We start from the raw sequence: 55,116 nt of genomic DNA on the forward strand, positions 1-55,116 counted from the left end.
AGGGCGCGTCGCCGGCCCACGGCTACGCCGGGGTCAGCCGCAGGTAGAAGCGGATCCTGGTGCCCTCCGCGCCGGTCCGCGTGCGGACCAGGTCGGCGAGGTGGTGCACCATCAGCAGGCCGCGCCCGTGCGGCAGGCCGCGGACCGCGGGGCGGCGCCCGGCGAGCGGGTCGTCCAGGCGGCCCGCGTCGGCGATCTCGCACACCACGTGGCCGTCCTCGGCCCACACCGCCGCGGTCCCGGAACCGCCCCCGTGCACCACGCTGTTGGTGATCAGCTCCCCCGCGGCCAGCGAGAAGTCGCCGAGCCGCTCCCCGGTCAGGCCGAGCCGGCGGGCCCGCTCGGTCGCGGTGTGGCGGGCGCCGGCGAGGTGCTCGGCGTCGAAGGGGCCGGGGACGGTGTCCGGCGGCGGGGGCGGCAGGGTGTTGTACGCGGCGACCACGCGGTCCGGCGCGTACGCCGCGCTGCGCGACAGGCGTCCGCCGTCGACGGTGACGGGGTGGGTGGCGTGGGCGTCGGCGAGGGCGGTGGCGTCCAGGCGGGCGGCGTCGTAGGGGCACAGGATCGTCACGGGGCTCTCGGCGAAGGCCAGATTGATCAGGGCCTCGTGCTGGGCGCAGGCGGGGTACTCGGTGGCGGTGCGTCCCGGCCAGACGGGCTCGCCGATGATCCGGACGCGGCCGCCCGGGTGCTCGTCGGCGAAAGCGCGCAGCACGCCGGGGATGATGCGGCCCGGATTGCGCCCGGCCTGCTGCATGTCGAGCCAGCGGACCTGGTCCGCGCGCGCTCCCAACTGGGCCCGCAGAAGCTCCAGTCGGGCCCCGGGAACGGCGACGGCGACCGGTTCGCCGGCGTAGAGCCCCTCCAGGACGAAGGGAACCGTGCCCTCCATGTACTCGCGCATGCTCCGGTAGAACAGCGCCGGGTGCACGAACGGCCCGGCGCCGGAAGCCTCGTTCCGCACCTCGCCACCTTCCGCCGCCCCCGGTGACCCTACCAACCGCGCACGTGCCGCGGGCACGGCAGCGCGGGTCGGCGGGCGGGGCGCCGCGTTGACAGGCAGCCGCTCGGCTGCCTATGTTCGACGGGACAGGCAGCCGGACAGCTGCCTGTCCGGGACGGCGGGGAATGGACGACGCGATCTTCAAGGCACTGGCGGACGTCAGCCGGCGCAGGCTGCTCGACAGCCTCAACGCCCGCAACGGGCAGACCCTGCGCGAGCTGTGCGCAGGTCTGGACATGGCCCGGCAGTCGGTCAGCAAGCACCTCGCGGTCCTGGAGGCGGCACACCTGGTGACGACCGCCCGCCGCGGCCGCGAGAAGCTGCACTTCCTCAACGCCGCCCCCGTCAACGCCATCGCCGAGCGGTGGATCGACCAGTACGACCGCGAACGCGCCCGCGCGCTCGCGGACCTGCACAGGGCATTGGAGCTGCCGGCGATGAGCGAGAGCGCGTTCGTCTACACGACCTACATCCGCACGACGCCGGAACGCCTCTGGCAGGCCCTGACCGATCCGGCCTTCACGCGCCGCTACTGGGGCGTGGCCTTCGAGACCGACTGGCGGCCGGGGTCGCCCATGGTCTGGGAGGAGAAGGGCGCCCGGACCGCTGACCCGGAGCAGGTCGTCCTGGAGTCCGAGCCGTACCGGCGGCTGTCGTACACCTGGCACACCTTCACCCCGCGCTGGGCCGAGAACGCCGGCGTGGACGCGGACGTGCTCGCCCGGCTGATCCGCGAACAGCGGTCCCAGGTGACCTTCGAGATCGAACCGCTCGGCGACACGGTCAAGTTGACCGTCGTCCACGAGGCCCACGACCCCGGCAGCACCGTCCTCGACATGGTCCGCCACGGCTGGCCCGCCCTCGTCTCGGGCCTCAAGACGCTTCTGGAGACGGGCGACACCCTGCCCGAGCCGCGCTAGGCACGTCACGGGAGGGGAGCGCAATGGGTGCGTGGAGCAGGGCGGTGTACGACCTCGCGTTCGGAGCGGCCCTGTTGTCGGTGGCGCTCGATGTGGGCAACACCGCGTGGCGACTTCACCGTTGGGCGGCGAATCGGCCGCGGCTCGGTGCCGTCCTCACGCCCGTGGTGCTGAGGGTCGCGGCCGCGGTCCTGGGAGTGACGGGGATGACGATCGGCGCCGTCCGTCTGGGTCTTGCGTTCAACGGCTGAGGCTGGTGCCGCCTACGCGCCCAGACGGGTGCGCAGGAAGGCGAGGGCGGCCTCGTCGTCGTCGATCGCGCCGCCCTCGTGGCCGTTGTAGGGCCAGACGTCGATCGCCTTGGGGCCCGCATAGGCGTTGTACGCGGCGAAGACCGTCGAGGGCGGGGTGATCTCGTCCATCAGGGCGGCCGAGAAGCGGGCGGGGACGTGGGCCCGGGCGGCGAAGTTGACACCGTCGAAGTAGGCGAGGGTGCGGTGGACGCGGGCGGCGCTGGCGCGGTGCACGGCGAGGTAGCGGCCGATCTCGCGGTAGGGGTCGGCGTCCGTGATCACGACGGCGCGGGGGAAGTCGCACAGGAACGGCACGTGCGCGACCAGGGCCGAGACGTCGGGGACCAGGGCCGCGACCGCGAGTGCCGTGCCGCCGCCCTGGCTGGCGCCGAGGACCGCCACGCGGCCGGCGTCGACGGAGGGCAGTGTGCGTACCGCGTCGACGGCGCGCACGGCGTCCGTGAACAGCCGCCGGTAGTAGTACCGGTGGGGGTCCTCGATGCCGCGGGTCATCATGCCCGGCGCCTGGGGGCCGGCGGCCCCGGAGTCGGGGGTGTCGCCGCGGCTCCAGCCGGAGCCCTGGCCACGGGTGTCCATGTGGAAGTGGGCGAAGCCCGCGGACGCCCACAGCAGCGACTCCAGGGCGTGTCCGCGGCCGCCGCCGTAGCCGACGTAGGTCACGACCGCGGGCAGCGGGCCCTCGGCGCCGCGCGGGAGCCGCAGCCAGGCCCGTACGGGCTCGCCGCCGTACCCGGGGAAGGTGACGTCGAAAACGTGCACGGTGCGCAGGCCGGTGGCGACCGGCTCGACCGTGACGGCGCCGGGTGGCGCGGCGGCACGGGCCGCGGCGAGCGTGGCGTCCCAGAAGTCGTCGAAGTCGTCCGGCGCGGTCTGGGTGCTGCGGTGGGTCCGCAGTTCCGGCTCGGGCAGGTCGGTGAACAAGGGTGTGGCTCCAGGGTGGTCAGGGGGTGAGGGGCCGGTAGTCGAACCAGCCGACGTCGGCGACGCCGGCGGACACGGCGCCGTGCGCGGTGGCGTAGGGGCCGAGCCACACGCCGAGGAAGCCCCCGGCACGCGGGGAGCTGAGGAATCCCCCGTCCACCGTGATCAGTTCGGTCTCCTCCGGTCCGTACCGCAGCCCGTAGCGCTGGCCCTCAGCGTAGATGCGCAGGATGACCGGTCCGCCCGGGGGCAGGGGCGCCTCGGCGACGATGCGTTGCACGCCGTGCTCGCGGAGGGCGGCGAGGACACGGCGTCCTCCGCGGCCGTCGCCCGCCGCGGCCAGCACGAGGTGGTCGGTCTCCGACTGCCGGACGGCCAGGCCCGCCCATTCGCCGGGCGTCCCCGGCGCCACGTCGAACAGCGCGGCGACGCTGACACTTTGGTGCTGCTGCCGGCGGCCCAGGAAGCAGGGCGTGGCGGTGTCGGCGAGCGACGCGGCGCCGAGCGGCAGCCGCAGGAAGCCGGGTCTGGCGGTCAGCGACCAGAACGGCGCGCCGGTGCGCACCTGGTTCCAGGACGGGCGCAGGGCCGGGCCGTCGAAGTCGTCGCGGACCGGTTCCCGGTGAGGCTCGTCGGCGGGGGCTCCGGTCTCCGGCCGGGGGAACGGTCCGAGCGTGGTCCCGACGCCGGGCGCGAAGACCGGCCAGCCGTCCTCCCACGTCACGGGGACGAGGAAGGTCTCCCGCCCGAGGTTCGGGTGGTAACCGCCGTAGGGGCGGCTACCGAGGAGCACCGCCCACCACTCCCCCGCGGCGGTGTGCACGAGGTCGGCGTGGCCGACGCCCACGACGGGGAAGTCCCGTCCCAGGTGCCGGTGGGTGAACACCGGGTTGGCGGGGTTGCCGGTGTAGGGCCCCGTGACATGGTCGGAGCGGGCCACACTGACGGCGTGCCGGTGCTCGGTGCCGCCCTCCGCGGCGAGCAGGTAGTAGCGGCCGTCCCTCTTGTACAGGTGCGGCCCCTCCGCCCACACCGCGCCGTGCAGCGCACCGCGCCACAGCAGGTGCTCGGGCCCGGTGAGGGCGAGCGCGACGGGGTCGAACTCCCGCAGCCAGACGTCGGTCTGGCCGTCCCACTCCCCCGGTTCCGCGAGTCGCGTCCCGGTGCACCAGGCGCGGCCGTCGTCGTCGAAGAAGAGGGAGGGGTCGATGCCGGGGGCGTCGTCGAGCCACACGGGGTCGCTCCAGGGCCCCGCGGGGTCGGTGGCGGTGACGACGAAGGTGCCGTTCCTGCCGGTGCCGCCGACCAGGGTGGTGATGACCCAGAAGCGGCCTTCGTGGTGCCGGATCGTCGCGGCGAAGATCCCCTCGGACGACGCGACCGAGCCGAGGTCCACCTGCGAGGGGCGGTGGAGGACATGGCCGATCGGCCGCCAGTGCACCAGGTCGCGGCTGTGGAAGACGGGGATGCCGGGGAAGTACTCGAAGGTCGAGGTGATCAGGTAGTGGTCGTCGCCGACCCGGCAGACGCTCGGGTCGGGGTGGCAGCCCGGCAGTACGGGGGCGGCGGCCGCGAACCGCGCGTCCGCCTCCCCCGTACCGCCGGACGGCTTCACGCGCCGGCCCCGGCGGCGGTGACCCGTGCGTGCAGCCGGCGGGTGTGGTCCACCTGCCGTGCCGGGCCGGCGAGTTCGGCCCGCGCCGTGAGCCGGACGTCGGCGCTGGAGGCGGCCAGCCGCAGTTCCAGCGCGCCCGGCTCCACGACGCGCCGGCCGTCGCGGCCCGTGAAGGCCGCCACATCGGCGGGCACGGTCACCCGGACGCGGGTCGACTCGCCCGCCTCCAGCGGCAGCCGCAGGTACCCGACCAGTCGCTGCACGGGCTGCACGACGGAGGCGACCGGGTCGTGCAGGTAGACCTGGACGACCTCGCTGCCCGCGCGGGCACCGGTGTTGCGGACGGTGAAGGACAGCTCGACCTCGCCGTCGGTGCCGGCGACGGCGCGGCCGTCGTCCCCGGCTCCCGTCACCTCCAGGTCGTCCCACTCGAAGGCCGTGTACGTCAGCCCGTGGCCGAACGCGAACGCGGCGGCCGGGTCGATGTTGGAGACCTCGCTGGCCCGCGCGAGCGGTGCTGCCAGATACGTGGACGGCTGCACGGCCGGATGCGCGGGCACGCTGACCGGCAGGCGCCCCGAGGGGGCGATGCGGCCGCCGAGGACGCCGGCGAGCGCCGGGGTGCCCTCCTGGCCGGGGAAGAAGGACTGCACGATCGCGGCGGCCTCGGTGACGGCCCGGCCCAGGGCGTAGGGCCGTCCGGCGAGCAGGGTGAGCACCACGGGGGTGCCCGAGTCGAGCAGCGCGTCGAGGAGTTGCTGCTGCACGCCGGGGAGGGTGAGCGACTCGGCGTCGCAGCCCTCGCCGCTGGTGCCGCGTCCGAACAGGCCGGCCCGGTCGCCGAGCGCGGCGATGACGACGTCCGCGTCCCGCGCGGCGCGCACGGCCGCCGCGAAGCCCTTGGTGTCGGGATCGTCGATGCCGCAACCGGCGACGGTGACGATCTCGGTGCCGGGGAACTCCGCGACCAGCGCCTGGCGCAGCGTGGGCAGGTCGATGCCGGGCGGGGTGCCCGGGTGCTGCGATCCGACGTGGACGGGGAAGGAGTAGCAGCCCAGGACGGCGGCCGGGGTCTCGGCCTGGGGGCCGACGAGCGCGATCCGGGCGGGCCGGCCCAGCGGCAGGGTGCCGTCGTTGCTCAGCAGGATCACCGAGCGTTCTGCGAGCCGCCGGGACAGCTCGCGGTGGGCCGCTGAGTCCAGGTCGACGGTGCCGCGGAGGCTCTCGGGGTCGCTGAGGTCGGCCTCGGCGAGGGCGGGTGGCACCGGGCTCCACTCGGGGTCGAGCAGCCCGAGTTGCGCCTTCTGCGTCAAGACCCGGCGCAGGGCCCGGTCGATGAGCTTCTCGTCGATCCGGCCGGCGGCGACGGCCTCGCGCAGCGGCTGCCCGAAGGTCTTGACCGTCGGCAGTTCGATGTCGACACCGGCGGTGAGCGCTGTGCCGGCGGCGTCGGCCCAGTCGGCGGCGACGCCGTGCAGCGTCTTGAGGAAGGCGATGCCGAAGTAGTCGGCGACCACGGTGCCGTCGAAGCCCCAGGCGTCGCGGAGCAGTCCGGTCAGCAGTTCCTCGTCGGCCGCCGACGGCACGCCGTCGGTGTCGGTGTAGGCGTGCATCACCGAGCGGACGCCGCTCTCGCGGACCGCCATCTCGAACGGCGGCAGGACGACGTCGGCACGTTCGCGCGGGCCCATGCTCACCGGCGCCAGGTTGCGTCCGGCGCGGGAGGCCGAGTACCCGGCGAAGTGCTTCAGGGTGGCGACGATGCCGGCCGACTCCAGGCCCTGGATGTAGGCGGTGGCGATGGTGCCCACCAGGTACGGGTCCTCGCCGATCGTCTCCTCGACCCGGCCCCAGCGGGCGTCGCGCACGACGTCGAGCACGGGGGCCAGGCCCTGGTGGATGCCGACCGCGCGCATGTCGCGGCCGATGGCGGCGGCCATGACCCGGACCAGTTCCGGGTCGAAGGAGGCGCCCCACGACAGCGGCACGGGATAGGTGGTGGCGCCCCAGGCGGCGAAGCCGGCGAGGCACTCCTCGTGCGCCATGGCGGGGATGCCGAAGCGGTTGGCGGCGGCGATGCGCTCCTGGGTGCGCATCAGGGACAGCGCGCCGAGGGCGGGGTCGACGGGGGCCGTGCCGAAGGGCCGGGTGAGCTGGCCGAGGCCGGACGGCAGGAGGTCGTCGAGGCTCGGGGGCTGGTCCATGTCGTGCTGGTGCGGGGCGACTTCGGCGCCCTCGTTGGATGCGCCGACCCAGACGCCGTAGAGCTGGGCGATCTTCTCGTCCAGGGTCATGTCGCGGATCAGCGCCTCGACGCGGGAGTCGGCGGTCACGTTGTCGTTCACTTTCCTCCGACACCCATCAGCCCTTGGACGAGGGCACGGCGGGCGAACAGGTAGACGAGCAGGACGGGGATGGTCGACAGGACCACGGCGGCCAGCAGGCCGGGGATGTTGATGCCGTACTGGGTCCGGAAGTTGTAGAGGCCCAGCGTGATCACCTTGGTCTCGTCGGACTGGGTGAGCACGAGGGGGAAGAGGAAGCCGTTCCAGGCCTGGAGCGCGGAGAAGACGACGATCGTCGACAGTCCGCTCTTGGACAGCGGCACCACCAGCTGGAAGAAGGTGCGGCGCACGGAGGCGCCGTCCACGGCCATCGCCTCGAACAGTTCGGTGGTGATGTCGCGCATGGTGCCGGTGAGGATCAGCGTGCAGACCGGCAGGCAGAAGGCGGCCGTGGGCAGGATCACGCCGAGCAGGTTGTCGTAGAGCCCGGCCTTGCTGATGACGTAGAACATCGGGACGATCACCGCCTGCGCGGGGATGGCGAGTCCCAGCAGGAAGAGCCGGAACACCCCGGAGGTGCCGCGTCCCCGGTTGCGGACGATGGTGAACGCCAGCGGCGGCACGAGCAGCACGACGATGGCGACGACGCTGACGGTGACGACCACGGTGTTGAGGAAGTACTGCCCGAAGCCGTTGCTGAAGTCCTGGACGTAGTTGTCCAGGGTGAAGGACTTGGGGAAGGACAGCGGGCCGTTGGCGCTGTACGCCGCGCGCGACTGCACGGTGGCGCCGAGCATCACGTACAGCGGCAGGCCGACCAGCGCGAGCCACACCAGGGCGCCGAGGCCCGCCAGGTAGTTGGGACGGCGCCTCATCAGAGCCCTTCCTTGGTGCCGGCCATCTTGTCGTAGCCGGAGACCTTGACCACGATCAGCGAGATCACGGTGGCCACGACGACGAGCATCAGCGCGATCGCCGCGCCCGCGCCGAAGTCGAAGCCCTTGAAGGCCTTGTCGTACATGTAGTAGGCGCTGATGGTGGTGTCGGTGCCGGGACCGCCCTGGGTGAGGATCAGCACGGTGTCGAAGGTGGTGAGACCGCCGACGACCATGAGGATCACCGAGGTGATGATCGAATTGCGCAGCTGCGGCAGCGTGATGTGGAAGAACTTCCGTACGGTGCCCGCCCCGTCGATCTCCGCGGCCTGGTAGAGCACCTGCGGGATGGCCCGGGTCGCGCCCTGGTAGATCAGGGCGTGGAACGGGGTGAACTGCCATGTGCTGACGAACACCAGCACCCCGATGGCGGCGGTCTGCGTGCCGAAGAGGTTGCCGTCGCCGAACAGCCAGCGCGCCTGTGAGGGCACGCCGAAGTTCGGGTCGAGCAGGGCCCGCCAGAGCACCGAGACCGCGGTGGCCGACAGCAGCAGCGGTACGAAGAAGATCGCGGACAGCACGGCCCGGTTGCGCTCGGGACCCGCCGCCCAGACGCCGAGCAGGATGCTCAGGGGGGTCTGGACGACCACGCCGAGCACGGTGAGCAGGACGCTCAGCCACAGGCTCTTGATCATCACGGGGTCCTGGAAGAGGTGGACCCAGTTGTCGAAGCCGGTGTACTCGGGCGAGCCGAGGCCGTTCCAGGCGGTGAAGGACAGGACCGCGACCATCACCAGGGGAACGAGGGCGAACAGGGCGAAGAACACGGTGGCGGGGAGCGCCCAGGCCAGGCCCGGCCGGCCGACGGTGCGGCCGGCCGGGCGCTGGGTCTGTCGCTTGCCCGTCACGCTGGCGGCGAGGGAAACCATGGGGATCGTCGCTCTCAGGCGGTGGGCAGGGCCTGCATGGCCTTGATGAAGGCCGCCGCGTCCATCTGCCCGTTGAAGAACTGCTGGACGGCCTGGTGGATCGGCGTGATGCCCGACGGCGGGTAGGCCTGGTCCCACGACAGCTGGAAGGACGGGGCCTTGTCGACCAGGTCGAACTGGTACTTCAGGTAGTCCGGGTTGTCGGCCGAGTCGAGGAACTTGGCGGTGTTCGTGGTGGTGGGCAGGTTGCCGATGGCCAGCTGCTGCTTCACGAAGTCGTCGGAGTACATGAGCTTGAGGAAGTCCGCGACCGCGTCCGGGTGCTCGGTCTTCTTCAGCACCGAGTAGAAGTTGTTGGTGTTGCCGACGACGTTCGCGGCGTCACCCTTGCCGCCGGTGACGGTCGGGAAGCCCGTGTACCCGAGGTCGTTCTTGGCGAAGTCCGGGTTGGCGTCCTGCTGCGTGGAGTACTCCCAGGAGCCCATGAGCTCGAAGCCGGCCTTGCCCGCGGCCAGCAGGGCGGGCGAGCCGCCGTCGGTGAACTTCACCGAGTCGTAGTTGGTGCCGAAGGCGCCCGCGTCGATGAGCTCCTTGAGCATGCCCAGCGCCTTCTTGCTGTCCTCGCTCTCCCAGGCGCTCTTGTCGCCGGACAGCGCCTTGGCGAACAGCTCGGGTCCGGCTATGCGGTCGTAGAGGTACTCGAACCACATGAGCGTGGGCCACTGGTCGCCGCCGCCGAGGGCGATCGGGGTGACGCCCTTGGCCTTGAGCTTCTTGACCGCGTCGACGAGCTCGTCCCAGGTCTGCGGGGGCTGGACGCCCGCGTCCGCGAGGACCTTCTTGTTGTTGAACAGCAGGACGGGCTGGGTGCCGCGCATCGGGACGCCGTAGGACTTCCCGTCGATCACCGCGGTGTTGAAGACGGAGGACAGGAAGTTGGCCTTCAGGCCGGGGTCCTTGGCGATGAAGTCGTCGAGCGGCAGGAGCAGGTCCGCCTTGACGAAGGGCTGGATGCTGCCGCCGCCCCAGTTGAAGAAGACGTCGGGCGCCTGCTTGGTGTTGATGATCGTCTGCAGCTTCTGCTGGTAGTCCGCACCGGGGATGGTGTCGAGGACCGCCTTGACCTTGGAGGTCTTGTTGAACTCGGCCACGATCTGCTTCTCCACCTTGTTGGCGGCGTCGCCGTACACCAGGACGTGAATCGTCCCGGAACCGCCGCCCGCGGAGGAGTCACTGCCGCCGCAGGCACTCAGAGTCAGGCCCAGTGCCAGGACCGCACCGCCGGCGACGGCACGGGGAAACCACGCACGCTTCTTCATCTTCGACCTCTCGAAAGTTTCGGCCACTTTGCCGAAATTCGCCTGACGATGGACCGTAGGCTTCCCTCAGTCCGGGGTCAACAGGGTGGAATCGACGGGACCAAACCGTTATCGAACGGCGGCGGGTCCGGTGCCCTATCCTGTGCGCCATGCATGAAGATGAGATCGAGGGCGGCCGGATCACCCTGGCCGACGTGGCATCGAAAGCCGGCGTGTCACTTTCGACAGTTTCGAAAGTCCTCAACGGCCGTCCCGATGTCGCCGCCCCGACCCGGAGCAAGGTCGAACGGCTGCTGGAGGCCAACGGCTACCAGCGTCCGGCACCCACCCAGCCCGAGTCCCGGCTGATCGAGATCGTCTTCCACGAACTCGAGAGCATCTGGGCGATGGAGCTGATCCGCGGCGTGGAGAACGTCGCCAAGAGCCGCAACATGAGCGTGGTGCTCACCGAGAGCGGCACCCGGCACGCCCCCGGCCCGGAGTGGATCGAGGGGGTGCTGCGGCGCCGGCCGCTCGGCGTCGTCCTGGTGTTCTCCACGCTCCCGGACGACCTGAAGCGCAAACTCCGGTCGCGGGCCATCAACTTCGTCATCATCGACCCCGCGGGCGACCCGGAGCCCGACGTGCCCTCCGTCGGCTCGGCCAACTGGGCCGGCGGGGTCGCCGCCACCCGGCACCTGATCGAGCTCGGCCACCGCCGCATCGGGATCATCACCGGCCCGGACGACATGCTCTGCTCCCTCGCCCGGCTCGACGGCTTCCGCTCCGCCATGGGCATGGCCGGGCTCGCGGTCGACCCCGATTTCATCCGGTACGGGGACTTCCATGTGCAGGGCGGCCACGACGGCGCGCTCGAGCTGCTGGAGCGCCCCGACCCGCCGACCGCGATCTTCGCGGGCAGCGACCTCCAGGCGCTCGGCGTCCTGGAGGCGGCCCGGGTCAAGGGACTTCAGGTCCCCCGCGATCTGTCCGTCGTCGGGTACGACGACATCCCGCTGGCGCAGTGGGCGAGCCCGGCACTCACCACCGTCAATCAGCCGCTGCTCGAAATGGCCGAGGAGGCCACGCAGATGCTGCTGCGCATGGCCCATTCCGGGGACACCGGGGACGTGGGCACCATGCGCGTGGAGCTCGGTGTCCGACTGGTCGTCAGAAAGAGCACCGCCCCGCCCCGCGACACCACTGGTCCGGACGGCGGCTGAGCCGGCCGTGGCCGCGGGGAGGGCGCACAGCGGGCGCACGGCAGCGTCGGCGTGGGCACGGAGGACCCCCCGGCCGCACCGTGTGACGAAGGCCACACCCGATGTCAACGGTCGTCGGAGTGGCGGTGATTACCACGCCCGGGTGGCGGGAAATGCTCGCTATGGCCGCGGCCGAGAGCCCTGGCCGGCCCCACTGATGGGCGTTCTTCTGAGGGGGAGATGCACCCATGCGTACCCACGCACGACACAGCCGCGGCGAACGCACGACGGCCGCGCTCGGGGAGGAGCACGAACGCACTCAGGTGCTCGCGCTCCTGACGGCGGACGACTCCGGCTCCGACGCCGCTCCTGACTCCACCGACGACGCCTTCGACGGCTTCGACGCCCTCGACGACGACGGCTTCGAGATCTTCCGTGTGCACTGCCCTGACTGTGCGCGCCCGATCGCCCTGCTCGCCGACGAGGACGTGCTGCCGGAGCACGCGCTGTGCTCCTCGCCGTGGAATCCGTTCGGGCTGACGGTCTGCCCCGGCTCGGGCCGCCCCGCCGCCGACGCGACGCAGGCCGACGGGGACGACGCGGCCGACGAGCAGGACTGGGGGCAGCTGCTCACGCTGCCGGACGGCCTCGACTGGCGCACGCAGCCGTTCTCGCACGTCGGTGGCCCGGGGTCGCAGCCGATCCGGGTGCCGTTCCAGCGCGCCGCCTGACTCGCGCAGCCGCGGTGCCGCGCCGCGCCGCCTGTCGAGAGGCGGCGCGGCACGGCACCGGAGGATCACGCGGACCCGGCTACGGGGCCTTGCTCTCCGGCCCGGCGAGGCTGCGGGCGATGACCATCCGCTGGATCTGGTTGGTGCCCTCGACGATCTGCAGGACCTTGGCCTCGCGCATGTACCGCTCGACGGGGAAGTCGGCGGTGTAGCCGTAGCCGCCGAGCAGCTGCACCGCGTCCGTGGTCACCTGCATCGCGGCGTCGGTGCAGAACAGCTTGGCCATGGCGGCCTGCCGGGAGAACGGCCGCCCGGCATCGCGCAGCCGTGCCGCCGCGAGGTACAGCGCGCGGCCGGCCTCGATCCGCGTCGCCATGTCGGCGAGCATGAAGCGCAGGCCCTGGAAGTCGACCACGGGCCGGCCGAACTGCTGCCGGGTCATGCCGTACGCGAGGGCCTCGTCGAGTGCCGCCTGGGCGACGCCGATCGCACAGGCGGCGATGCCCAGGCGCCCGGAGTCCAGGGCGGCCAGCGCGATCGTGAAGCCCTGTCCCTCCTCGCCGATGCGGCGGGTGTCGGGGACGGTGACCCCGTCCAGGTGAAGCTGGGCGGTGGGCGAGCCCTTCATGCCCATCTTCTTCTCCGGCGGCGCCGCCGACAGGCCCTCGGCGTCCCCCGGGACGAGGTAGGCGGTGATGCCGCGCGGGCCGTCGACGCCGCTGCGGGCGAGCACGGTGTAGAAGTCGGCGACGCCGCCGTGCGTGATCCACGCCTTCGTGCCCTCGATGCGCCACCCTTCGTCCACCCGGGTGGCCCGGGTGCGCAGCGAGGCGGCGTCGGAACCCGAGGCCGGCTCGGACAGGCCGTAGGCACCCAGCAGCGAGCCCTCCAGCATCGCGGGCAGGTACTCGGCGCGCTGCTCCTTGGCGCCGTAGTGGGCGACCGCGTGGCAGGCCAGGGTGTGCACGCTGACACCGAGGCCGACGGTGAGCCGGGCCGCGGCCAGTTCCTCCAGTACCTGCAGATACACCTCGTACGGCTGGCCTCCGCCGCCGTACTCCTCCGGGTAGGGCAGGCCGAGCAGGCCGGCCTCGCCGATCAGGCGGAAGGTGTCGCGCGGGAAGATCCCCGCGTCCTCTTCCCCGGCCGCCTTGGGCTTGATCTCCCGCTGGGCCAGCTCACGCACGAGCGTGAGCAGGTGGCGGGCCTCCTCGGTGGGTAGTTGGCGTTCCACCGGCTGGGGGCCGTCGTGGGTCATGGCGGCGCTCTCCTCCCTGTCGGGCGCGGCGGCGGCGTCCGCCCAGGATGTGGCGGCGCTACCGGTATACGTACCCTCCGCCCATGGTCTCCCGCCGGGTCACGGCATGGTCCGACCTGCGGCTTCGGCGCGATGGAGTATGCCCGATCGGAGGTGTCGGCGTCACGGGTCGCCGGGCCCCGTGAGCGGGAGCGGCGGATTTTGTCATATCGCATGCCGACCGGACGTCACTTTCGCAAGGCCGTACGGGTTCCGCGCGGGTCCGGGATACCGTCTGCGGGCGCGCGGTGCGCGTGGACGGCCGTGCGATCCGTGCGGCCTCCGAAGACCTGGGGAAGGGTGATGCGGGTGTCCGTGATCCGTACGTGGGGTCCGCGGGCGGCCGCCGCCGTGGCGGTGGCGCTGCTGGGGACGGCCTGTGGCGGCCAGGACTCCGGGGCATCGGGCGGCCCGGTGGCGCTGGAACGGATCGGCCGGGCGATCGGCTGCACCCCGCAGGTGCAGACCGATGTGGACGAGCTGCGCCAGGGGGCGTGCTCGACGGAGCGCGGGGCGTACGTGATGGTGACCTTCGCCAGTGCCGCGGGGCAGAAGTCCTGGCTGGAGGAGGCGCAGCCGTACGGCGGCTCGTACCTGGTGGGCGAGCGCTGGGTGGTCGAGGCCGACCCCGACGCCTTGGAGCCGGTCCGCAAGGAGCTCGGCGGCAGGGTCGAGGAGGGGCAGCACCACGCGGGGCACCACCCCGCTTCGGCTCCTTCCGCCTCGACCGCCTCGGCGAACGGCTGATCCGCTCCCCCGACCCCCGCATGGGACCGGCCCGGCACACGTGGCGTCGCCGCCGTGTGTGCCGGGCCGTCGCCGGCCGCGGGTGCACGGGTCCCGGCGGGGTCAGATCTCCAGGTCGGACTCGATGCGCTTGAGCTGGTGGCGGGCCATCGCCAGGTTCGCGCGGTCCTTGTCCAGCGCGACGTAGAGGAAGAGCCCCTTGCCCGAACGCCCGGTCAGCAGCCGGATCATGTGGGTCTGGGTGTTGAGCGTGATCAGGATGTCCTCGATGTGCTCCTTGAGGTTGAGCATCTCCATCGTGCGCATCTTGGCGCGGACCACGTCGGTGTTGCCGGCGGCCGCGACGGTCAGGTCGAGGTCCTTGGAACCGCCGAGCGTGCCCAGGGCCATGCCACTGCCGTAGTCCACGAGAGCGACGCCCAGGACGCCCTCGATCGACGTCATTACATCCTTCAGCGCGGTCTCGGTGTTGGCCATGACGGTCTCGCTTCCTTGTCGTTGAGTTCTGTTGCGTGATGAATGCCTGGGACCCGTGGCGGCTCGGCCGCGTCCGGTGCCCGGCGGCTTGTCGGCTGGTGAAGGTGGTCGTACGGTCATTTCCGCTCCTGACGTTGGAGCGCGAGGTCGACGAGATCCTCGATCCGTCGACTGGATCGGCGGGCCTCCAGGTGCAGCCGCCCCACATTGGAGGCGGGGCCCGCGACGAGGGCGAGGGCCATCGCGCTGCCTGCCGCGTACGCCGCGACATAACCGCTCTCCCCCCGGACGATCAGCTCCCGGAAGGCGCCCCGCTCGGTCGCCTCGGTGATGCGCGCCGCCACGCCCAGCGCCGCCGCCGTGAGGGCGGCGACACCCTCCGGTTCCGGCCCGCTGAGGTCGTGCGCCACGACCAGGCCGTCGGCACTGGCGACGAGCCCGCCCGTCAGGTGCGGCACCCTCGTCCGCAGACTCCGGAGCTCGGCCAGCACATCGGCTTCGAGTGCCACGAGCTGTCTCCTTCCGGCGAGCTGCCGCAGAGCCTTCCTCCACGGTCGGTCGGCGGGCGCCGGGCGGGTCGGCAGGGCGCTCACAGGCGGGCCTCCAGGGCGGCACGTAGTCGGAGCAAGAGGGCGACGGAGGGATCGGCGGACGCCGGCGCCGCAGGCTGCGGCCCGTTGCCCACCGGGGGTGGGGCGGGTGTGGACGGCTCGCTCCGGGTGGACGGCTCACCCCGGGCCGCGGTGGTGATCCGGCCCCCGGCGGCAAGTCGCCGCACGTCCAGCAGCGTGGCGAAGGCGGAGCGGCCCAGGTGCCACGCGATCTGGACCGGGGTGCGGGAGCCGTCGGCCGCCGCGAGCACGGCCAGCTGGCCCCGGGTGGGGGCGCGGGCCCGGCCGCCGCGGAACTCCTCTCCGGGACGCGGGACGACGGGACCCGCGTCGGTGTCGTCCCACGGCCAGGCGCGCTCCAGCTGGGTGCGCCGGCGCTGTGCCTCCCGGGCGATCCGCTGCGCCGGGACCGGTCGGGCGATCGGGCCGAGCCGGGAGGTGGCGCCCGGCTGGAACCGGTCGGGCTCCGAGTCGGGCAGCAGGGTGAAGTACGCGGCGTCGAACAGCGCCAGCAGATGGCACAGTTCGAGTTCGCCGCGGGCCACCCGGCCGGTGTCCACCAGGTGCCGGCCCACGCCGCGGCCGATGTCCGCGGTGGTGACCGCCTCACGCCACTGGTCGGGAGTCAGCCGGCCGCAGGCCATCAGCCGCACCCCCAGGTCGGGTGCGCACGGGCTCTCGGCGTGCACGACGGCCCCGTCGCGCAGGTATACCGCGCCGGCCGACCCGTACAGCGCCCCGCTGGCCCCCGCGTCGGCGAGCCGGGCGAGCGCCGCGCCGAAGGCGTACGCCCCGAACCGGCCGGGGCCGCCGGCGACGGGTGCGGGAGCCGGGACGACCCCACGGGACGGCGTCCGGCGGGGCAGCGAACGCAGCGCGAGCGGAGGCCGCGCGGCCTCGGCCCCGGTCATACGAGCACCAGCCGGTCGGCGATGGACTGGAGCCCGATCCGGGCGACGGCCAGGTTGGCTATCGCCCGGTCCAGCCAGATGTACAGGATGACGTCGCTGTCGAAGGACGTGTCCAGGAAGCGGATCAGGTGATAGCTCCCCGGCGCGGTGATGATGATGTCCTCCACCGGTATGCGCCCCGGCTCCTTGGCCGTGAAGGTGGCGCCCTCCACGACCGCCCGGGCCGCCTCCGTGGTGTCCGCGGCCGCGGCCTCGTGGCCGTGCCCCGGTTCTTGCCCGACCGCCCCGAGGATCAGGCCGCTGCTCCAGTCGACCACGCTCGCCCCGAGCACGCCGGGTATGGCCAACGCCTCGGAAAGGCATTCGTCGATGCCGGGCACGCGCACCCCTTCGCCGCCACGTCTGGTATACGGAACAGCACGGAACGTTACTCAAGCCGTACGCGAATCAGGTGAGTTAAGGCATTTTCCATTGGCACGTGCGACGGACTCGCTAGGATTCCGAACCGCTTGCGCTCACTCGGCGGAATTGTCCTCCGGTGCCCCCTTGGCGATCACCGCGAGCGTGTCCAGCGCACGGCCCAGGACCTGCGGGGACGGGGAGGCGAGGCCGATCCGCACGGCGTGCGGGGCGCTGCCGCGCCCGGCGGCGAAGGCGGCGGCGGGGGTGACGGCGATGCCGTGCCGGGCGGCCGCGGCGACGAAGGTGTCGGCCCGCCACCGGCCGGGCAGCCGCCACCAGCAGAAGTAGGCGCGGGGGTCGGCGGAGACGGCGAAGCCGGCCAGTCGCTCCGCGGCCAGGCGCGCCCGGGCGGCCGCGTCGCGCCGCTTGGCCGTCACCACGGCGTCGAGCGTCCCGTCGCCGATCCAGCGCGTGGCGGCCTCCAGGGCGAAGCCCGTGGCGAGGCTGCCGGCGGAGCGCAGGGCGGCGGCCACCGGGGCGGCGAGTGCCTCGGGGACGAGGGCGAAGCCCGCGGTGAGCCCGGGGGCGAGCCGCTTGGAGAGGCTGTCGGCGAGGACCACCTGCCCTGGCGCGTACGCGACGAGCGGGGGCGGTGCGTCGGGGTGCAGGAAGGCCCAGACGGCGTCCTCCACCGCGTGCAGATCCAACCGGCCGAGTGTGCGGGCCAGTTCGGCACGGCGCTCGGCGGGCATGGTGACGCCGAGCGGGTTGTGCAGCGTGGGTTGCAGGTACAGGGCGTGCAGCGGGGCGCCGCTGTGGAGTTCGGCGAGCGCGTCGGGCCGGATGCCGTCCTCGTCGCACGGGACCGGGACGAGGCTGACCCCGAGCCGTGCCGCGACGGAGGCGATGACGGGGTACGTCAGCGGTTCGACGCCGAGCCGGCCGCCCGGCGGGACGAGCGCGGCGACGGCGGCGGCGATGGCCTGGCGGCCGTTCCCGGCGAACAGCAGCCGCCGTGGGTCCGGGCGCCACGCCGGGCCGGACAGCAGCGCGGCGACCGCCTCCCGGGCCGCGGGGGTGCCGTCGGCGGTGAGCGGGCGCAGGGCGGTGCCGAGGACGTCCGGTCGGAGCAGCGGGGCGAGTCCGGCGGCCAGCAGTTCCGGCTCCCCCTCCGTCACGGGGTAGTTGAGCTCCAGGTCGACGCTCTGCCGCGCGGGTTCGGCGAGCGCGGGGCCCGCCGCAGGCGCGGCGGCACGGACGAAGGTGCCGCGGCCCACCTCGCCGACGACCAGGCCGCGACGGGCGAGTTCGGCGTAGACGCGGATGGCCGTGGAGTTGGCGATGCCGTGCCGGCGCGCGAAGACGCGCTGCGGCGCGAGCCGGTCACCGGGCAGCAGCCGTCCCGCGGCGATGTCGGCCGCCACGGCGTCCGCGACCGTGCGGTAGTCCTCCTTCGGCATGTCCCCTCCAGAGCGAAGCCCACATTGCACCGAGAGCAAAGATCTTATTGCACCGAGCCGGAGAGCGCGCCTAGCATCACGATCAACACCCCCGCACTGTGGGGCATTTGCGGGAATCGGTGAGAAAACCGGCGAGAAGGGGGAACGGTCGTGGCGACCGCGCACGTCAACGGCATCACCGTCACGTACGAGGACGAGCGGGAGGACGAGGACGAGGCCGAGGACGGGGGCGGGCACGGGGGCAGGCACGGGGGCAGGCACGGGGCCGGCGCTCCGCTTCCGCTGCTGCTCGTCCACGGCCACCCCTTCGACCGCTCCATGTGGGCACCCCAGGTGGCCACGATCGCCCGGTCCGGGCGCCGGGTGATCGCCCCCGACCTGCGCGGCTACGGGGCGAGCGAGGTGGTCCCGGGAATCACTCCGCTCGGCACCTTCGCGCAGGACCTCGCCGCGCTGCTGGATCACCTGGGCGTCGCCCGGGTGGTACTCGGCGGGCTGTCGATGGGCGGCCAGATCGTGATGGAGTTCCAGCGGCGCTTCCCGGAACGGGTCGCCGCGCTCGTCCTCGCCGACACCTTCCCCGGCGCCGACACCAAGGACGGCAGGAAGGCCCGCGAGGCGATGGCCGAGCGCCTGCTCGCCGAGGGCATGGCGGGCTACGCCGACGAGGTGCTGGACCGGATGATCGCGCCGTACAACGTCACCGGTCGTCCCGAGGTGGCCGCCCATGTGCTGCGCATGATGCGCGGCACCTCGCCCGAGGGCGCCGCCGCCGCGCTGCGGGGCCGCGCCCTGCGCCCCGACTACGGCGCCGTGCTCGCCGCCGTCCGCGTGCCCACCCTGATCGTGGTCGGCCGGGACGACGTGTTCACCCCCGTCGCCGAGGCCGAGGCCATGCACCGCGCCGTGGCCGGATCGCGGCTGGCGGTCGTGGAGGGGGCCGGGCATCTGCCCAACCTGGAACGGTCCGAGGTCTTCGAGGGCGTACTGCGCGATTTTCTCGCCGGGTTGGACGAATAGGAGCGAATCAGCCCTGTCCCGCGTCGCGTTGCGACAGGAACGGCGCCGTCGGTGTCACGCCGGTCCGGTACCGCACCGGCGCGGGCCCGCTCAGGCCGTCGCGTCGACGAGCGAGAGCGAGTGGAGGCGATCGGGCGGGCCGGGCCTGGCGTAGTACCAGCCCTGGGCGGTGTCGCAGCCCAGGGCCCGAAGGTACTCCGCCTGGGTGCCGGTCTCGACGCCCTCGACGGTCACCGACAGGCCGAGCGTGTGGGCGAGGTCGACGACGACCTCCACGATCTTCACGTCGACCGGGTCCGCCGGGTGCTGCTGCATGCCGCGGGTGAAGGAGCGGTCCAGCTTCAGCGTGGTGATCGGCAGCCGGCGCAGCGACGCCAGGTTGGAGTAGCCGGTGCCGAAGTCGTCCAGCGCGATGGCCATGCCCAGGTCGGCGAACTCACGCAGCGGGCGCAGCAGTTCCTCGTCGGCGCCGATGAAGGCGCTCTCGGTGACCTCCAGGCACAGGGCGGTCGGCTCCAGGCCCGCTTCCTTGATGACGGCGAGGGTCTCCGGGACCAGGCCGCGGTGGCTCAGCTGCGCCGGGGACAGGTTGACGTTGATGCGCAGCGGGTGGCCGTCGCTGCGCGGGAACTGCCAGTCACGGGCCTGCCATGCGGCCTGCTGGAGCACCCAGTGGCCGAGCGGCACGATCAGCCCGGTGCTCTCCGCCAGCGCGATGAACCGGTCGGGACCGAGCACCCCGTGCACCGGGTGGCACCAGCGCACCAGCGCCTCCGCGCCGCGCACGCTGCCGTCGGCGAGCCGGACCAGCGGCTGGTACTCGATGAAGAACTCACCGCGCTCCAGGGCGATGGGCAGTTGGTTGGTGAGCCCGTGCCGGGTGATGGCGCGGGCGTCGGAGTCGGGGTCGGCGAGCTCGAAGCGGTTCCCGCCGGCGGCCTTGGCGCGGTACATGGTGATGTCGGCGCTGCGCAGCACCTCGGCCGGGCCGAGCTTGCCGGCCTGGCCCTCCACGATGCCGATGCTGCACCGCACGGCCAGTTCGCGGTCGTCGACACGGATGGGGTCGGCGAGCGCGGCGAGGATGAGGTCGGCGAGGCCCGTGACGTCCGCGCGGCTCGCCGGGTTGACGACCAGCGCGGCGAACTCGTCGCCGCCGATCCGGGCGACGAGCTGGTCGGCCGAGGTGACGCAGGCCTTCAGCCGCTCGGCGACGGCGACCAGCAGCCGGTCGCCGACCGCGTGGCCGAGGCTGTCGTTGACGTCCTTGAAACCGTCCAGATCGAGGTAGCAGACCCCGACGCGGGAACCCTCCGGGCCGCCGAGTACCTGCTCCAGGCGCTCGAAGAACAGATTCCGGTTGGCCAGCCCGGTGAGCGCGTCGTGCGTGGCCTCGTACCGCAGGCGCTCACTGAGCAGGCGCTCCTCGGTGATGTCCTCCATCAGCGCCAGCATGTACTGCGGGACGCCCGCGTGGTCGCGGAGCAGGGAGACCGTCAGATTGGTCCACAGCACGGTGCCGTCGGGGCGGTAGTACGCCTTCTCCACGCTGTAGCGGTCGCGTTCGCCCCGGTTGAGCCCGCGCTGCATCTCCCAGACCTCGGGGGCGTCCTCCGGGTGCACCCAGTCGTAGACGTTCCTGCTGAGGATGCGGCGTTCCAGGCCGCCGAACATGGCGGTGAGGGCGTCGTTAACGTCGAGGATGCGGCCTTCCATGTCGGCGATGCCGATGCCTATGGAGGCGCCCTGGAAGATGGCGCGGAACCGCACCTCGCTCTCGTGCAGCGCCTGTTCGACGGCGGTACGGGCGGCGAGCGCGGCCCGGGACAGGGCCTCCTGCTCGGTCCTGGTCCGTTCCCGCAGCGCGCCCGCGTAGCCGTAGGCGATCCAGTGCTGCAGCCGGGCGGAGCGGGTACGGCCCTCGTCGGCGGGCAGGGCCGGGTCCAGCGGGGAGTACAGCAGCAGGTAGGCGTCCACGACGCCGAGGATGCGGGGCAGCGCCTCGGGGTCCGTGCAGTGCGCGGCCACCAGCGCCGAGCCGATCTCCGCGCCGGCGCGCGCGTCGAAGGGCTGGGCGTGCAGGGCCGCCTCCAGCCGCGCGGCGAGCGGGAGCAGGTACTCCTCGAACTCGCCGCGGGTCATGGACGTGGCGGTGGCCGGGTAGATCGCCCGGCTCCAGATGATCGCGAAGCGCCGCAGGCTGTCGGCGGGCTCCGGCTCCGGGCCGGGTTCCGTGGTCACGGTCACGCCTTACGGCCGACGCCCGCGAACCCGCTGAAGACGACCGGGTCGAGTTCGTCGTCGTCCGAGCCGTCCGGCCGCCACAGGGGCGCCGAGACCAGGCCTGGTTCGACGAGTTCGAAGCCGTCGAAGAACGCCTCCACCGCGTGCCGCGAGCGCATGATCAGCGGCGAGCTGGCGCTGCGGTAGACGTTCTGCACCCGCTCGCCCTCCTCGGGCCGGCGCGGCCCGCCCTCCACGGAGGCGTGGGTGAGGACCAGCAGGCTGCCCGGCGCGAGCGCGTCGCGCAGTTCGGCGACGGCCTTGGCGGGGTCGTCGGCGTCCTCGATGAAGTGCAGCACGGCCACCAGCAACAGGGCCACCGGGCGGTCGAGGTCCAGCAGCCGGCCGGTCTCCTCGCTGTTGAGGATGTCGCGCGGGGAGCGCAGGTCGGCGGCGACGATCACGGCGTCCTCGTTGCCGTCCAGCACGGCGCGGCTGTGGGCGACCGCGACCGGGTCGTGGTCGACGTACACCACGCGGGCGCCGGGGCTCGCGGCCTGGGCGACCTCGTGGACGTTGCCGAAGGTGGGGATGCCGGAGCCGATGTCGAGGAACTGGGTGACGCCCTCGTCCACCGCGAAGCGCACGGCCCTGCGCATGAAGGCCCGGTTGGCCTGCATGATCTTGGGCAGACCCGGGAAGGCCTCGATCGCCCGCCGTCCCGCCTCCCGGTCGACCTCGAAGTTGTGCGAGCCGCCCAGGTAGTAGTCATAGATGCGGGACACGCTCGGCACGGACAGGTCGATGCCTTGGGGGGCCCAGGCAGGACGCTCCATCAACGGCTCCAGCTCGTCGGGATCAGGGCGGCCGGCCGTGCGGACGGCCGTGTGGCTCAGAGGCTACTGATCGTTCGTTCGAGAGGAAACCTGAAATGGAAATATTCGATCCGTTTCGGTCACTCGCCAACGGCAAGTGCCCTGCCCCCCGCGGTGCGGGGAACAGGGCACATACTGCCGCCGGATGACGGGGCGTCAGGTCTTTCAGATGCTGACGCCGTGCGCGCGCAGGTAGGCGAGCGGGTCGATGTCGGAGCCGAACGACGCGGTGGTGCGCACCTCGAAGTGCAGGTGCGGGCCGGTGACGTTGCCGGTGGCGCCCGAGAGGCCCAGCTGCTGACCCTCGGAGACGGTCTGGCCGGCCGAGACCGACAGCGAGGACATGTGCGCGTACTGCGAGTACCTGCCGTCGGCGTGCTTGACGACGACCTGGTTGCCGTACGAGCCGCCCCAGCCGGCGGAGACCACGGTGCCGGCGGCGATCGACTTCACCTTGGTGCCGGTGGAGGCGATGAAGTCGACACCGGTGTGGTAGCCCTTCGACCACATGGACCCGGCCTGGTGGTAGGGGGTGCCCAGCGTGACGTGGTCCAGCGGGGCGGTGTAGCCGGAGGTGGAGGCGGGCTTGGCCGGGGCGGGCGTGCTCGTGGCGGGCTTGGCCGGGGTCGTGACAGCGGCCTTGCCGCCCAGCGCCAGAACCTGGCCCGGGTAGATCAGGTTGGGGTTGCCGCCGATGACGGCCTTGTTGGTGTCGTACAGCGCGCGCCAGCCGCCGGTCACGTCCTGGGTGTCCGCGATCGTGGAGAGGGTGTCGCCGCCGACGACCTTGTACTGGTCGCCGGTGCCCGGCTTGGGGGCGGAGTCGGTGGGCTTGCCGGCCTCGGTGCCGTTCCCGGGGGTGGTGGGCTTGGGGGTGGCGGGCTTCGGGGTGGTGGTGCCCGCGACGCTCTCCGGGGTGGCCGAGGTGTCGGCCATCGCCTTGGTCAGACCGGCCCGGGGGCCGCACACCGGCCAGGCCTGCGGGCCCTGGACGGCCAGGACCTTCTCGGCCACGGCGATCTGCTCGGCCTTGGTGGCGAGGTCCGCACGCGCGGCGTACTTGGTGCCGCCGAAGCCGGCCCAGGTGCTCTGGGTGAACTGCAGCCCGCCGTAGAAACCGTTACCGGTGTTGATGGCCCAGTTGTTGGTGCTCTCGCAGCTGGCGACCTTGTCCCAGACGCTCACCGGAGCGGCGTGGGCGCCGGTGGCGCCGACGACCGGAAGGGCAATGGCGGCACTCGTGGTGCCGGCGAATGCGCCGATGCGGACGAAACGGCTGGTCCGCTGACGACGGTGCTTTCCCTTTGCGGGCATGGGGAATTCCTCTCCGACGCCTACGAGGTGAGCTGTCGGGTTCGGGCTGGAGATGCCCGGCCGCGTTGAGGCATGCCAACTAAAGGCACGTCGCTGCGACTTCACCCCAAGCCGTCCCGTGACACGGAACGGCGCTTACCTGGGTCCCCCGCTCCTGCCGTGCGGTCTCGTCATCCGGCTTACGAGTGGCGGCAGGATTAGGCGTTCCACTCGGAAGAATTCCCGCCGGCATCCGGCCTGCGGGACTTGGAAGCTAAACGACGCAATCGCACCCCGGCAAGGTCCGAAATCACAGCAATCGCCGACCGGCAAGTCGATCAATGAATTCTGTGACTTTACGTGAGAAGTGTCCGCTCTGTGTAGGCGAAATGATGACCCCGGGCGAAGGGCCGTGCACATGTGGTGAATATGGGGAACTTAAATCGACGCTCGGTCGCTCAAACCTGCCGCAGCGTGTTCATCGCGTGACACCCATCACGTGCCTATTGCCTACGCATGCACTGTGGATACATATGTCCGCTTACGACCTTCGATGCCGGATAAGGCATGACATGGGGCGTTCCAACCCGCCTTCTAGGATGGCGTCATGGAGCCCGCACACGTCGTCGTGTTCAGCAGGACAACCGATTACCGGCACGCATCGATTCCCGACGGCATCGCCGCCTTCCGGGATCTCGGACAGGAGCACGGTTTCACCGTCGAGGCGACCGAGGACCCCGCGGCACTCACCGCGGGCCTGCCCGGCAGCGCGGCCGTGGTCTTCCTGTCGACCAGCGGCGAGGTGCTCGACAGCGCGGCCCGCGCCGCCCTGCGGGCGTACGTCGAGGGAGGCGGCGGCTTCGTGGGCGTGCACGCCGCGGCGTGCACCGAGTACGACTGGCCCTGGTACGGGGAACTGCTCGGGGCGCGCTTCACCCGGCACCCGGAGATACAGCCGGGCGTGCTGCGCGTGGAGGACCACGGCCACCCGGCCACCGCGCACCTCCCTTCGGCCTGGACCCTCACCGACGAGTGGTACGACTTCGGCGCCTCCCCCCGTGGCCGGGTGCGGGTGCTCGCCTCGGCCGACGAGTCCACGTACGAGGGGGGCGGGATGGGGGCGGACCACCCGCTGGTCTGGTGCCGGGAGACCGGGACCGGCCGCAGCTTCTACACCGCGCTCGGCCACACCCCGGAGGCCTACGCCGACCCCGCGTTCCGGCGGCACCTCCTGGGCGGTGTGACCTGGGCCGGGGGCGGCGCATGGGGCGCCCCCGAACCCGGGTGACACGGCAGAACCCCCAGGGGTAGCCTCCCAATCCCGAACATTTTCTTACATCGCCACACCGACACACCGACCGGGAGCCCCCGCGTGCCCTACCTCGCCGCCGAAGACCGCTACGCCTCGATGCAGTACCGCCGCACCGGCCGCAGCGGGGTCCTGCTCCCCGCCGTCTCCCTGGGCCTGTGGCACAACTTCGGCGACACCTCGCCGCTGGAGACCCAGCGCGCCGTGCTGCGCCGTGCCGTCGACCGCGGGGTCGTCCACCTCGACCTCGCCAACAACTACGGGCCGCCCGCCGGTTCGGCCGAGGCCAACTTCGGCACCCTCTTCGCCCAGGACCTGCGCCCGTACCGCGACGAGCTGTTCATCGCCAGCAAGGCCGGCTACGACATGTGGCCCGGCCCGTACGGCGAGTGGGGCAGCCGCAAGTACATGCTGGCCTCGCTCGACCAGTCCCTCGGCCGCATGGGCCTGGACTACGTCGACGTCTTCTACTCCCACCGCTTCGACCCGGACACGCCCCTTGAGGAGACCATGGGCGCCCTGGACACCGCGGTCCGCCAGGGCAAGGCACTGTACGCCGGCATCTCCAACTACCCCGCGGACGCCCACCGCCGGGCCACCGAGATCCTGCGCGGGCTCGGCACCCCGCTGCTCATCCACCAGGCCGCCTACAGCCTGCTCCAGCGCGGCCCCGAGGCGGGCGTCCTGGACGCCGTCGGCGAGACGGAGACCGCCCTCATCGCCTACTCGCCGCTCGCCCAGGGGCAGCTGACCGACCGTTACCTCGACGGCGTCCCCGCCGACTCCCGTATGGCCCTCGGTCACTTCCTCAAGCGCGACGCCCTCACCGACGAGAAGCTCACCCTGCTGCACGCCCTCAACAAGCTCGCGGGCGAACGCGGTCAGACCCTCGCGCAGCTGGCTCTCTCCTGGGTCCTGCGCGACCCTCGCGTGGTCTCCGTCCTCATCGGCGCGAGCAGCGTGGCCCAGCTCGACCAGAACCTCGCCGCCCTCGACGCCGCGCCTCTCACCGAGGCCGAACTCGCCGAGATCGACCGTCTGTCGGCGCTGGCCGGCGTCGAGATCCCGTAGGTCTCGCAGGCGGCTCCGCCTCCGGGGGTCCTCGCCGTCAGGACCTCCGGAGGCGGCCCTCCAGCTCCGCACGGACGCCGGGCCACTCGTCCTGGACGACGGAGTAGTAGGCGCTGTCTCGGACGGTGCCGTCGGTGGCCGGCACGTGGGCGCGGCGGATGCCCTCGAAGCGTCCGCCGATGCGCTCGATCGCGGCGCGCGAGCGGGCGTTGCGGGCATCGGTCTTGAGGGTGACGCGCAGCACGCCCCAGGTCTCGAAGGCGTGCGTGAGCAGCAGGAGCTTGGCCTCGGTGTTGCAGGGGGTGCGCTGGGCGGAGGCGGACAGCCAGGTGCTGCCGATCTCGGCGACCGTGGGCGCCCCGTCCGGGCGCGGAGTCGCGCGCCCCGCGGGCGAGGCCGGGGTGACGGTCCAGTAGTCGAGGTCCAGGAAGCGCGTCGAGCCGACCAGGGTGCCGCGCGCGGTGTCGACCACGGCGAACGGGAGGGCGGCGCCGGTGGCCTGCTCCGCCAGCGCGTCGCTGACGTACCGCCGCATGGCGGGCAGGTCCTCGGGCACCTTGGTGAATCCGTAGGTGTCGCGGGACTCCTGGGCGGCGCGGAGCAACCCGTCCGCGTGGTCCGCGGTGAGCGGCTCCAGGCGGACGTGTCCGCCCTGCAAGGTCACGGTTTCCGGCATGCCCCGGATGCTATGCGCACCGCCGCGCGGCTGGTCAACTGCGTGTCCCGCGCGGGGCGCGGTCGGGAGTGGCGACCGGGGATGTGAAAATGTCGGCATGAGCAACAACGACGTGTACTTCGACATCACGATCGACGGCGAGCCCGCCGGACGGATCGTCTTCACCCTCTTCGACGACGTGGTGCCCAAGACCGCGCGGAACTTCCGCGAGCTCGCCACCGGCGAGAACGGCTTCGGCTACGAGGGCTCGCACTTCCACCGCGTCATCCCTGACTTCATGCTCCAGGGCGGTGACTTCACCGCCGGCAACGGCACCGGTGGCAAGAGCATCTACGGCGCGAAGTTCGCCGACGAGAACTTCCAGCTCAAGCACACCAAGCCGGGTCAGCTGTCGATGGCCAACGCGGGCCCGAACACCAACGGCTCGCAGTTCTTCATCACGACCATCGTCACCGACTGGCTGGACAACAAGCACGTCGTCTTCGGCGAGGTCGTCGAGGGCATGGACATCGTCAAGAAGATCGAGTCGCTCGGCTCGCGCAGCGGCACCCCCAGCGCCCGCGTCGAGATCGCGAAGTCCGGCACGGTCGCCTGACCCACGTCCCGCCGCCCGGCACCCCGGCCGCCCCGCGCGGCCTCCGGTGCCGGGCGCCCGACGGCGCCGCCGTTCCGGTACGGCTTCCGCTCCCCCTTCCTCAGCTTCGTCGGCCTTCCGCGCCCTTTCGCGCGTCTCCCCCGCTCCCGGAGAACGCAGGGGGGCGGCGTACGATTCGACATCGGTGCTGGTCGCCCTTGGTGCGGCCGTTCGCCCGGCCCCCGACCGGGACGGCGCCGACCAGCCCGGCCGCCTCACGGCACGCCGGGCGCCGTACGAAGGAGAGGAACGACCACGATGTCCGCGGAGAGGAACTGGGGCGGCAACATCGCCTTCCACGCGCGGCGGCTCCACACCCCGGAGTCCGTCGGCGCGCTGCAGGAGATCGTGGCCCGCTCCGAGCGGATCCGTCCGCTGGGCACCCGGCACTCCTTCAGCACCGTCGCCGACACGGACGGCGACCACGTCTCCACCGCGGCGCTGCCCGCGGTGGTCGACATCGACGCCGGTGCGCGTACCGCGACCGTGAGTTCGGGCCTGCGCTTCGGCGAGATCGCCGGGACGATCGACCGGGCCGGTTTCGCCCTGCACAACCTGGGCTCCCTGCCGCACATCTCCGTGGCGGGCGCGTGCTCCACCGGCACCCACGGCTCGGGGACCACGAACGCGTGCCTGGCCGGAGCGGTCAGCGCGCTGAACATGGTCACCGCCGACGGCGAGCAGGTCGAGGTCCGCCGCGGCGAGCCGGACTTCGAGGGCTCCGTCGTGGCGCTCGGCGCGCTCGGCGTCGTCACGCACCTGACGCTCGACCTGGTCCCCGCCTTCTCCGTGCGCCAGTGGGTCTACGACGACATGCCGCGCGAGGAACTGGGGCGGAGCTTCGCGGAAGTGATGTCCGCCGGCTACAGCGTGTCGGCGTTCACGCGCTGGCAGGACCCCCTGCTGGAACAGGTGTGGCTCAAGGAGCGCGTCGAGGACCCCTCCGCGCCCCCGGCCCCGGCGCCGCGCGAGTGGTACGGCGCCGTCCTGGCCGACGGGCCCCGGCACCCCGTCCCGGGCATGCCCGCCGAGCACTGCACGCCGCAGAACGGCGACGTCGGCGCGTGGTACGAGCGGCTGCCGCACTTCCGCATGGAGTTCACGCCCAGCAGCGGCGAGGAGATCCAGTCGGAGTACTTCGTGGACCGCGCGGACGCCCCGGCGGCGTTCGACGCCCTGTGGGAGGTGCGCGAGCACTTCGCGTCCGCCGTGCAGATCGGCGAGATCCGCAGCATCGCGGCCGACGAGCTGTGGCTGAGCCCCGCCTACGGGCGCGACAGCGTCGCCTTCCACTTCACCTGGATCCCCGACACCGTGGCCGTCCTGCCCGCCCTCAAGGCGATCGAGCAGGCCCTGCGCCCATTCTCCGCCCGCCCGCACTGGGGCAAGCTCTTCACCACCCCGGCCGCCGACCTGCCCGGCCTCTACCCGCGTTACGACGACTTCCGCGCCCTCGCCGCCCGCCAGGACCCCTCGGGCACGTTCCGCAACGACTACCTGCGGGAGTACTTCCCCGGCCACTGACCGCCGCGCTCCCCCGCCGGGGGCTACGGCCGGATCCCCCCTCACGGGGTACGGGTCACGCCTCCCCGGCCGCGGCGGCCTCGGAGATGTCGAGGCGGATCTCCTCGGCGTCCAGCCCGGCCTGGACCCGCCGCAGGACGATGTCGTCGATGCGGCCGCTGTCACGCAGCCGCACGGCGGTGGTCCGCTTGACGCCGACCACCAGACGGCGGAGCTCGCGATCCGCGCGCAGCACCGCCCGGGGCGAGGAGTGGCCGACGCTGTCGTCGCACAACGCCTCGCGCTGTGCGAGCAGTTCGCTCCGCAAGGACTCGGCGACGTCGGCCTGGGCGCCGGGCCGGTCCGTGTCCTCGTCCAGGGCGCGCAGGGCCGCGTCGGTCATCTCCCGGCGGGCCAGCAGTTCCTCGTCCGCCACCGAGGTGTCGGGGGCGAGCCGCGCCCAGCGGATCACGCGCGGCAGGGTCTGGCCCTGCACGAGCAGCGTCACGATGATCACGATGACCGTCGCGAAGACCACCGCGTCACGGCCGAGCAACGGGCTGCCGTCCACGGCCGTCATCGGCACGGCCAGGGCCGCCGCCAGCGACACCGCGCCGCGCATGCCGCCCCAGGCGTGCGGCATCCGCTCGCGGGCGCCCATGCGCAAGGTGCGCTGCACGGCCCGCCGGTCGATCAGCCGGATGAGGTAGGGCACGGTGTACGTCCACACCAGGCGGGTCGCCATCACGACCCCGACGGTGGCCAGCGCCCCGAGCAGCGCCTCGACTGGACGCACCGAGGCGATCCCCCGGACGGCACCGGGCACCCGCATGCCCACCAGGACGAAGAGCGCCCCGTTGAGCACGAAGGTCGTCGTCTGCCAGAACGCCTCGGTCTGAATCCGCGTCCCGGCCGGGATCAGCCGCGGGCCCGCCTGGCTGAGGACCAGGCCGCAGGCGACCACGGCAAGGACGCCGGAGAGGTCCAGCGCCTCGGCGGGCAGGTAGGCCGCGAAGGGGGTCAGCAGGCTCAGCCCGGTTTCCACCTGCCGGTCCCGCACCCGCCCGCGCACCACGACGACCAGGGCGGCGACCGCCAGTCCCACCGCCACCCCGCCCAGGTATCCCACGACGAAACGCAGGACGGCACTCCCCCAGCCGAAGGCGTGCGCGCCGGTGGCAAAGCCGACCGCGACAGCGAACAGGGCAAGTGCCGTGCCGTCGTTGACCAGGCTCTCCGCGCGCAGGATGGTCACCGTGCGGCGCGGCAGGCCCTTCGCGACGGCGGAGACCGCCGTCGCGTCCGTGGGGGCCACGACCGCGCCGAGGACGAACGCCATCGCCCACGACAGTCCCAGAGCGTTGCCGACGGAGGCGACCGCGGCGGCCGTGGCCAGCACCAGGCCGGTCGACAGCAGGAAGATCGTCCGGATGTTGGCCCGGATCTCCCGCAGCGACGTCGACAGCGACTCCCAGTACAGCAGCGCCGGGAGGAACAACAGCAGCACGACGTCCGGGGGAAGTTCCACCGAGCCGAAGGCCGGGACGAACCCGATGGCGCAGCCTCCCGCGACGAGGAGCAGCGGCTCGTTCAGCCGCAGTCGCCGCGCCACCCAGGTCAGCGTCAGTACCGTCGTGAGGATCACGACGACGATCTCCAGGCCCCTCACCGAGGCACCTCCGCCCTGTGGTCCGGAGCACCGTCATACCCTGCCGGTGCTCCGGACGGCGGCATCGGCTCGCCTCACGCGGCTCACCCCATGCGGCTGCCGCCGCGCGCTGTCGCGCACGGGCCCGCGCGGACCGGGCGTCCTCGGCGCGATGCCCCCGCCGGCGGGCCGTCAGCTCGCCCGGGCCCGGCCCCCGTCGCCCTCCCCGAGCACCCGCTCGATGTCGGCCCACGAGGCACCGAACTCGGCGAGCACGTCGGCCACCACACCCGGGCCGGTGGCGAGCGCCAGCAGCAGGTGCTCATCGCCGATGTGCCGGTCCCCCCGGGCCACAGCCGCGCGCAGCGAGCGCTCCAGCACGGTCTTCGCCCCGCGGGTGAGGGGCGGGCGCCCGGCCGGCCGCCACCGCCGGGTCCTGCGTCCGGCGGCCAGTGCCCCGGTCCCGTGGGCGTCCTCCACGCGGGCGACGATCTCGGCGACGTCGATGCCGAACCCGGCCAGCGCCTCGGCGTCCGCCCGTGAGACTCCGCCGCGGCGCCGGGCCTCCGCGAGCGCCTCCTCCAGGGCCGCACGGCGCCGGTCCACGCCCAGCGCGGCCAGGACGCCGGAGGCCCGGGTACCTTCCGCGTCGAGCAGCGAGAAGAGCAGGTGCTCCTCGGCGACCACCTCCGCCCGCGCCTTCCCGGCATGCCCGAGCGCGCCCTCCACCACGTCGCGCGCGCTCTTGGTGAACCTCTCGAACATGGTCAATTCCTCCCGTACTTCTTGTGCACGGCCTGCCTGCTGACGCCCAGTTCGTGGGCGATCTCCTGCCAGGACCACCCCTTGGCCCGCGCGCTCCTGACTTGCACGGTCTCGAGCTGCTCCAGGAGCCGCCGCAGCGCGGCGACGGCCCGCAGCCCGATCCGCGGATCACGGTCTCCCGCACGTTCGGCGAGATCGGTTGCCTCGGTCATGTCTGTCAATTTACGTTGACAGACGCCGCACGTCAACCAGAGTTGACAGCGGCGCCGGGGAGAACGGGCGCGCCCGGCCCTCCGTGACGGAGGACCGGGCGCGGGGCGGGGCCGGGAACGGCGGGATGCCGGTCAGCCGAAGGCCTTGACCGCCTGGTAGTAGGTCCACGCGGTGCCGTTGCACGCGGTCGCGGTGGCGCCGCTGTAGCCGGCGCAGATCCGCTTCAGGTCCTCGTAGAAGGCACTGTCCAGCCGGCTCTTGTTGGCCGAGAAGGTGCCGGCCGCCTTGTAGTTGCGGTAGCCGAAGTCGTGCCGGGCGCAGGAGTTCGAGAAGGGGAACCCGAAGGGGTTGTCCGGGGAGGTGCTGCAGTAGTCCGTGGACCAGTCGAAGGCGTAGGCCGACCAGGCGCCCTGGTTCTGGCGCGCGGCCTGCCAGGCGTTGTAGCTGGAGGCACTGGTCTGGGTCCAGCTCGACAGCACTTGGGCCTTGTCGGCGGGGACGGCGTTGGCGGGCGTGGTCAGAACGACGGTGGCGACAACGGCGGCCACGGTGGCGGCGAAGCCGGTGGTGATTCGGCGCATGGGGTCTCCAGGGACGGGCGCGCGGCGGCGCGCGGGTACGGGGGTGGCACCGGATGCGGAATCTCACGGGTGGTACGGAAGTGCCGGATCAGAATCGCGCCGGAAGGGTCTATGCGAGTAGACATGGGACGGCAAAATTTGCATGAACATGCCTGAGCGCCGCCGACGTCAGTCGTCGACGGCGCATCACGAACGGTTCAGGAGAGGAGGGAACGGCCCCCGGCCGGCCGGATCAGGAGCCCTGGCCGCGCGGCGGGCCGCCGGAACCCGAGGACGGGGCGGAGGCGGACGCGGCCTGCCCGGCGTCCGGGGTGGCTCCGACCTCCGCGGCGTCCGCGGCGTCCGCGGCTTCCTTCGCGTGGTCCCAGTGCGGATGGTTCAGCCGCGCCCAGGCCGGCGTGACGAACCCCGTGCGCATCCCCCGCCGCGCCTCGGGGTCGTGGGATGCCATCCACCAGTGGCCCGCCACCGCGAACGCGACGGCCAGCGCCAGCCAGTCGTGGACGAAGGTCGCACCCGTACGCCACACCACCGCCGTCAGGTGCGGGAACATCATCAGCAGCCCGGTGCCCAGCATCACGAGGACGGCCCCGGCCGCGAAGGCCGCGTAGAGCTTCTGCCCCGCGTTGAACTTGCCCGCCGGGCGCGCCTGGTAGAGCCGGCGGCGCAAGGCGGCGCGCAGCCAGCTCCCGTCGTACGACGTGAAGCGGTTGAGCCGGCGCAGGTCGTGCCGGAACGCCCTGGAGGCGAGGCCGGCGAGCGCCGGCAGCGGCAGCGCGATGCCGGACCACTCGTGGACGGTGACGACCAGGCGCCTGCGGCCCACGATCTCGGCGAGCGGGGGAAGGTACAGGCAGGCCGCGGTGAAGAGGCAGATCATCATCAGCGTCGCCGTGCTGCGGTGCACCCAGCGTTCGGCCCGGGTGAAACGGCGTACGAATTCAGGCAGTCGGGGCATCGTTGCGTCCGTTCGAGCGGCCGACCCAGGCATCGACGTCATAGCCGTAGTGCTCCCAGTAGCCGGGCTGCACCGTCTTGGTGACCTCGATGCCCGAGAGCCACTTCGCGGACTTGTAGAAGTACATCGGCGCCACGTACAGCCGCACCGGACCGCCGTGCGCGGTGGTCACCGGCTTGCCCTGCATCTTCAGGGCGACCAGCACGTCGTCCCTGCGGGCCTGTTCGAGGGTCAGGCTCTCGGTGTAGGCACCGTCGAAGCACGTGAAGCGGATCGCGCCGGCCCCGTCCCGCACGCCCGCGAGGTCCAGCAGATGGGACAGCCGCACCCCTTCGAAGGCCGTGTCGTCCACCCGCCACCCGGTGACGCACTGCACATCGCGCACCATGTGCGTCTGCGGCATGGCCAGCAGGTCGGCGAGGGTGTAGCCGGCCTGGCGGTCGACGAGTCCGGAGACGGTGAGCCGGTAGTTTGTGGCGTCGCGGTGCGGGACCGAGCCCGTGATGTTGTAGAAGCGGAATCCTCCGCCGCCCGGCAGCAGACCCGACAGGCCGGTGGGGTCCTTGCTCGTCACCTGCGACAGCGCCGAGTCCAGGCCGTCCTGCGCCCGGCTGCCCACCGCCACGCCGAGCGCGCCCAGCCCGAGCATGCCGAGCACCACGCGCCGGCCGACCGGTGTGCCTTTGCCTTCCATGTCCCTCACCGTAATCCCCTGGACGCCGCTTTCAGAGTGCCTGGTCGCCCCGTAAGCAAGGCGTAATAGGTCGGTCAGCCGATCTCCAGGCCCGCGTAGTTCTCCGCCAGCTCGGCCGCCGCGTGCGGGGAGGCCGCGATGCGGTCGAGCTGGCTGATCTGGAGCCGGGTGTCGAAGTCGCTGTGCGCGGGGTCGATGTGCAGGGCCGTGGTCATGAACCAGGAGAAGTGCTCGGCCCGCCAGACCCGGCGCAGGCAGGTGTCGGAGTAGGCGTCCAGCAGCTCTTGCGACCCGGTCTCCCGCAGGTGCGCGAACGCCCTGGCCAGGACGACCACATCGGCGGCGGCCAGGTTGAGTCCCTTGGCGCCGGTGGGCGGCACGATGTGCGCGGCGTCCCCCGCGAGCAGCACCCGGCCCCAGCGCATCGGCTCGGTGACGAAGCTGCGCATCGGCAGCACCGCCTTCGAGGTGATCGGCCCACGGTCCAGCTTCCAGTCGCCGTCGATCGCGAACCGGGCGTCCAATTCGTCCCAGATCCGCTCGTCGGACCAGTCGTCGGTGTCGGTGCCGTTGGGCACCTGCAGATAGAGCCGGCTGACCTGGGGCGAACGCATGCTGTGCAGGGCGAAGCCGCGCGGCGAGTGCGCGTAGATCAACTCGTCGCAGGACGGCGGGACGTCGGCGAGGATGCCGAACCACGAGTACGGGTAGACCCGCTCGTACGTCCGGCTCGCGCCGTGCGGGAACGCCCGGCGGGCGACGCCGTGGAAGCCGTCGCAGCCTACGACGTAGTCGCAGGTCAGGGTCTTGTCGCGGTCATCGTGGGTGTAGTGGATCACCGGGCGGTCCGTGTCGGCCCCCTCGACCGCACGCACCTGGGCCCCGAACACCAGCGGGGCGCCGTCCGCGGTCTGCAGGGCGATGAGGTCCTTGACGACCTCGGTCTGCGCGTACACCCACACACGGCGGCCGCCGGTGAGCGCGGGGAAGTCCAGGCGGTGGGTGCGCCGGTTCCAGCGCAGTTCGATGCCGTCGTGGACCAGGCCCTCGCGGTCCAGCCGGCCGGCCGCGCCGGAGGAGCGCAGCACGTCGACCGTGGACTGCTCGAGGATGCCGGCCCGTTGGCGGTGCTCGACGTAGGCGCGCTCCCGGCTCTCCAGGACCACGCAGTCGATGCCTGAGCTGTGCAGGAGCCTGGCGAGCAGCAGGCCGGCGGGGCCGCCGCCGACGATGCCGACGGTGGTGTGGGGCTGCATGGGTGGGCTACTCCCCCTCTTCCGGTACTTCGACTGGTTCCTCTGGTTCCTCTGGTTCCTCTGGTTCCTCTGGTTCCTCTGGTTCCTCTGGTTCTTCCGCTTCGAGGATGCGGTTCGCGATGGCGAACGCCGCGTTGGCGGCGGGGACTCCGCAGTAGACGGCCGACTGGAGCAGGACCTCCTGGATCTCCTCCCGGGTCAGGCCGTTGCGCCGGGCGGCCCGGACGTGCATCGCCAGCTCGTCGAGGTGGCCGTGCGCCACGAGCGCGGTGAGCGTGACGCAGCTGCGGGTCCTGAGGTCGAGGCCGGGCCGGGTCCAGATCTCACCCCACGCGTAGCGGGTGATGAAGTCCTGGAACGGCGCGGTGAACGCGGTGGTCCGCGCCACCGCCCGGTCCACGTGGGCGTCACCGAGCACGGCACGGCGGACCGCCGTGCCCGCGGCGTGGCGGGAGCCGTCGTCGGCGGCCGGGCCCGTCGTCAAGTGCCCGAGCAGCGCGGCCAGTACGGGTGCCGGGCGCTCGACGTTGGCCAGGTGCGCGGCGTGCGCGACCTCGGTGAGGCCCGCGCCGGGGATGCCGTCCGCGAGCTCGCGGGCGTCGGCCACCGGTGCCACCGGGTCCTCGCGGCCGGCGACGACGAGCGTGGGCGCGGTGATCGCGGACAGGCCGGCCCGCACGTCGTGGGTGGCCAGCACGTCGCACAGCCGCGCGTACGCCTCCGGGTCGGCGGCCCGCAGATCGTCCACGAGGGCCTCGGCCGCGGGGCCCGGGACGGAGGCGGACGTGAACCAGCGGGCCGCCGTGGTGTCCGCGACCGGTCCGGTGCCCTTCGCCCGGACCAGCGCGGCACGATCCCGCCAGCCCTCCGGAGTCCCGAAGCGGGCCGCGGCACACAGCAGCGCCAGGGAGGTGACCCGCTCGGGGTGGTGGATCGCCAGCCAGGTCCCGACCGCGCCGCCCAGCGAGATGCCCGCGTACGCGAAGCGCTCGACGCCCAGCGCGTCCGCGAGTTCGAGCACCATCCGCCCCAGGTCGGCCGTCGTGGGGTCCGGCGGCAGCAGGCCGGCCGGTGTGCCGCCGTGCCCCGGCAGGTCCCAGCGGATCACCCGGTGGTCGCGGGCGAGCGCGGGCACTTGGGCGTCCCACACCGCCAGCGACGTCCCCAGGCTCGGCCCCAGCAGCAACGCGGGCCGTCCGGCCGCCCCGTCCACCCGGTGGTGCAGCAGCCGTGGCTCCGCGGCTTCCGCCGATGTGCTGCCGCTCATGCGTCCTCCTCTGTGCGTTGTGCGCGCGTACGGGTGAGCTCGGGCGGCCGGAGGGTCACGAAGAGGTGTCCGGCGGGTCGGGGCGGCGCAGGGCCCGGTCCACGATGGCGGCCGCGGAGCCGGTGTAGCGGGTGGGGTCGGTGAGGTCGCGCAGGCGCTCTTTGGGGAGGAGGGCCGCGAGGGCGGGGTCCTCGGCGAGGACGTCGTCGAGGTCGATGCCCTCCTCGACGGCCCGGAGCGAGGCCCGGGAGAGCGCGGCCTTCGCCTCGCCGCGGCCGATCAGGGCGGCGAGCGCCGCGCCCAGTCGCTCGGTGACGACGAGGCCGCCGGTCGCGTCCAGGTTGTCGCGCATACGGTGCGGGTGGACGCGCAGTCCCTCGGCCAATTCCGCGGCACCCCGCGCCGCGCCGCCGACGAGGCGCAGGGCCTCGCGCAGCGGCTGCCATTCGGCGTGCCAGGCGCCGGCCGGCCGTTCGTCCTCGGCGGCCATGGAGGCGTGCAGGACGGAGGCGAGCGCGGGCACTTGGCGGGCCGCGGCGGCGATGAGGGCGGCGCGCACGGGGTTGGCCTTGTGGGGCATGGCCGAGGAGCCCCCGCCGGTGCCCTCGGTGACCTCGCCGATCTCGGTGCGGGTCAGCACCAGGACGTCGGCAGCGATCTTCCCCAGCGCGCCCGCCGTGAAGGCGAGCGCTCCGCCGAGGTCGGCGACGGGGGTGCGCAGGGTGTGCCAGGGCAGCCCGGGTTCCGCGAGCCCGGTCTCGGCGGCGTACGCGGCCGTCAGCCGCTCCCCGAGATCGGGGGCACCCTCCGTCCCGCCCCCGCCCTTGCCCGCCGCCGCGGACCCCTCGGCGAAGGCGTGGAACGCCGCGAGCGTGCCCGCCGCACCGCCCAGTTGGGCGGGCAGCGCGGTGCGGACGGCCGTCAGGCGGTCGTGGGCGTCGAGGACGAGCGCGCGCCATCCGGCCGCCTTGAGCCCGAAGGTGGTGGGAACGGCGTGCTGGGTGAGCGTGCGCCCGGCCATGAGCGTGGCGCGGTGCTCGCGGGCGAGCCGTCCCAGCGCGCCGGCGGTGCGGGCGAGATCGCCGAGCACGGGCGCCAGCGCGCGCGAGGCCACCAGCATGGCGGCGGTGTCGATGATGTCCTGGCTGGTGGCGCCCCGGTGGACGTAGGCAGCGGCGGCCTCGTCCCGCTCCGCCACGGCCGCGGTCAGGTCGGCGACCAGCGGGATGACGGGGTTGCCGCCGGAGCGCGCGCGCAGCGCGAGGTCGCGCGCGTCGTACCTGCCGGTCTCGGCCGCGGCGGCGGTGACCTCGGCCGCCGCCGAAGCCGGCGCGAGACCGAGCGCGGCCTGCGCGCGGGTCAGCGCGGCCTCGGCGTCGAGCATGGCCCGTACGAACGCGGCGTCGCCGGTCGCCTGCTCCACGGGCGTGCCGGCCTGGCCCGGGGAGAGAAGGCCGGTGTCCGCGAAGGGATCAGTCGAAGGCAAGGAAGACCGTCTCCTCATGCACTCCGTCGTACTGCAGGCGGATGTCGAAGCGGTGGACGCCCCCGCCGTCCGGAGTGGCGACCAGCGTGGCACGGCGCCCGGGTTCCAGCGAGCCGAGCAGCGGGTCGCCGGCCGCGTCCTCCAGATAGGCGCGGGTGTGCAGATGGTGCAGCAGGCCGCGGGCGAAGACGATCAGCGAGAGGTACGGGACGCCGCCGGGCGGCAGTGTGCGGAAGGCGTAGTGCCCGTCGGCGTCGGTGGGCACGCGTCCGAAGCCGGTGAAGACCAGCCCGTCGCGGCCGAGGACCGCGCCGTCCACGGGGTCGCGGCGCAGGGTGCCGGGGGCGCCGTGCCGGGAGCCGTCGGGGGCCGGCTGCCAGACCTCGATCAGCGCGTCGGGTACGGGCTGCCCGGCGCCGTCGTACACGTACCCGTGGACGGTGATCGCGCCGGGGTGCCCGGCGGGCGCCAGCTCGCCTCCTTTGGCGAAGGGCAGCGCGTAGCCGTAGAAGGGGCCGACGGTCTGCGAGGGCGTGGGGGCGAGGGGTACGGCGGGTTCGGGGGGTACGGCGGGTTCGGGGGGCGGGGTCATCGGCCCTCCTCGGTCCAGGTGGCGGCGGGTCCGTCCAGGACGATGTCCCAGCGGTAGCCGAGCGACCATTCCGGGGTGGACAGGCCGTGGTCGTAGGCCGCGACCAGGCGTTGCCGTGCGGAGTCGTCGGTGACCGACTGCAGGATCGGGTCGTGGGCGAAGAGCGGGTCGCCGGGGAAGTACATCTGCGTGACCAGGCGCTGGGTGAACGTCGTGCCGAAGAGCGAGAAGTGGATGTGGGCCGGGCGCCAGGCGTTGAGGTGGTTGCGCCAGGGGTACGCCCCCGGCTTGATCGTGACGAACTCGTACGATCCGTCGTCCCCGGTCAGGGTGCGCCCGACACCGGTGAAGCAGGGGTCGAGCGGGGCGGGGTGGTCGTCGCGCTGGTGGGCGTAGCGGCCGGAGGCGTTGGCCTGCCAGATCTCGACGAGCTGACCGCGCACGGGCCGGCCCCGCCGGTCCAGGACGCGCCCGGTGACCCGGATGCGCTCGCCGAGCGGCTCGCCCTGGTGCTGCCGGGTGAGGTCGTGGTCCAGGGCGGTGACGTCGGTGACCCCAAAGACGGGCCCGGACAGTTCGACGGCCTCGGGGTCGCCGCCGGCCGTGCCGGCGGCGACCAGCGGGCGCTTGGGGTGCCGCAGCACACTGCTGCGGTAGGGGGCGTAGCCGCGGCTGGGGTGGTGCTCCGCGGCCGCGCCGTCCGCGAGCCGCTTGGCGTACGCCTCGCGGGCCTCCGCGATCTCGCGGGAGATCTCGTCCTGCGTGAGCGGGGTGGCCATGCGGCGCGCTCCTACCTCTCCAGGACCAGGGCGAGGCCCTGTCCGACGCCGATGCACAGGGCGGCCAGGCCGGTGCCGGAGCCCCGGGCGGCGAGCTGGTGGGCGACGGCACCGGCGACGCGGGCGCCGGACGCGCCGAGGGGGTGGCCGATGGCGATGGCGCCGCCGCGCTGGTTGACGAGCTCGGGGTCCAGTTCGGGCCAGCCGGCCAGACAGCCCAGCACCTGGGCGGCGAAGGCCTCGTTCAGCTCGACGGTGTTGAGGTCGGCGAAGCCCTTGCCGGACTTGGCCAGCGCCTTGCGCACGGCCTCGACGGGGGCGAGGCCGAAGTAGTCGGGCTCGATGCCGGTGACCGCGGAGGCGCGGACGCGGGCGAGCGGCTCGCGGCCGGTGGCCCTCAGTCCCTCCTCGTCGACGATCAGCAGCGCGGCGGCGCCGTCGTTCAGCGGCGAGGAGTTGCCCGCGGTGACCGTGCCGCCGTCCTTGCGGAAGGCGGGCTTGAGGCGGGCGAGCGCCTCCATGGAGGTGTTGTCGCGGATGGTCTCGTCGCGCGCGAGGTCGACGCCGTCGAGCGGCACGACCTCGGCCTCGTACAGGCCGTCCTTCCACGCGCGGGCGGCCTTCTCGTGGCTGGCCACGGCCCAGGCGTCCTGCTGTTCGCGGGTGATGCCGTGCCGGTCGGCGATCAGTTCGGCGCTCTCGCCGAGCGGGATGGTCCACTGCGGGTTCATCCGCGGGTTGACCATGCGCCAGCCGAGGGTGGTGGAGTACATCTCCTGGTGTCCGGCGGGGAAGGCGCGTTCGGGCTTGGGCAGCACCCAGGGGGCGCGGCTCATGGACTCCACGCCGCCGGCTATCGCGACGGAGACGTCGCCCACGGCGACCGCGCGGGCGGCCTGGATGACGGCTTCGAGGCCGGAGCCGCAGAGCCGGTTGACGGTGGTGCCGGGGACGGTGACGGGCAGTCCGGCCAGCAGGACGGCCATGCGCGCAACGTCGCGGTTGTCCTCGCCGGCGGCGTTGGCGTCGCCGAAGAACACGTCGTCGACACGGGCCGGGTCGAGGTCGGGGGTGCGGGCCATGAGCGAGGCGACGACGTGCGCGGCGAGGTCGTCCGGGCGCACGCCCGACAGGGCGCCGCCGTACTTGCCGACGGGGGTGCGGACGGCGTCGACGATGTAGACATCGCGCAGCTGCTGGCTCATGACTGGCCTCCTTGGCCGGTGGCGGCGACGGCGGCGTTGCCGGCGCCTCGGGTGGTGCGGACCGGGGCGGCGGTCTTCTCCAGGATCTCCCCTATGGCGACGCCGGGAGCCGTCTCGACGAGGACGAGTCCGTCGTCGGTGACGTCGAGGACGCCCAGGTCGGTGATGATCCGGTCGACGCAGGCCTTGCCGGTGAGCGGCAGGGAGCACTCCTGAACGATCTTGGGGCTGCCGTCCTTGGCGGTGTGGGTCATCGTGACGATCACGCGCCGGGCACCGTGCACGAGGTCCATGGCGCCGCCGATGCCGGTGACCAGCTTGCCGGGGACGGCCCAGTTGGCCAGGTCCCCGCGGGCCGAGACCTGCATGGCGCCGAGTACGGCGGCGTCGATGTGGCCGCCGCGGATCATGCCGAAGGACAGCGCGGAGTCGAAGAACGCGGCGCCGGGCAGGACGGTGACGGTCTCCTTGCCGGCGTTGATCAGATCGGGGTCGACCTCGTCCTCGTACGGGAAGGGGCCGGTGCCGAGGATGCCGTTCTCCGATTCGAGGATGACCTCGACGCCCTCGGGGAGGTGATTGGGGATCAGTGTCGGCAGGCCGATGCCGAGGTTGACGTACTCGCCGTCGCGCAGTTCCCGGGCCGCGCGGGCGGCCATCTCGTCGCGTGTCCAGGCCATCAGGCCGACACCTCCCTCGCGGTGACCGTGCGGAACTCGATCTTCTTGTCGGCGGCCTGCCCGGGGGTGAGGGCCACCACCCGCTGGACGAAGATGCCCGGCAGGTGGACCTGATCGGGGTCGAGCTCGCCGGGCTCGACCAGCTCCTCGACCTCGGCGACGGTGATCCGGCCGGCCATGGCCGCGAGCGGATTGAAGTTGCGCGAGGACTTGGCGAAGACCAGGTTGCCGTGCCGGTCGCCCTTGGCGGCGCGGACGAGGGCGAAGTCGGTGGTGATGGCGCGCTCCAGGACGTACTCGACGCCGTCGAACTCGCGGACCTCCTTGGGCGGGGAGGCCAGCACCACCGCGCCGTCGCCGTCGTAGCGCCACGGCAGGCCGCCGTCGGCGACCTGGGTGCCGACACCGGCGGGTGTGTAGAAGGCGGGGATGCCGCAGCCGCCGGCGCGCAGGCGCTCGGCGAGGGTGCCCTGCGGGATGAGTTCGAGCTCCAGCTCGCCGGCCAGGTACTGGCGGGCGAATTCCTTGTTGGCCCCGATGTAGCTGCCGGTGACCCGGGCGATGCGCCCGGCGGCGAGCAGGACGGCGAGGCCGGACTCCAGGGCGCCGCAGTTGTTGGAGACCACGGCGAGACCGCCGGTCCCTGCGTCGTGGACGGCCTGGATGAGCGTGTTGGGCACACCGCTCAGCCCGAAACCGCCGACTGCCAGCGACGCCCCGTCATGGACGTCCGCCACGGCCTCGGCGGCCGAGGGGACCACCTTGTCCATCCTGCGCCACCTCTTGTTCGCCTGGTGAACTTAAGTTCACAAACTTTCGTGGCCGAGTCTGATCCTCGGCGCCCGCTCTGTCAACGTTTCGGAGCGGTACGGTTTCGACGACATATCTCCATGCTGGAGCGCCCATGACATCCCCCGCACTCGCGACCGCTCCCCCGCCGCAGGAGGCCGTGGGCCCCCTCATCCGAGGGCTCGCCGTGCTGCGCGGTCTCGCGGCGGCCGACGGACGGCGCTCGGTGGGCGATCTCGTACGGGACACGGGGCTCGCCCGCTCCACCGTGGACCGGGTGGTCAGCACGCTCACCCGCACCGGGTACCTGCGCCTGGAGGGCCGGGACGCGGTCCTCGCGCCCCGGCTGATGGAGCTGGGCAACGCCTATCTGGCCGCCAGCCGGCTGCCCGGGCTGCTGGGACCGCTCGCCGACGCACTGGCGGACGGCCTGGACGAGTCGGTGTCCATAGCGGTGCCCGACGGGGACGGGGTGCGCTTCGTCCACCAGGTCACCCGGCGCCGCGCCATGTCGCTGACCTTCCGGATGGGCGATCTGCTGCCCGCCGAACGAGGCGCCCCCGGCGCGCTGTTCGCCTGCGGATGGGGCGCGGCGGAGTGGGACCGCTGGCGGCGGCGCCGGGCGGCCGACCCCCATGGCGCGGGCTTCCCCGCGCTCCCCGACGGCCATGACGAGGGCGCCGCCTCCTTCGAGGAGCGCGTCCGGGCTGCCCGCGAGCAGGGCTGGTCGGCGGACGACCAGCTCATCGAGCCCGGCCTGATCGCCGTCGCCGTACCGGTACGCGACCCGTCCGGCGCCGCGGTGTGCGCGGTGAGCGTGGTCAGTCACACCAGCAGGCACAGCGCCGATTCGCTGCGGGAGGCGGTGCTGTCCCGGCTGCGCGAGACGGTGGCCGCGATGGAACGGGCGCTCGCCGCCCCCGCCGGCCCGCCGGCCGGCCCCACCCCCACCCCCGCGGCCTGGACGCGGGCCTCCAAGCAGGAACTCGGGCCGGAGTTCGTGGAGTCCCTGGCGCGCGGGCTCGCCGTGCTCACCGCCTTCGGCGAGGGCCGCGCCGAACTCCCGCTGACCGCCGTCGCCGAGGCCACCGGGCTGGCGCGGGCCACCGCGCGCCGCTCCCTGATCACCTTGGAGCACCTGGGCTACATCGCCGCCGATGACCGGCTCTTCCGGCTCACCCCGCACGTGATGGAGCTCGGCTGCGCCCACCTGTCCCGACTGACCCTGTCCCAGATCGCCGGGCCGCACCTGGCCGGTCTCGTGGAGCGCGTGCACGACTCGGCCTCCATGGCCGTGCTGTCGGGCGCGGACATCCAGTACGTGGCCAGGGTCCCCACCGTCCGCATCATGAGCGTCAACATCACCGTGGGCACCCGTTTCCCCGCCTACGCCACCGCCATGGGCCGGGTCCTCCTCGCCGGGCTGCCCGCCGGCGAGCGCGCCGGACTCCTCGCGCGCACCGACCGCGCCGCGCTCACCCGGCACACCGTCACCGAGACGCGGGCCCTCAACGACGCCCTCGACGTCGTCGCCGCCGACGGCCACGCGCTGGTCAGCGAGGAGTTGGAGGAGGGCCTGCGGTCCATCGCGGTCCCCGTCCGCGACGGCACCGGTCGCGTCGTCGCCGCCGTCAACGTCTCGATGCACGCCAGCCGCCGCACCGTCGAGCAGTCCCGCGCCGACCTCCTCCCCGCGCTCCGTGAGACCGCCGCCCACATCGAGGAGGACCTGCGCGTCGTGGGCCGCTACGCCCGCGTCGCCGTCACTTGACATCCTCCCCGCCCTGATGGGCGGGGATTCCTGGCTCACGTGGGCTGGGGACCAGCGGTCCGCCAGCTCTTACACGATCAGCACCAGCCGGGTTGAGACCAGCCCGGACCAGCATCACGCGGGCGGAGTTCTTGTCCCTGGGGGACACGGCTCCGCACGCGGTGCAGGTGTAGGTACGTTCCGAAAGAGGAAGTGCGTGCTTGGTTCTCGCACCGCACGACGCGCAGTCCATGGTGGTATGCGCGGGATGCACCAGGCGGACGTCCCGCCCGTGCTTACGACCCATCTCGATCAGAGCAGCCTTCGTCGCACCGATCGCCGCATCAGCCGCCTTACGGGCCATCGTGGACTTCGCCAGGAACTTCGGCCGGAAATCCTCGACCGCAATCGCATCGTGGTCGGTCACCACCCGCTTGGCCCACTTGCGGGCGGTGTCCTGGCGCCGGCGGGCGATCTTCCTCGACACCTTCGCGGCGGCCCGACGCGCCTTGCGGTATCCGCCGGTGTCCGGCGCGTTCCGCGGCGTGCGCCGTCGGGCCATCATCCTCTGGTACCGGGCCAGTCTCGCCGCGGCACTCCTGCCGTGCTGGGCGTGGGGCAGGTCGTGGACGTCGCTGGTGGTCGTCGCCGTTTCGCGGACGCCCCAGTCGATGCCGATCACCTGGCCCGTGGCGGGCAGCGGCTCAAGGGCAGTGGCCACGACGAAACTGGCGTACCAGTGGCCGCAGCTGTCGCGGTAGACGCGCACCGACGTGGGGTGGTCGGGCAGGTCACGGGACCACACCACCGTCAGCACGATGCCTCCCGCCAGGTGCAGGCGCCCGTCCTTGAGCCTGAAACCCCGGGTGGTGTAGTTCAGCGTCGGGGCGGCCTCGCGTTTGCGCTTGATGCGGGGCATCCCGGCCCGCTGCCGCATCGGCAGCCGGGCCGTGATGTCCTTCAGGGCCTTGGCGCGGGCCTTGCCGAAGTCCCGGACGGTCTGCTGCTGCGGCACCGAGCTGCCCTCCCGCAGCCACGCCATCGACCGCCGGGCCTCGGTCAGCATCCTGTCCAGCTGCGCAGGGCCGCAGGTGGTCTTCTGTCCGGCGGCCTGGTTCAAGGCGTGGACCTTGCGGGACACGGCCACGCACTCATTCCACACCCACCGGCAACGCGCCCACTCCGCCCCCAGGGCGGCACGCGCCGTGGACGACACCCGCAGCCGGAAGGTGTACCGGGCATACCCGGACTCCTCCGCCGTCGCAGTCGTCGTCATGCCCCGGAAGCTAACAGCCCCCACTGACAACGAATGAGACTGCAGGTCAGAACAGATGCGCAGAGAATTCCGCCGCTTCGCGGCTCCGGTCCAAGGACCCATTCCTCCCCGGCCTGAAGGCCCGGGCATCCTGGGAGAAAACCGGTGACGTTCCACTCGGCGGGCAGGTCGCTGCCGCAGAACACGCAGACGAAGTCGCCCTCCCGCACGATGCCGCGCTCCCCGCACCCGGTGCAGCGGCGGGAGACCACCGCGTGCGTGAAGCGGGGCGGAGGCGCGGGCGACCGAGGTCCACGAGACGGTTTTAGGGCAGTAACCGGACGCCATGGGCAAGGGAGCCTGCTGACCTCGACGGCCGTCGACTCCCCTGACGTCTCGCGGAAGGCGATCTCCCCGGCGCTCAGGACCTCGCCGCCACCGGCACATGCCACGCGTTGACTACGGCGCGACGTCGACGACGTAGGTGAAGGGCCCGGCCAGGTCCACCATCGCCGCCGGACCCTACGGCGTCGCGCAGTTGGGTCGGCGGGAACCGCGGCGGCGGGGCGTGCGTGATCACAAGACGTGATCACGAAGAACGCGACAGGGCCGGCGCTCGCGCACCTCACCGCGGTGTGGTTCGTGGGCTGTGCGCTCACCTCGATCGGGTTCGAGGCGGTGCTGCTGGCGCTGTTCAGTGGCGGGGTGCCGGCGGCGCTGGTCGTGGCCGTCTGCTGGGCGCCGCTCGCGGTGGCGCTGCTGGCGGCGCTGGGGAACGCGGCGCGCCGGCTGATCCCGATGACGGGGCGGCGCGGCGGGGTGTGGAGATGGGCTGCGGGCGTGTTCGGGGCGGGCACGGCCGGGGTGCTGATCGCCGTGGCGGTGCGCCTGCATGTCGATGGCCTGCGGAACGGGTTCGTGCTGTGCGTCTCGGGAGGGGTCTGTTACACCCTCGCCGCCGCGTTGTTCCTTCCCGGCGCCCGGACGCGGATCGCCGCCGTCGCGGCGGCCGCTGTGTTCGCGACCGCCGGGGCCTACACCGCCCGGGACGCCGGGCGGCTGCCCACCCTCGACGCGTGGATCGACGCGAACGGTGTGGACCGCGCCCTGCTACTCGTGGGCGACCCGCCGCCGGGCTATACCTTGCGCGTGCTCGGCGCGGGCGAGGACGGCTTCGGTGCCGACTACGAACACCCCGGCACCACAGCCATGCACCTGGGCGTCGAACGCGCCGGCCACGACACCCGGCGCGTGGACGCGCGCGGCTGTCTCGTCCCCTTCGGCGAGACGATCCGCTGCACCGACGACGGTGGGGGCCGCCGGCTCATCACGTACGAAGGCGCCTACGAACGACGCGAGTTGCGGCTGAGCCACGGCGGCCTGGTCTGCACCGTGACCCTGTACGACCACGGCCCGGGCCCCGGGTCCGGCCTCCCGGCGGCCCGCCGCGTCCTGTCGACCCTCCGGCCGGCGACCGACGCCGAACTCGCCCCGCTGGTACGGCTGCCCATGCGCGATTGACGCCCCGCGCCCCGTCACGCCGGGCGCAGGTCGACCGGCTCGCCCCACGCGCCGGAGAAGAAGCTCTCCTCCAGCGGCCGCCGTTCGCGCGGGGCGGTTTCGCGGGCCCGCAGGGAGTCGTCCAGGCGCTCCGGGTCGGCGACGGCGCCGACCGCGATGACGGCGAGCGGACGGAAGCCCTCGGGGATGCCGAAGGCGGCGGCGAGGCGGCCGGGGTCGAAGCCGCTCATCTGGTGCGCGTGGAGGCCCTCCGCGTGGGCCTGGGTGGTGAGTTGGGCGGCGGCCAGCCCGGTGTCGTAGGCGGCCGTGGGGACCGGCGTGCCGTCCGCCTTGAACTCGGCCGCGACGGCGGCGATCAGGACGGACGCGTCGCCGGCCCAGCGCTGGTTGAAGCCGATGAGGGCACCGTGCACCGCCTTGAAGGTGGCGTCGCCGCGCCGTCCGACGAGGAACCGCCAAGGCTGGACGTTGAACGCGGAGGCCGCCCATCGCGCGGCCTCCAGCAGGGAGGCGAGCTGTCCGTCGCCGAGTGTGTGCGCGGGGTCGAAGGACCGGGGGCTCCAGCGCTCGGCGAGCAGCGGGTGCACGGGGACCGAGGTGAGGGCGCGGTGCGGCATGGGTGAGCTCCTGTCCGGAGAGAGCCGGCCGGGGCACCGGAGTGCCCCCACCCGCTCAGCGGGCGGAGCGGGCGCCGGAATTCCCCTTTCCCGGGTTTCCCCGGGCATTTCACACGGCCGCAACAGTGCCGCGCCCAGGCCGCGTCGAGACCGCGCTCAGAGCACCCCGATCCGGTGCAGCACCCGGATCTGGGCCGGGGACGGCCACAGCGGCCAGGAGAGGTAGCAGACACCGCCGGTGCCGCTGCCGACCTGGCCGTCGGCGGCGTGGCGCTTCGTCCTCAGCCAGTTCGTCTCGAACTGCGACCGCCGGTAGACCCGGCGCACCGCCTCGTCGTCCCTGCTCGCCGGGTCGTTGGCGATCACATCACCCTCAGGGGTGAATCCGATGACGCACATCAGATGACCGGAGGTCCCGTAGCCGGCCCCGTCCAATTCGGTGGCCAGGAAGGACTGGGACGTCATCACCGGGATGCCGGCGCGGATCAGCCGTTCCACGTCGTTCAGGCTGTGCAGGCGTGTCACGGTCGCGACGAGGTCGCGGTACGTGGCGATGTAGGCGATGTTGAAGGGCCAGTTGCCGCAGCCCTCGTACTGGTGGTCGTAGGTGAAGCGGGCCGCGTGGTCGACCTGCGGGTCCTCGTAGGAGGGGTCGACCCAGGCGAGGTCGTCCTCGTCCGGTTCGCGGCCCCAGTACTCGATGACCATCTGGGAGGACGTGGGGCTGCACCAGGCCTCGCCGCCGTTGTCGTACTCGGGGTACTGGCCCTTGTGGATCTCCTGGGAGTAGCGCGGCACGGGCAGTTCGATGCCGCGCGCGACGCCTGGCACGGAGACGGGCACGGTGAAGCGGTCGGGGATGTCGGAGGCCATCGCGCCGACCCGCCAGACGGTGGGGGTGGCGTCGGTGCCGGGCCGGCGCAGGAGGGTGAGGCGCAGGCGGTACCAGGCCAGGCGCACGCCGGAAGCGGGGTCGTCGATGGAGACGGTGTCGGTCGAGACGCTGCTCTTGGCGTCGGTCTGGCCGTCCACGGAGGTGCGCCGGATGTCGGCGTCGCCCGCGGCCCACCGGCCCATGACGTACCAGGGGCTCATGCTGCCGTCGGTGTAGGTGGCGCACAGCTCCACCTGGATCCAGGTGCCCGCGGGGGTGCGGGCGTTCCAGGAGGCGACGATCTCGCTCGCGGGACTGCGGGGGGTGTGGACCGGCGAGGTCCACGTGGCCGTCTCCCACCGCTCGGTGATCCCGGTGTGCGGGTCGACGTACTCCAGGACGCCGGAGGGGCTGCCGATGGCGATGCCGGGGCGGGGGCCGGGCATCACGCACGTGCCGCTGCCGTCGCCGCTGTGCCAGTCGGACCAGCGGGTCCATGCGTGGTGGTCCACCGGGGCCTCGTCATGGCTTCCGTACGGGTGCCTGCCGGGCCGGCCGCCGGACGGGCCGGGGTCGCAGGGGCGGCCCTCACCGCCGTCACCGCCGTCACCGCCGGCGGCGAAGGCCCGCGGAGTGGCCGTGACGGTCGCGGCCGCGATGGCGGCGGCGAGCACCGCACGGCGTGGGGCAGATCGTGCCATGGGCGATCCCCCTGTCATGAGCATGGGCGACAGACGGTCTGACATCGTCCCGCGCGCACCTCTCGGCCATCATTTCCCGGCACATTGGAGCATGTTCATCGGCCGACACCACCGAACCCAGCCAAGGGACACGCCGAAAAAGTGTCAAGGATATCGGCACCGTTTCGCGCCCATTACTCATATTGAATTACCGAAAAATCCACAAACGGAGTGTCATCCACGCACCCCGCGTGGCGGATGAGAATCTTGCGCTTCTGGCCACATCGACGCCGCCCCGGAGGAAGCCTGATGACACGCGGTGCCGTCAGAAGCAAGCGCACACTGGCCGGTCTGGTCGTCCTGTTCACCGGGGCGGCGGCATGGCAGGCGCCGGCCGGAGAGGCGGCCGCCGCTGTCGCCGGGCGATGCTCCACGTCCGTGCCCTTCCGCTCCGGCAACAGCGGTTACCACACCTTCCGCATCCCGGCCGTCCTGCGGATCGGCAAGAGCACCGTGCTGGCGTTCGCCGAGGGCCGCCGCAACTCGGCGGACGACGAGGGCGACATCGACACGGTCCTGCGGCGCTCTCTGGACGGCGGCTGCACCTGGCAGCCCATGCGCGTCATCGCCCGGGGCGGCGGCGAGACCTTCGGCAACCCCACCCCGGTGGCGGACCCGAAGACCGGCCGCATCGTGCTGCTGCTCTGCCGCACCGTCGGCCGCCTGACGAAGGCTCAGCTGAGCGGCAGCTCCAAGGCGGTCTACGACGCCCGGCAGGTCTGGGAACTGCACAGCGACTCAGGCGGGGCCAAATGGTCCGCGCCCCGGCAGATCACCCAGAGCGTCAAACCCGACAACTGGCGCTGGTACGCCACCGGGCCCGGCCATGCCATCGCGCTGCGCAACGGCCCCCACGCCGGGCGCCTGCTCGTCCCGGCCAACCACACCGCCGTCGTCAACGGCCAAGTCGTGCACGGAGCCCACTCCCTCTACAGCGACGACCACGGCAGAACCTGGCACATCGGCTTCGTCGAGGAGATCCCGGGCGGATGGATCAATCTCAACGAGACCACCATGGCCGAACTGCCGGACGGCAGGGTCTACATCAACAGCCGCGACGACGGCGGCTTCTCCAACGCATCGCGGGCCAACGCCTACAGCTCCGACGGCGGAGAGAGCGTGGAGGGCACCTTCGAGCCCCAGGAGGCCATCGAGGGACCCGTGGTGCAGGGCAGCGTCCTGCAACTGCCGGGCGGCCCGCTGCTGTACTCCGGACCCTCCGATCCGGGGGCCCGGGCCGCCATGGAGATCCGGGCCAGCGACGACGACGGCACCTACTGGGAACCCTCCTTGCTGATGAGCAGTCACCCGGCCGCGTACTCCGACCTGGTGGACTTGGGGGGTGGCACGGTGGGGCTGCTCTACGAGACGGGAACCAGTTCTCCGTACGAGACCTTGACCTTCGCCCGGTTCACCACGTGACCGGACGGGCGGACGCACACATTCGGGTGGCGTCACACGTCGTCGGCCGGGGTCACCAACGAATTTCGAAGGAGAACGCCATGAAGCGCATCGCGAAGGCCGCGGCCGTGTCCGCCGTCGTCGGTGTGACCGTGCTCGGTGCCGCCACGAGCGCCGTCGCCGGCGGCTACGGCGGGGGCTACGGCGGCCGCGGCGGCGGTGCCAACGCGCGGGCCGCCGCGATCGGCTCGCCCGGCATCCTGAGCGGCAATGTCGTCCAGGTGCCGGTCAACATCCCGATCAACGTCTGCGGCAACGGCATCAACGCCGTGGCGCTGCTCAACCCGGTGGCCGGCAACGTCTGCGTCAACCGCTGACACCACGAGACGGCGCGAGGGGCGTACCGGAACCATCCGGTACGCCCCTCGGCGTTGCACCGCTTCAGCCGCGGATTCAGCCACCGCTTCAGGCGGATTGCGCGGCCATCTCCTCGGCCAGCGCGGCCGCGAAGGAGTCCACGTCCTCCTCGGTGGTGTCGAACGAGCACATCCAGCGCACCTCGCCGGTGGACTCGTCCCAGAAATAGAAGCGGTAGCGCTTCTGTAGCCGCTCGCCGACCTCGCGCGGCACCAGCGCGAAGACCGCGTTCGCCTGGACCGGGCGGACGACCGTCACGCCGTCCACGGCGCGCACGGCCGCCTCCAGGCGCCGGGCCATCGCGTTGGCGTGGCGGGCGCTGCGCAGCCACAGGTCGCCCGTGAGCAGTGCCTCGAACTGCACCGAGACGAAACGCATCTTCGAGGCGAGTTGCATCGACAGCTTCCGCAGGTGCTTCATCGCCCGGACGCGTTCCGGGTTCAGCACCACGACGCACTCGCCGAACAGCAGGCCGTTCTTCGTGCCGCCGAAGGACAGCACGTCCACACCCGCGTCGGTGGTGAACTCCCGCAGCGGCACACCGAGGGTGGCGGCCGCGTTGGCGATGCGCGAGCCGTCCAGGTGGACGGCGAGTCCGCGCTCGTGCGCGTGGTCGCAGATCGCCCGGATCTCCTCGGGGGTGTAGCAGGTGCCCAGTTCCGTGGTCTGGGTGATCGAGACGACCTGCGGCTGGGCGCGGTGCTCGTCGTCGAGGCCCCAGGCCTCCCGGTCGATCAGCTCGGGGGTGAGCTTGCCGTCCGGGGTGGGCACGGTGAGCAGCTTCAGGCCGCCCATGCGCTCCGGGGCGCCGCCCTCGTCCACGTTGATGTGGGCGGAGGCCGCGCAGATCACCGCGCCCCAGCGCTCGGTGAGCGCCTGCAGCGAGACGACGTTGGCGCCGGTGCCGTTGAAGACCGGGAACACCTGCGTGCGCGGGCCGAAGTGGGCGCGGAAGACCTCCTGCAGGTGCAGGGTGTACTCGTCCTCGCCGTAGGCGACCTGGTGGCCGCCGTTGGCGAGGGCGATCGCCGCCAGCACCTCGGGGTGGACGCCCGCGTAGTTGTCGCTCGCGAAGCCGCGCACCCGCGGGTCGTGGTGGCGGACGGCGTCCGTCGGGAGATCGGTCACGGGCGGGGTGTCAGCCACAGGCGGGTTCCGTTCACTTCCTCGGCGGGCCGGCTCCACACGTCGGCGATGGCGTCGGCCAGCTCGGTCACATCGGTGAAGCCCGCGAACTTGGCGTTCGGGCGCTCCTTGCGCATCTCATCATGCACGAGCGCCTTGATCACCAGCACGGTGGCGGCGGCGGTCGGGGCCTGCTCCCCCGCCGCCTTGCGGAAGGAGTCGCCGAGCGCCAGCGTCCACGCCTCGGCGGCGGCCTTGGCGGCGGCGTACGCCGCGTTGCCGGCCGTGGGCTTGGTGGCGCCGGCCGCGCTGATCAGCACGTACCGCCCGGCGGGCGCGGCCAGCAGCGCGTCGTGGAAGGCCAGCGAGGTGTGCTGGACGGTGCGGATCAGCAGCTTCTCCAGGAAGTCCCAGTCCGCGAGGTCGGTCTCCGCGAAGGACGCCGAACCGCGCCAGCCGCCCACGAGGTGGACCATCCCGTCGACGCGGCCGTGCTCCTTCTCGATCCGGCCGGCCCACTCCTTGGTCGCGGACAGGTCCAGCAGATCGACGACGTCCCCGGTGATGACGGCGCCGCCCGCGTCGAAGCGCGCGAGGTCGACCGCCTCGGCGAGCCGTTCCGGATTGGCGTCGGCGCCGACGACCCGGGCGCCCGCGCGGGCGAGCCGCTGGAGGGTGGCGCGTCCGGCGGGGCCGCCGGCCCCCGCCACCGCGATCACGGCCCCGGCCAGGGGTCCCCTGGCCGCCTCGCTGGCTTCCGTCATCTCCGCCGCCTCCTCAGCTGTGTCGGTCACGCGGCCACCGGGCCCGTGCCGTGGGCCGTGATGCCCTTGGTCGAGGCGATCACATTACGAAGCTTCTTGGCCAGGGCCTCGTAGAACATGCTGAGCGGAAACTCGTCCGGCAGCACCTCGTCCACGAGCTTGCGCGGCGGCAGGCCGAGGTCCAGGGCCTCCGGGCCCTTGGCCCACACCGAGCCGGGGTGCGGGGAGAGGTAGCCGGCGACGAGGTCGTAGGCGGCGAACCAGTGCACGAGTTTGGGGCGGTCGATGCCGAACCGGTACAGCGTCTCGATCTCGGCGCACAGCTGGTTGGTCACCTGCGGGGCGAGCTCCCAGTCGATGCGGAGCTTGTTGTCGGTCCAGCGCAGGGCGTCGTGCTTGTGCAGGTACGCGAAGAGCAGCTGGCCGCCGAGCCCGTCGTAGTTGCGGACGCGGTCGCCGGTGACCGGGAAGCGGAAGAGGCGGTCGAAGAGGATCGCGTACTGGACGTAGCGGCCCATGCCGTGTCCCTCGGCCTCCAGCTTCACGGCCTCCTTGAAGGTCGTGAGGTCGCAGCGGAGCTCCTCCAGGCCGTACATCCAGAACGGCTGGCGCTGCTTGATCATGAAGGGGTCGAAGGGCAGGTCACCGTGGCTGTGGGTGCGGTCGTGGATCATGTCCCACAGCACGAAAGTCTGCTGGCTCAGGTCCTGGTCGGCGAGAAGTTCCTCGGCGTCCTCGGGCAGCTCCAGGCCGAGGGTGTCCACGGCGGCGCGGCTCACGGCGCGGAAGCGGGCGGCCTCGCGGTCGCAGAAGATGCCGCCCCAGGTGAAGCGCTCGGGGGCCTCGCGGACGGCGACGGTCTCGGGGAAGAGCACCGCGGAGTTCGTGTCGTAGCCGGGCGTGAAGTCCTCGAAGGTGATCGGCACGAACATCGCGTTGTCGTAGCGGGTGCGCTCCAGCTCGGACAGCCACTCCGGCCACACCACGCGCAGCGCGACGGCCTCCAGGTTGCGGTCCGGGTTGCCGTTCTGCGTGTACATCGGGAACACCACGAGGTGCTCCAGGCCGTCCGTGCGGTCGGCGGCGGGGTGGAAGGACAGCAGGGAGTCCAGGAAGTCGGGGACCTCGTAGCCGCCGTCCGACCAGCGCCGCAGATCCTTGACCAGGGCCTCGTGGTACGCGGTGTCGTGCGGGAGCAGCGGGGAGAGGTCCTCCACGGCGCGGACCACGCGGTCCAGGGCGCCGTCGACGACGGCGCGCCGCGGCGCGTCCTGCGCGGAGAAGTCGATGGAGCCGTCCTTGAGCTGCCAGGGGCGGATCTCCTCCACCGCCTGCTTGAGGACCGCCCAGGCCGGGTGCCGGACAACGCCGCCGCCGGACACACCGGTCCCACTGGTGCCCGCACTGTCGTTCGATGCCGTCGCCGGCGACAGAATTTCCGTCATGACCCCTCCTTCACAGAAGAACCTCTTGTATGGCCACCGTATATAGGGCTGCTTCTTCCGTTCAAGTGGAGCCGGAGGAAAATCTTCCGCTCAAGGCCTCCCTCGCCGCGATTCTTCCTGCGGACGGGCGCGTCGTTCACCCGGCGTTCGGCCCGTCGCAGCAAGGGCCCGGTAGGCTGCGGATGTCCGCCGAACCTGCGCAAGCACCAGCACCGGAAGCGAACCGCTTTGAGCTTCTTCACCGTCGGTCACCGCGGTGTCATGGGCGTCGAGCCCGAGAACACCCTCCGCTCCTTCGTCCGCGCCGAGCGCGAGGGACTGGACCAGATCGAGCTCGACCTGCACCTCAGCAAGGACGGCGCCCTGATCGTCATGCACGACGAGAAGGTCGACCGCACCACGGACGGCTCCGGCTTCGTCTCCGACCTCACCCTGGCCGAGCTGCGCGGTCTCGACGCGGGCCGCGGCGAGCGGGTCCCGGTCTTCGAGGAGGTCGTCGACGCGGTCGCGGCGCCCATCCAGGCGGAGATCAAGGACGTCGCCGCCGCGCGCGTCCTCGCGGACGTCCTGCGCGAGCGCGACCTGGTGGAGCGGGTCGACGTGCTGTCGTTCCACGACGCGGCCCTCGCCGAGATCCGCGAGTGCCTGCCGGAGGTCCGCACCGTCCTGGTCGCCGAGGGCCCGATGGGCTCGGAGATCATCCCCCGTGCCCAGGCCGTCGGCGCCCGCCTCGTCAGCCTCAGCCTGCGGCGCATCAGCCTCGCCCTCGTGCAGGAGTGCCACCGCGCCGGCATCTCGGTGATCGCCTGGACGGTCAACACCCCGCGCGAGCTCGCTCTCGCCCACGCCCTGGGCCTGGACGGCGCGGTCACCGATGTCCCCGAGGTCAAGCGCGCGATCGAGACCGGCCTCACGGACTGGTAGCCGGGCCGGCGACGCGCCGGACGCGGACGTCCGGCATGCGGGATCGCCGTTTATCGGGGCTTCGTACGCGACGCCGTCGGTCCGTTGCTCAGCCGAGCTTCTTCACCAGCAGCTCGAAGGCCAGGTCGTCACGGGTGGGCAGGCCGAAACGGGCGTCGCCGTACGGGAAGGGGCTGATCGAGCCGGTGCGCTCGTAACCGCGGCGCACGTACCAGGCGATCAGTTCCTCGCGCTGGGTGATCACGGTCATGTGCATCGCGTCGGCGTCCCATTCCTCACGCGCGAAGCGCTCCGCCTCGGCCAGGACGATCCGGCCGAGGCCTGCGCCCTGCAACCCGGGGCGGACGGCGAACATGCCGAAGTAGGCGTGCCCGTCGCGGTTCTCCAGCTGGCAGCAGGCCACGATCGCGCCGTCCGACTCGACCACGACCATCCGGCTCCGCTCGCCGCCGACGACCGCCGCGACGCCCTCGGGGTCGGTCCGCTGCCCCTCCAGGAGGTCCGCCTCGGTCGTCCATCCGGCCCGGCTCGCGTCGCCGCGGTACGCCGACTCGACGAGCGCGACGAGCGCCGGGACGTCGGCAGGGGTCGCCGTGCGGAACCGGGGGGTGACGACGGGCGGTGCGCTCTCCATGACGGGGGTCCTCTCGGGTGCGGCGGGTCGTCCCGAGGCTAACCGGTCGCGGCGGGTGCCGGAACAAAGCCCCTGGCCTGTGCGTGGGCGACGAACTCCGCGGGCGGCGCGCAGCCGTGGACGCGGGCCCAGTG

At 72.5% G+C, this 55,116-nt stretch carries 54 protein-coding genes and 1 riboswitch (1 of these 55 only partly in view); of the genes, 15 read left to right on the forward strand and 39 right to left on the reverse strand.

The genetic code is table 11. The features are described from left to right. Nucleotides 1-22: 22 nt before the first annotated feature. Nucleotides 23-964, reverse strand: coding sequence for an anti-sigma factor RsbA family regulatory protein (locus tag ACFWVC_RS25460; protein ID WP_384290503.1), 942 nt, complete (start codon nt 962-964; stop codon nt 23-25). Between the two features lie 164 nt (nt 965-1,128). On the opposite strand from ACFWVC_RS25460, the gene ACFWVC_RS25465 reads away from it, so the two are divergent. Continuing rightward, nucleotides 1,129-1,923: an ArsR/SmtB family transcription factor gene (locus tag ACFWVC_RS25465; protein ID WP_384290505.1), complete on the forward strand. Its 795-nt coding sequence runs from the start codon at nt 1,129-1,131 to the stop codon at nt 1,921-1,923. Between the two features lie 44 nt (nt 1,924-1,967). Beyond that, nucleotides 1,968-2,174: a hypothetical protein gene (locus tag ACFWVC_RS25470; RefSeq protein ID WP_384290507.1), complete on the forward strand. Its 207-nt coding sequence runs from the start codon at nt 1,968-1,970 to the stop codon at nt 2,172-2,174. 12 nt (nt 2,175-2,186) lie between these two features. Here ACFWVC_RS25470 and ACFWVC_RS25475 read toward each other — a convergent pair whose 3' ends face one another. From ACFWVC_RS25475 to ACFWVC_RS25500, 6 genes are read right to left on the reverse strand one after another with little or no spacing between them, the layout of a single operon-like run. Next, nucleotides 2,187-3,158: an acetylxylan esterase gene (locus ACFWVC_RS25475; protein WP_384290509.1), complete on the reverse strand. Its 972-nt coding sequence runs from the start codon at nt 3,156-3,158 to the stop codon at nt 2,187-2,189. A gap of 19 nt (nt 3,159-3,177) precedes the next feature. Then, the gene (locus ACFWVC_RS25480; protein WP_384290510.1) at nt 3,178-4,773 is read right to left on the reverse strand and encodes a glycoside hydrolase family 43 protein; all 1,596 of its coding nucleotides are present in this window, start codon (nt 4,771-4,773) and stop codon (nt 3,178-3,180) included. Next, nucleotides 4,770-7,067 (reverse strand): beta-glucosidase, encoded by a 2,298-nt coding sequence (locus ACFWVC_RS25485; RefSeq protein WP_384290693.1) that lies wholly within the window; start codon nt 7,065-7,067, stop codon nt 4,770-4,772. Before ACFWVC_RS25485 ends, ACFWVC_RS25480 begins: the two co-directional genes overlap by 4 nt. A gap of 47 nt (nt 7,068-7,114) precedes the next feature. Beyond that, the gene (locus ACFWVC_RS25490) at nt 7,115-7,933 is read right to left on the reverse strand and encodes a carbohydrate ABC transporter permease (RefSeq protein ID WP_384290512.1); all 819 of its coding nucleotides are present in this window, start codon (nt 7,931-7,933) and stop codon (nt 7,115-7,117) included. Then, the gene (locus ACFWVC_RS25495) at nt 7,933-8,862 is read right to left on the reverse strand and encodes a carbohydrate ABC transporter permease (protein WP_384290514.1); all 930 of its coding nucleotides are present in this window, start codon (nt 8,860-8,862) and stop codon (nt 7,933-7,935) included. The genes ACFWVC_RS25490 and ACFWVC_RS25495 overlap by 1 nt, the downstream gene beginning before the upstream one ends. Before the next feature lie 14 nt (nt 8,863-8,876). Beyond that, a complete protein-coding gene (locus tag ACFWVC_RS25500; RefSeq protein ID WP_384290516.1) occupies nt 8,877-10,181 on the reverse strand; it encodes an ABC transporter substrate-binding protein in 1,305 nt (434 codons plus the stop codon). A gap of 149 nt (nt 10,182-10,330) precedes the next feature. On the opposite strand from ACFWVC_RS25500, the gene ACFWVC_RS25505 reads away from it, so the two are divergent. Continuing rightward, nucleotides 10,331-11,383, forward strand: coding sequence for a LacI family DNA-binding transcriptional regulator (locus ACFWVC_RS25505; protein WP_384290519.1), 1,053 nt, complete (start codon nt 10,331-10,333; stop codon nt 11,381-11,383). 227 nt (nt 11,384-11,610) lie between these two features. Beyond that, entirely contained in the window at nt 11,611-12,093 is a 483-nt protein-coding gene (locus ACFWVC_RS25510; protein WP_384290521.1) for a hypothetical protein, read from the forward strand. A gap of 79 nt (nt 12,094-12,172) precedes the next feature. Here ACFWVC_RS25510 and ACFWVC_RS25515 read toward each other — a convergent pair whose 3' ends face one another. Beyond that, entirely contained in the window at nt 12,173-13,351 is a 1,179-nt protein-coding gene (locus ACFWVC_RS25515) for an acyl-CoA dehydrogenase family protein (protein WP_384290523.1), read from the reverse strand. 348 nt (nt 13,352-13,699) lie between these two features. Between ACFWVC_RS25515 and ACFWVC_RS25520 the strand changes: the two genes are divergently transcribed. Continuing rightward, complete coding sequence (locus ACFWVC_RS25520) at nt 13,700-14,137, forward strand: hypothetical protein (protein WP_384290525.1); 438 nt, start codon at nt 13,700-13,702, stop codon at nt 14,135-14,137. 102 nt (nt 14,138-14,239) lie between these two features. Here ACFWVC_RS25520 and ACFWVC_RS25525 read toward each other — a convergent pair whose 3' ends face one another. The 5 genes from ACFWVC_RS25525 to ACFWVC_RS25545 all read right to left on the reverse strand — a co-directional run bounded on the left by ACFWVC_RS25525 (nt 14,240) and on the right by ACFWVC_RS25545 (nt 17,998). Beyond that, complete coding sequence (locus tag ACFWVC_RS25525; protein ID WP_360910506.1) at nt 14,240-14,614, reverse strand: hypothetical protein; 375 nt, start codon at nt 14,612-14,614, stop codon at nt 14,240-14,242. 116 nt (nt 14,615-14,730) lie between these two features. Continuing rightward, nucleotides 14,731-15,123: a roadblock/LC7 domain-containing protein gene (locus ACFWVC_RS25530; RefSeq protein ID WP_384290528.1), complete on the reverse strand. Its 393-nt coding sequence runs from the start codon at nt 15,121-15,123 to the stop codon at nt 14,731-14,733. An 80-nt stretch (nt 15,124-15,203) separates the two neighbouring features. Beyond that, nucleotides 15,204-16,136: a transcriptional regulator gene (locus ACFWVC_RS25535; RefSeq protein WP_384290530.1), complete on the reverse strand. Its 933-nt coding sequence runs from the start codon at nt 16,134-16,136 to the stop codon at nt 15,204-15,206. After that, the gene (locus ACFWVC_RS25540; RefSeq protein ID WP_319658271.1) at nt 16,133-16,516 is read right to left on the reverse strand and encodes a hypothetical protein; all 384 of its coding nucleotides are present in this window, start codon (nt 16,514-16,516) and stop codon (nt 16,133-16,135) included. The genes ACFWVC_RS25535 and ACFWVC_RS25540 overlap by 4 nt, the downstream gene beginning before the upstream one ends. A gap of 135 nt (nt 16,517-16,651) precedes the next feature. Beyond that, a complete protein-coding gene (locus tag ACFWVC_RS25545) occupies nt 16,652-17,998 on the reverse strand; it encodes a PLP-dependent aminotransferase family protein (protein WP_384290532.1) in 1,347 nt (448 codons plus the stop codon). A 150-nt stretch (nt 17,999-18,148) separates the two neighbouring features. Here ACFWVC_RS25545 and ACFWVC_RS25550 point away from each other — a divergent pair, with 150 nt between their 5' ends. Further along, nucleotides 18,149-19,018 (forward strand): alpha/beta fold hydrolase, encoded by an 870-nt coding sequence (locus ACFWVC_RS25550; protein ID WP_384290535.1) that lies wholly within the window; start codon nt 18,149-18,151, stop codon nt 19,016-19,018. Between the two features lie 90 nt (nt 19,019-19,108). On the opposite strand, the gene ACFWVC_RS25555 is transcribed toward ACFWVC_RS25550, so the two are convergent. The 3 genes from ACFWVC_RS25555 to ACFWVC_RS25565 form a co-directional block, all read right to left on the reverse strand. After that, nucleotides 19,109-21,265 carry a putative bifunctional diguanylate cyclase/phosphodiesterase gene (locus tag ACFWVC_RS25555; protein ID WP_384290538.1) on the reverse strand — a complete coding sequence of 719 codons (2,157 nt, stop codon included), beginning with the start codon at nt 21,263-21,265 and terminating at the stop codon, nt 19,109-19,111. Next, complete coding sequence (locus ACFWVC_RS25560; RefSeq protein ID WP_384290540.1) at nt 21,262-22,077, reverse strand: SAM-dependent methyltransferase; 816 nt, start codon at nt 22,075-22,077, stop codon at nt 21,262-21,264. The genes ACFWVC_RS25555 and ACFWVC_RS25560 overlap by 4 nt, the downstream gene beginning before the upstream one ends. A gap of 204 nt (nt 22,078-22,281) precedes the next feature. Then, on the reverse strand, nt 22,282-23,430 hold the full coding sequence (locus ACFWVC_RS25565) for a transglycosylase family protein (protein ID WP_384290542.1): 1,149 nt from the start codon (nt 23,428-23,430) through the stop codon (nt 22,282-22,284). A gap of 4 nt (nt 23,431-23,434) precedes the next feature. Further along, a riboswitch (cyclic di-AMP (ydaO/yuaA leader) is annotated at nt 23,435-23,644 on the reverse strand. Between the two features lie 372 nt (nt 23,645-24,016). Between ACFWVC_RS25565 and ACFWVC_RS25570 the strand changes: the two genes are divergently transcribed. Then, complete coding sequence (locus tag ACFWVC_RS25570; protein ID WP_384290545.1) at nt 24,017-24,697, forward strand: ThuA domain-containing protein; 681 nt, start codon at nt 24,017-24,019, stop codon at nt 24,695-24,697. Between the two features lie 84 nt (nt 24,698-24,781). Then, nucleotides 24,782-25,789, forward strand: coding sequence for an aldo/keto reductase (locus tag ACFWVC_RS25575; RefSeq protein ID WP_384290547.1), 1,008 nt, complete (start codon nt 24,782-24,784; stop codon nt 25,787-25,789). Between the two features lie 37 nt (nt 25,790-25,826). On the opposite strand, the gene ACFWVC_RS25580 is transcribed toward ACFWVC_RS25575, so the two are convergent. After that, nucleotides 25,827-26,465, reverse strand: a complete 639-nt coding sequence (locus ACFWVC_RS25580; protein WP_384290550.1) for a GNAT family N-acetyltransferase — start codon at nt 26,463-26,465, stop codon at nt 25,827-25,829. Nucleotides 26,466-26,562: 97 nt separating this feature from the next. On the opposite strand from ACFWVC_RS25580, the gene ACFWVC_RS25585 reads away from it, so the two are divergent. Both ACFWVC_RS25585 and ACFWVC_RS25590 read left to right on the forward strand, forming a co-directional pair. Further along, nucleotides 26,563-27,060, forward strand: coding sequence for a peptidylprolyl isomerase (locus tag ACFWVC_RS25585; RefSeq protein ID WP_384290552.1), 498 nt, complete (start codon nt 26,563-26,565; stop codon nt 27,058-27,060). 297 nt (nt 27,061-27,357) lie between these two features. After that, complete coding sequence (locus ACFWVC_RS25590) at nt 27,358-28,623, forward strand: D-arabinono-1,4-lactone oxidase (RefSeq protein ID WP_384290554.1); 1,266 nt, start codon at nt 27,358-27,360, stop codon at nt 28,621-28,623. 55 nt (nt 28,624-28,678) lie between these two features. On the opposite strand, the gene ACFWVC_RS25595 is transcribed toward ACFWVC_RS25590, so the two are convergent. The 14 genes from ACFWVC_RS25595 to ACFWVC_RS25660 all read right to left on the reverse strand — a co-directional run bounded on the left by ACFWVC_RS25595 (nt 28,679) and on the right by ACFWVC_RS25660 (nt 41,496). Then, nucleotides 28,679-30,271, reverse strand: coding sequence for a Na+/H+ antiporter (locus tag ACFWVC_RS25595; protein ID WP_384290556.1), 1,593 nt, complete (start codon nt 30,269-30,271; stop codon nt 28,679-28,681). A gap of 171 nt (nt 30,272-30,442) precedes the next feature. Continuing rightward, nucleotides 30,443-31,015, reverse strand: coding sequence for a Clp protease N-terminal domain-containing protein (locus ACFWVC_RS25600; RefSeq protein WP_384290558.1), 573 nt, complete (start codon nt 31,013-31,015; stop codon nt 30,443-30,445). 2 nt (nt 31,016-31,017) lie between these two features. Next, nucleotides 31,018-31,227, reverse strand: coding sequence for a helix-turn-helix domain-containing protein (locus ACFWVC_RS25605; protein WP_384290560.1), 210 nt, complete (start codon nt 31,225-31,227; stop codon nt 31,018-31,020). A 132-nt stretch (nt 31,228-31,359) separates the two neighbouring features. Next, the gene (locus ACFWVC_RS25610) at nt 31,360-31,809 is read right to left on the reverse strand and encodes a phospholipase (protein WP_384290562.1); all 450 of its coding nucleotides are present in this window, start codon (nt 31,807-31,809) and stop codon (nt 31,360-31,362) included. A 232-nt stretch (nt 31,810-32,041) separates the two neighbouring features. Further along, the gene (locus ACFWVC_RS25615) at nt 32,042-32,809 is read right to left on the reverse strand and encodes a cytochrome b/b6 domain-containing protein (RefSeq protein WP_384290565.1); all 768 of its coding nucleotides are present in this window, start codon (nt 32,807-32,809) and stop codon (nt 32,042-32,044) included. Further along, nucleotides 32,751-33,461 (reverse strand): molybdopterin-dependent oxidoreductase, encoded by a 711-nt coding sequence (locus tag ACFWVC_RS25620; RefSeq protein WP_384290569.1) that lies wholly within the window; start codon nt 33,459-33,461, stop codon nt 32,751-32,753. Before ACFWVC_RS25620 ends, ACFWVC_RS25615 begins: the two co-directional genes overlap by 59 nt. 74 nt (nt 33,462-33,535) lie before the next feature. Next, nucleotides 33,536-34,717: a 4-hydroxybenzoate 3-monooxygenase gene (locus ACFWVC_RS25625; protein ID WP_384290571.1), complete on the reverse strand. Its 1,182-nt coding sequence runs from the start codon at nt 34,715-34,717 to the stop codon at nt 33,536-33,538. 7 nt (nt 34,718-34,724) lie between these two features. After that, a complete protein-coding gene (gene pcaC, locus ACFWVC_RS25630) occupies nt 34,725-35,984 on the reverse strand; it encodes a 4-carboxymuconolactone decarboxylase (protein ID WP_384290574.1) in 1,260 nt (419 codons plus the stop codon). A 55-nt stretch (nt 35,985-36,039) separates the two neighbouring features. Next, a complete protein-coding gene (gene pcaB / locus ACFWVC_RS25635; RefSeq protein ID WP_384290577.1) occupies nt 36,040-37,488 on the reverse strand; it encodes a 3-carboxy-cis,cis-muconate cycloisomerase in 1,449 nt (482 codons plus the stop codon). Further along, the gene (gene pcaG, locus ACFWVC_RS25640; protein ID WP_384290580.1) at nt 37,457-38,062 is read right to left on the reverse strand and encodes a protocatechuate 3,4-dioxygenase subunit alpha; all 606 of its coding nucleotides are present in this window, start codon (nt 38,060-38,062) and stop codon (nt 37,457-37,459) included. Before pcaG ends, pcaB begins: the two co-directional genes overlap by 32 nt. Continuing rightward, the gene (gene pcaH / locus ACFWVC_RS25645) at nt 38,059-38,841 is read right to left on the reverse strand and encodes a protocatechuate 3,4-dioxygenase subunit beta (protein ID WP_384290583.1); all 783 of its coding nucleotides are present in this window, start codon (nt 38,839-38,841) and stop codon (nt 38,059-38,061) included. Before pcaH ends, pcaG begins: the two co-directional genes overlap by 4 nt. Before the next feature lie 11 nt (nt 38,842-38,852). Continuing rightward, nucleotides 38,853-40,046 carry a thiolase family protein gene (locus tag ACFWVC_RS25650; protein ID WP_384290586.1) on the reverse strand — a complete coding sequence of 398 codons (1,194 nt, stop codon included), beginning with the start codon at nt 40,044-40,046 and terminating at the stop codon, nt 38,853-38,855. After that, the gene (locus tag ACFWVC_RS25655; protein ID WP_384290588.1) at nt 40,043-40,726 is read right to left on the reverse strand and encodes a CoA transferase subunit B; all 684 of its coding nucleotides are present in this window, start codon (nt 40,724-40,726) and stop codon (nt 40,043-40,045) included. The genes ACFWVC_RS25650 and ACFWVC_RS25655 overlap by 4 nt, the downstream gene beginning before the upstream one ends. Next, entirely contained in the window at nt 40,726-41,496 is a 771-nt protein-coding gene (locus ACFWVC_RS25660) for a CoA transferase subunit A (protein WP_384290591.1), read from the reverse strand. The genes ACFWVC_RS25655 and ACFWVC_RS25660 overlap by 1 nt, the downstream gene beginning before the upstream one ends. Nucleotides 41,497-41,630: 134 nt before the next feature. On the opposite strand from ACFWVC_RS25660, the gene ACFWVC_RS25665 reads away from it, so the two are divergent. Then, on the forward strand, nt 41,631-43,286 hold the full coding sequence (locus tag ACFWVC_RS25665; protein WP_384290593.1) for an IclR family transcriptional regulator C-terminal domain-containing protein: 1,656 nt from the start codon (nt 41,631-41,633) through the stop codon (nt 43,284-43,286). On the opposite strand, the gene ACFWVC_RS25670 is transcribed toward ACFWVC_RS25665, so the two are convergent. Next, nucleotides 43,279-44,541, reverse strand: coding sequence for an RNA-guided endonuclease InsQ/TnpB family protein (locus tag ACFWVC_RS25670; RefSeq protein WP_384290596.1), 1,263 nt, complete (start codon nt 44,539-44,541; stop codon nt 43,279-43,281). The two genes, ACFWVC_RS25665 and ACFWVC_RS25670, sit on opposite strands and share 8 nt — an antisense overlap. A gap of 564 nt (nt 44,542-45,105) precedes the next feature. Between ACFWVC_RS25670 and ACFWVC_RS25675 the strand changes: the two genes are divergently transcribed. Beyond that, entirely contained in the window at nt 45,106-46,041 is a 936-nt protein-coding gene (locus ACFWVC_RS25675; protein ID WP_384290599.1) for a hypothetical protein, read from the forward strand. A 14-nt stretch (nt 46,042-46,055) separates the two neighbouring features. Here the strand turns inward: ACFWVC_RS25675 and ACFWVC_RS25680 are convergent, their stop codons facing one another. Together ACFWVC_RS25680 and ACFWVC_RS25685 are read right to left on the reverse strand one after the other, a co-directional pair. Beyond that, on the reverse strand, nt 46,056-46,658 hold the full coding sequence (locus ACFWVC_RS25680) for a nitroreductase family protein (protein ID WP_384290601.1): 603 nt from the start codon (nt 46,656-46,658) through the stop codon (nt 46,056-46,058). Between the two features lie 156 nt (nt 46,659-46,814). Continuing rightward, complete coding sequence (locus tag ACFWVC_RS25685; RefSeq protein ID WP_384290603.1) at nt 46,815-48,233, reverse strand: peptidase C39 family protein; 1,419 nt, start codon at nt 48,231-48,233, stop codon at nt 46,815-46,817. Between the two features lie 288 nt (nt 48,234-48,521). On the opposite strand from ACFWVC_RS25685, the gene ACFWVC_RS25690 reads away from it, so the two are divergent. Beyond that, a complete protein-coding gene (locus ACFWVC_RS25690; RefSeq protein ID WP_384290606.1) occupies nt 48,522-49,694 on the forward strand; it encodes an exo-alpha-sialidase in 1,173 nt (390 codons plus the stop codon). A gap of 80 nt (nt 49,695-49,774) precedes the next feature. Beyond that, the gene (locus tag ACFWVC_RS25695; RefSeq protein ID WP_384290608.1) at nt 49,775-50,050 is read left to right on the forward strand and encodes a chaplin; all 276 of its coding nucleotides are present in this window, start codon (nt 49,775-49,777) and stop codon (nt 50,048-50,050) included. Between the two features lie 88 nt (nt 50,051-50,138). On the opposite strand, the gene ACFWVC_RS25700 is transcribed toward ACFWVC_RS25695, so the two are convergent. From ACFWVC_RS25700 to ACFWVC_RS25710, 3 genes are read right to left on the reverse strand one after another with little or no spacing between them, the layout of a single operon-like run. Further along, nucleotides 50,139-51,236, reverse strand: coding sequence for a threonine aldolase family protein (locus tag ACFWVC_RS25700; protein ID WP_384290610.1), 1,098 nt, complete (start codon nt 51,234-51,236; stop codon nt 50,139-50,141). Further along, entirely contained in the window at nt 51,215-51,979 is a 765-nt protein-coding gene (locus tag ACFWVC_RS25705; RefSeq protein WP_384290696.1) for an SDR family oxidoreductase, read from the reverse strand. The genes ACFWVC_RS25700 and ACFWVC_RS25705 overlap by 22 nt, the downstream gene beginning before the upstream one ends. A gap of 26 nt (nt 51,980-52,005) precedes the next feature. Next, nucleotides 52,006-53,424 carry a DUF6421 family protein gene (locus ACFWVC_RS25710; RefSeq protein WP_384290613.1) on the reverse strand — a complete coding sequence of 473 codons (1,419 nt, stop codon included), beginning with the start codon at nt 53,422-53,424 and terminating at the stop codon, nt 52,006-52,008. A gap of 228 nt (nt 53,425-53,652) precedes the next feature. Here ACFWVC_RS25710 and ACFWVC_RS25715 point away from each other — a divergent pair, with 228 nt between their 5' ends. Next, entirely contained in the window at nt 53,653-54,348 is a 696-nt protein-coding gene (locus ACFWVC_RS25715) for a glycerophosphodiester phosphodiesterase (RefSeq protein WP_384290615.1), read from the forward strand. 88 nt (nt 54,349-54,436) lie between these two features. Here ACFWVC_RS25715 and ACFWVC_RS25720 read toward each other — a convergent pair whose 3' ends face one another. Then, entirely contained in the window at nt 54,437-54,982 is a 546-nt protein-coding gene (locus ACFWVC_RS25720) for a GNAT family N-acetyltransferase (protein ID WP_384290617.1), read from the reverse strand. 38 nt (nt 54,983-55,020) lie between these two features. Then, on the reverse strand, nt 55,021-55,116 hold the 3' end of the coding sequence (locus tag ACFWVC_RS25725; protein ID WP_384290620.1) for a hypothetical protein. The gene runs 786 nt beyond the window's last position; the window shows 96 of its 882 coding nt (coding positions 787-882); the start codon falls outside the window, past its right edge; the stop codon is at nt 55,021-55,023.

It is taken from the genome of Streptomyces sp. NPDC058691, from assembly GCF_042714775.1.
Lineage (GTDB): Bacteria > Actinomycetota > Actinomycetes > Streptomycetales > Streptomycetaceae > Actinacidiphila.

Coding starts and splice junctions, on each gene's coding strand:
- ACFWVC_RS25465 (WP_384290505.1), top strand. CDS start 1,129: ATGGACGACGCGATCTTCAAGGCACTGGCGGACGTCAGCCGGCGCAGG.
- ACFWVC_RS25485 (WP_384290693.1), bottom strand. CDS start 7,067: ATGACCCTGGACGAGAAGATCGCCCAGCTCTACGGCGTCTGGGTCGGC.
- ACFWVC_RS25490 (WP_384290512.1), bottom strand. CDS start 7,933: ATGAGGCGCCGTCCCAACTACCTGGCGGGCCTCGGCGCCCTGGTGTGG.
- ACFWVC_RS25495 (WP_384290514.1), bottom strand. CDS start 8,862: ATGGTTTCCCTCGCCGCCAGCGTGACGGGCAAGCGACAGACCCAGCGC.
- ACFWVC_RS25500 (WP_384290516.1), bottom strand. CDS start 10,181: ATGAAGAAGCGTGCGTGGTTTCCCCGTGCCGTCGCCGGCGGTGCGGTC.
- ACFWVC_RS25505 (WP_384290519.1), top strand. CDS start 10,331: ATGCATGAAGATGAGATCGAGGGCGGCCGGATCACCCTGGCCGACGTG.
- ACFWVC_RS25510 (WP_384290521.1), top strand. CDS start 11,611: ATGCGTACCCACGCACGACACAGCCGCGGCGAACGCACGACGGCCGCG.
- ACFWVC_RS25515 (WP_384290523.1), bottom strand. CDS start 13,351: ATGACCCACGACGGCCCCCAGCCGGTGGAACGCCAACTACCCACCGAG.
- ACFWVC_RS25525 (WP_360910506.1), bottom strand. CDS start 14,614: ATGGCCAACACCGAGACCGCGCTGAAGGATGTAATGACGTCGATCGAG.
- ACFWVC_RS25535 (WP_384290530.1), bottom strand. CDS start 16,136: ATGACCGGGGCCGAGGCCGCGCGGCCTCCGCTCGCGCTGCGTTCGCTG.
- ACFWVC_RS25545 (WP_384290532.1), bottom strand. CDS start 17,998: ATGCCGAAGGAGGACTACCGCACGGTCGCGGACGCCGTGGCGGCCGAC.
- ACFWVC_RS25560 (WP_384290540.1), bottom strand. CDS start 22,077: ATGGAGCGTCCTGCCTGGGCCCCCCAAGGCATCGACCTGTCCGTGCCG.
- ACFWVC_RS25565 (WP_384290542.1), bottom strand. CDS start 23,430: ATGCCCGCAAAGGGAAAGCACCGTCGTCAGCGGACCAGCCGTTTCGTC.
- ACFWVC_RS25570 (WP_384290545.1), top strand. CDS start 24,017: ATGGAGCCCGCACACGTCGTCGTGTTCAGCAGGACAACCGATTACCGG.
- ACFWVC_RS25580 (WP_384290550.1), bottom strand. CDS start 26,465: ATGCCGGAAACCGTGACCTTGCAGGGCGGACACGTCCGCCTGGAGCCG.
- ACFWVC_RS25585 (WP_384290552.1), top strand. CDS start 26,563: ATGAGCAACAACGACGTGTACTTCGACATCACGATCGACGGCGAGCCC.
- ACFWVC_RS25590 (WP_384290554.1), top strand. CDS start 27,358: ATGTCCGCGGAGAGGAACTGGGGCGGCAACATCGCCTTCCACGCGCGG.
- ACFWVC_RS25600 (WP_384290558.1), bottom strand. CDS start 31,015: ATGTTCGAGAGGTTCACCAAGAGCGCGCGCGACGTGGTGGAGGGCGCG.
- ACFWVC_RS25605 (WP_384290560.1), bottom strand. CDS start 31,227: ATGACCGAGGCAACCGATCTCGCCGAACGTGCGGGAGACCGTGATCCG.
- ACFWVC_RS25610 (WP_384290562.1), bottom strand. CDS start 31,809: ATGCGCCGAATCACCACCGGCTTCGCCGCCACCGTGGCCGCCGTTGTC.
- ACFWVC_RS25615 (WP_384290565.1), bottom strand. CDS start 32,809: ATGACGTCGATGCCTGGGTCGGCCGCTCGAACGGACGCAACGATGCCC.
- ACFWVC_RS25620 (WP_384290569.1), bottom strand. CDS start 33,461: ATGGAAGGCAAAGGCACACCGGTCGGCCGGCGCGTGGTGCTCGGCATG.
- ACFWVC_RS25625 (WP_384290571.1), bottom strand. CDS start 34,717: ATGCAGCCCCACACCACCGTCGGCATCGTCGGCGGCGGCCCCGCCGGC.
- pcaC (WP_384290574.1), bottom strand. CDS start 35,984: ATGAGCGGCAGCACATCGGCGGAAGCCGCGGAGCCACGGCTGCTGCAC.
- pcaB (WP_384290577.1), bottom strand. CDS start 37,488: ATGAGGAGACGGTCTTCCTTGCCTTCGACTGATCCCTTCGCGGACACC.
- pcaG (WP_384290580.1), bottom strand. CDS start 38,062: ATGACCCCGCCCCCCGAACCCGCCGTACCCCCCGAACCCGCCGTACCC.
- pcaH (WP_384290583.1), bottom strand. CDS start 38,841: ATGGCCACCCCGCTCACGCAGGACGAGATCTCCCGCGAGATCGCGGAG.
- ACFWVC_RS25650 (WP_384290586.1), bottom strand. CDS start 40,046: ATGAGCCAGCAGCTGCGCGATGTCTACATCGTCGACGCCGTCCGCACC.
- ACFWVC_RS25655 (WP_384290588.1), bottom strand. CDS start 40,726: ATGGCCTGGACACGCGACGAGATGGCCGCCCGCGCGGCCCGGGAACTG.
- ACFWVC_RS25660 (WP_384290591.1), bottom strand. CDS start 41,496: ATGGACAAGGTGGTCCCCTCGGCCGCCGAGGCCGTGGCGGACGTCCAT.
- ACFWVC_RS25665 (WP_384290593.1), top strand. CDS start 41,631: ATGACATCCCCCGCACTCGCGACCGCTCCCCCGCCGCAGGAGGCCGTG.
- ACFWVC_RS25670 (WP_384290596.1), bottom strand. CDS start 44,541: ATGACGACGACTGCGACGGCGGAGGAGTCCGGGTATGCCCGGTACACC.
- ACFWVC_RS25680 (WP_384290601.1), bottom strand. CDS start 46,658: ATGCCGCACCGCGCCCTCACCTCGGTCCCCGTGCACCCGCTGCTCGCC.
- ACFWVC_RS25685 (WP_384290603.1), bottom strand. CDS start 48,233: ATGGCACGATCTGCCCCACGCCGTGCGGTGCTCGCCGCCGCCATCGCG.
- ACFWVC_RS25690 (WP_384290606.1), top strand. CDS start 48,522: ATGACACGCGGTGCCGTCAGAAGCAAGCGCACACTGGCCGGTCTGGTC.
- ACFWVC_RS25695 (WP_384290608.1), top strand. CDS start 49,775: ATGAAGCGCATCGCGAAGGCCGCGGCCGTGTCCGCCGTCGTCGGTGTG.
- ACFWVC_RS25705 (WP_384290696.1), bottom strand. CDS start 51,979: ATGACGGAAGCCAGCGAGGCGGCCAGGGGACCCCTGGCCGGGGCCGTG.
- ACFWVC_RS25710 (WP_384290613.1), bottom strand. CDS start 53,424: ATGACGGAAATTCTGTCGCCGGCGACGGCATCGAACGACAGTGCGGGC.
- ACFWVC_RS25720 (WP_384290617.1), bottom strand. CDS start 54,982: ATGGAGAGCGCACCGCCCGTCGTCACCCCCCGGTTCCGCACGGCGACC.